We start from the raw sequence: 57,671 nt of genomic DNA, 5'->3' as shown, positions 1-57,671 counted from the left end.
GTCAACATATAAATACAAGTTACACCCAATGCATAAATATCACTGGCATAAACTGGACGTAGAGAAAACTGTTCTGGTGGTGCAAATCCTCTAGTCCCGATAAAGTTGGTGTTTGCAGCTTGATTGATAGAGTTTTCATAAGCATTAACTAATTGCTGTTTCACTGCACCAAAATCAATTAGCACTACCCGCCCGTCGTACTCACACCGCAATAAATTCTGGGGCTTAATATCGCGATGAATCACATGATGTTTATGAAGATACTGTAATACAGGTAATAATTCTTGCAAAAACTGTTTGACAGCGGCTTCGCTTTTAGGCCCATTTTGCCGCACCTCTCGTGCCAAAGTCAAACCCGGCACATATTCTTGAATTAAAAAAAACTCCCCATTTGCCTGAAAGTAGTCTAGTAGCATGGGAATTTGCGAATGACTGCCGAGTTGACCCAAAGTTCTTGCTTCTTTTTCAAAGCGTGTACATGCTCTTTGCCAACTTTGGGGACTAGTCACTTTTGGAGAAAGTTGTTTAATGACACACAGGGGATTCCCTGGTAATATGGCATTTTTGGCTAAAAACGTGATGCCAAAACCACCTCTACCCAAAATTTGCAGTATTTCATAGCGATCGCGAAATAGACGTTTAGAACCACACATCTGACCCAACTGAGTTTGTTGTGAAATGCTCTCTTGAGAATTCGTTATTTTCTGAGAAAAACGATTCATTAGTATAAAATATCTGCTCTGAAATGTCTCTAATTCTACGACAATTATTTATTGGTAACAGTAAGATTACTGAAACTTCGCCAAATCCTCATCACTCTCCTATTAAAAATTCAAAAAGTAAAAATAAATTTTTGTATAACTAAGTAAGTCGGAAAGGATAAATCAAAACTATGTTATTTTATTGAAATACATGTAGGGTGTGAAAAAGTTGCGTAACACACCGTCCAAAGACTTTGGTGCGTTAGAACAAAGTCCTAACGCACCCTAAGTATACTTAAATTTTTTCAAGCATCAAATCGGATTGCTATAGATAATATAAAAATATTAATATTTGCTTGTAGTGATAGCTTCAGTCATCACTACAAACCTTGAGTTAAAGCTACTTGTAGCTCTTTTTATGTCGCTGTCTTTAAGTCTGCGACTTTACTGCTAGATTGCAGATTCAATATTTGTGTCCAAAGTTCAATTTTGTACTTAAGTACCAATATGTCCTTTAATACAAAACTGGTATAAAACTCATATTTGATTCCTGAAAAAACCCAGTACAACTAAGAAGCCTTCTTTCCTATTGCCTATTGCCTGTTGCCTACCTACGCAAATTAGTTCAGAAATCAAAGCGAATTCCTATATATTTCCCAACTTTTTCTAAGCTGGTGGAACTTCTGGAGAGAAAATATCTGTGAAATTTTCCTCAAGTAGCAAATCTGGTGTTTGGATAATAAATGGGAGTTCGGCTCCCACAAGGCCTCTTTGGATGCGTTCTAAAGTCTCACTAAAAACGACAAACAAAGGATATATGGTATTCGCTCCCTCACTCAAAATATGACTGTGCCGGAGAGGCATCAACCACTCATAATCATTGTCAAGAAAAACTTGGGTTTGTCGCCAACGTCCCAACAAATCAGAAAAGTCTTCGTGAGCGCGATGAATAAAAACTAAAATTTCGGCTCCAGTTTTGATTTTCCACTCAGGATCGCACATCAAAATTGCTACATCACAGGGTAAGCAAATCGTTTGTGGGGTTGTTGTAGCAGTGTTGCGAAGCCGAACAATCGGCAAAGGGATAGTGATGACACTTTCATCTGGACGGCGCAGACTGGGAATCATCTCCAAGTATGGCCGATATTGCTTTAGTAAGGCGATCGCAGCTAGATGATTGCTGTACTCTGCCAAACTCGCCTCGTACTGAGATTTTTGCACAGTCATAGTTTATTAAATAGTGAGGAGTTAGGAGTTAGGAGTTAAGAGTTAAGAGTGAGGAGTTAGGAGTTAAGAGTGAGGAGTTAGGAGTTAAAAGTTAGGAATAGAAAATTTAATTCCTAACTCATAACTTCTAACTCTTAACTATTAATCTTTTATCCCAGTTTTTCAAATACCGCAAACATCGGTAGATACATCGCTAACAAAATGGTTCCCACCATTCCCCCTAAAACTACAATCATCACTGGTTCTAAAATACTAGTCATTGCTTTTACAGCTTGCTCGACTTCATCTTCATAGAAATCGGCAACTTTCATCAACATTGCATCTAATTCTCCAGTTTCTTCTCCGATACTAATCATCTGAATTGCCATAGCCGGAAAAACAGCATCTTTTTGTAAAGCAAGGCTAATCATTCCTCCTTGTTGAATCTCCATGCGGGCTGCATCTATGGCATTGGCAATTACTTGGTTTCCTGATGTATCTCGGACAATTTCCAAGCAAGTTAAAATTGGTACACCTGAACGAGTCAAAGAACCAAAAGTCCGGCTAAAGCGGGCAACCGAAGATTTTTGAATTAAGTCACCAAACAATGGCATCTTGAGGGAAAGACGATCAATTGTGATGCGGCCAACAGGAGTTTTACCGTATTGTGTAAAGGCAACTTTCAGTCCTACAAGAACAGCGATAAGCACGAAAACCTTCGGGCTTCTCAAAAATTGACTAGCATCCATCAAAAACTGCGTTAGAGCTGGTAATTCAGTCCCGAGTTCTGTAAAAATCTTGGCAAAAATGGGAATAAGAAAAATGGTCATACCAAGAAAGATCGCAACTGCGATAAAACCTACGACCGTGGGATAAGATAATGCTGATTTAATTTGGTTTTGTAGGCGAGCAACATCTTCTAATAACTTGGCTAAACGATTTAATACTTCGTCTAGAACACCACCAACTTCGCCAGCTTGAATCATACTCACATATAATCCATCAAAGCAGTCAGGATGCTTCCGCATTGACTCTGAAAGATTCATTCCGCTTTGAACATCGGTACTAATTTCCACAAGGGCTTGTTTCAATTTAGTATTACTACACTGTTCAGAAAGCACCCCCAGACTTCTAACGATCGCAACTCCCGCATTCATCAAAACGGCAAATTGACGAGAAAAAACGGCTTTGTCCTTCACAGAAACCTTCACTAAGGAATTCTGGAATTTTTTGAAAGCAACATCTGGCTGAAATCCCTGAGATTGCTTGAGTTCTTGGATTACAAAACCTTGATCTCTGAGATTAGTACGAGCTTGCGTCAAGGATTCTGCAACAATTTTTTCCGTTCGGGATTTTCCTTGAGAATCCCGAACACGGGCAACGTAGTTTGGCATAAATTAATTTTTTCAAAATAGTCGTTATTTATTGGGCATGTGGCAAAACAATTCCGTTAGCGGTTGCGGGGTGTTTATCCCGTTCTGAGTAAAGAAGTGAGATTCCCAACTCAGCACTCATAACTGGGAACTTTTGAGGGGCATAAGGGAAAGACTTACTGCAACTTCCTCTCTACTCCCTCATCCTCCTCATTTCCCCAGTTCCTTTAATGCGCTTTGGCAGTCGCACCGGGTTTCGCACCTGCGGCAGCTGCTTGCGGTGTAGAATTACCAATGAGACGTTGGATTTCATCTGGCTTAGAAGTTTTAGACATCGCCGCTTCAAAAGAAATCGTTCCTGCTTTGTAAAAATCGGCTAAAACCTTCTCCAGAGTTTGCATTCCCAATTTGCCGCCAGTTTGAATAGCTGAGTAAATTTGAGATGTTTTGCCTTCTCGAATCAAGTTAGAAATAGCAGGAGTAACAATCAGAATTTCTTGAGCCATCACCCGACCATATTCATTGGGTTTAGGGTTTTTCTTAGACACCAAGGTTTGGCTAAATACCGCCACTAAGGAGTTAGACAACTGCACCCGCACTTGGGTTTGTCTTTCATGGGGGAAAACGTCAATAATCCGGTCAACTGTCTGTGCGGCAGAACTGGTGTGTAGCGTCCCAAATACCAAGTGTCCTGTTTCCGCAGCGGAAATTGCCAAAGAAATCGTTTCCAAATCGCGCATTTCTCCCACCAGAACAATGTCTGGATCTTCCCGCAAAGCTGCTTTCAAGGCATTAGCAAAGCTCTTGGTATCTTCACCCAGTTGCCGCTGGTGAACCAAGCTTTTTATTGGTTCGTAGACAAATTCAATTGGGTCTTCCACCGTCAAAATATGCTCTGCCTTGGTGCGGTTAATCAAGTCAATCATTGCCGCTAGGGTAGTTGTCTTACCGGAACCTGTAGGGCCTGTTACCAGAATTAGCCCTCTGGGCTTATCTGTCATTTCCCGCACAATATCTGGCAAACCTAATTTTTCAAAGTTAGGAATCTTAGAACTTAATGCCCGTAAGCAAGCAGCATAAGAACCACGTTCTTTATAGACATTGACCCGAAAGCGAGCTAAACCCTTAACACCATAAGAACAATCCAACTCCCAGTTTTGCTCTAGAGTTTTACGCTGGGTGTTGTTGAGCATACTAAAAATCAGCCTTTGACATTGATCGGCTGTCAATACATCCTCACCTATGGGGGTGAGTTTACCACTGATGCGGAAATAGGGAGGCAAACCTGCGGATAAATGCATATCCGAGCCACCCAATTCAATCAGTTGCTCCATCAAATCTTCAATCATCATTTCCATAGTTATGTTTCCTCTTAATATTTGTTATTTGTCCTTTATCACTTGTCCTTTGTCATTTGTTTAAATTTACGAGGCATCGACCAATGACTAATGACTAATGACTAGTCTTAAAACCGAGCTGTCATACAGTAAGGACAATCCAGCCATTCTTGTTTCAATGTGGCCTCGCAAGTCCGACAGGTAAGACCAGTCTTGCGTTTGGCTTTTAACTCTGCTTCCAAACCAGTATCGGTAAACGTCACTCGTTCTACTTCTTCTAGAGTGGTGGAACCTTCACGCACTAAATCCAAACTGTAAGCCAGCAAGGTTTTCATGCCCTCTTCTATTGCCACTTCCTTGATGCGTTCCGTGGGTGCATCTTCGTTGATCAGGGTTTGCAGGTTTTCGGTGACTCGCATGACTTCATACACACCACAACGCCCTTTGTAGCCGATACCATTACATTTTGGGCAAAGTTGATTTTTGCCTTTGGCATCTGCGATCGCATCTAATGTCAAGGTGTTAGCTTTGTAGAAGGTGACTCCCACATCAGAGGAAGCTGATAGACCATAACGAGCTAGTTCCTCGGTTGTGGGAGTGTAGGGAATGCGACATTCAGAACATACACGCCGTACCAGACGTTGAGCTAGAACGCCAATTAGGGAACTAGAAACCATGAAAGGCTCAATCCCCATTTCTCCCAAACGAGCGATCGCACCTGGGGCATCATTGGTATGTAAGGTAGTTAATACTAAGTGACCGGTCAAGGCAGCCTCAATGGCTGTTTTTGCCGTTTCTTTATCCCGCGTTTCACCCACCAGTAGCACATCTGGATCTTGCCGCAAGAAAGCCCGCAATGCGGTAGCAAAATCTAGCCCTTTTTCCCGAATCACCTGTACTTGAGTAATCCCTGGAAGGCTGTACTCAATTGGGTCTTCCACAGTACTGATATTAATACCGGGATCATTCTTTTCTGAAAGTGCAGAATATAGCGAGGTTGTTTTCCCAGAACCTGTTGGCCCAGTCACCAAAATTAGCCCAAAGGGACGGCTGACCATATCCTTGACAATATCTAAAGTCTCTGGATCGGTAATTAACTTATTTAATCCCAGTTGGGTGGAGGAGTTATCCAAAATCCGCAGCACCACCTTTTCCCCGTAGCGACTGGGTAAGGTATTCACCCGGAAATCCACTTTGCGTCCCTCAAACATCCGCCGGATGCGTCCATCCTGGGGTAGACGGCGTTCAGCAATGTCTAGATTGGAGATGATCTTAAATCGGGCTGTCACTGCTGGGATGATTTTTTTCGGTAGGGGATCAAAAGCTTCACGCAATACGCCATCCTTCCGAAAGCGAATGCGTAAGTTTTCTTCTTGCGGTTCTATATGAATATCAGAAACGCCCTCATGCAAAGCTTTAGCCAGGATTCTGTTAACTAGGTTGATGACTGGGGCATCCTCTGCACCCTTCATCGCTGCCCCTAGATCAGCCTCCATTTCTTCAGGAGCATCGGCAAGATCGAGATTTCCGAGGTTTTCTAAATCCTGATTAATATCTGTAAACTTTTCTTGTTCCAGGTGCTTCTGCTTAACAGCCATTTCATCCAGATATTGGTTGATTAGCTGTTGATAGTCTTCCTGGGTAATCACCATGCGCTGCAACGCCAAGCCTTGCGGGCGCAAAATGCGGTTCAGGTCATCGGAAGCCTCTAGATTATCTGGAGCGACCATCGCCACTAAAACTGAGGGTGGGGTTTGGTCTTCGTGTTTTGATAGTGGTACTAAACGATGACGACGACAGATATCCACTGGGATGAGGGTTTCAATCAGGTTCCCCATCATCGTGTTGCCAACGGAGTTGACTTCCGGATCAAGGAATTCAACTCCGTATAGTATTTTCAGTTCAAATAGCTGTTGTTTTTTGTATTGCCTGAGCAACTCAGGCGATAGTTGTTGCCCAGTGATTGACTCTAAGACTTCCGTTAAGGGTCTGCCAGATTTGCGGCTTTCAATTAATGCCTGCCTCATCTGTTCGGTATTGACATAGCCAGATTGCACTAGCTTGTTGCCAAAAGGCGAAAACTCTGTTCTGGTAGTTAGAGCGGTACTGCGCCGTTGTGGTGACGAGTTCATAAATGAGCGAATGAGTAGGGAAACCTCTGCTTAAAGTATTCCCAGGCTGTGAGACAGAATTCTCATTTGCCAAAAAAGTCATAAGTCTCTGAAACAGTTCTGTTAGCGATAGCTCAATACAGTTCAGCTATAGGAATCCGCTTTGATTTCTGAACTAATTTGCGTAGGCAGGCAATAGGCAATAGGCAATAGGCAATCTTGCTACAGTCAAGAAGGCTTCTTAGTTGTACTGAGTTTTTTCACCAAATCAAATATGAGTCCTATAAGACCAAAATACTTGTAGAGACGGCGATTTATCGGGTCTCAAAACCCACAATTTTCTACTCATTATTGCTAAACCCCTATAGCGCGGATCTATTGACCAATCTCCCCAGTCCCCAGTCCTACTCGTTCGGGTTCCCGCCTTAGTAGCGTCTGGGCTAACGTGTTCACCATTTGTCACAATAAGATGACGGTTATATCAGTTTCAGGAACTTGTCGGCAATAAAATCAGCCTCAGCGGCACGTCGTGGATGACGACGGTTGCAAGCTGTGGAGATACACTGCCATAAATAGGATCTGGAATGAGTAGATAATGATGGATGAAAATAAACAGATAAACAATACAAGCCAGCAATTGGGTGAACCAACAGAGGTAAAGCAAGCAATGAAGAGTGACCCCCCAGCCCAAATTAATTTCAATGAATCTGGAAGCGAGGTGACAGAGCAAGTGGCAGCCCAAACAAATATGTCAGGGGATGCTGCTACTCTCAATTCTGAAAATAGCGTCGCTGCAACTGAGAAAACTGAAGTGGAAACAGCAGCTTTGGCAGAACTAACTCAACAAATCGAGTCCGTTAAAACGCAACTAGAGGAGCGTAGTACTCAATATATGCGGATTGCCGCTGATTTTGAGAATTACCGGAAACGCACTAGTAAAGAAAAAGAAGACCTAGAGTTGCAGGTGAAGCGGAACACGATTTTGGAATTACTGCCAGTGGTCGATAATTTTGAGCGGGCGCGATCGCACCTGAAACCTCAATCTGATGGCGAAATGACCATGCACAAAAGTTACCAAGGCGTTTACAAACAATTAGTAGATAGCCTGAAGCGCTTGGGTGTATCACCAATGCGTCCTGAAGGTCAAGAATTTGATCCTAACTTGCATGAAGCAGTAATGCGGGAACCTACGGATGAACATCCTGAAGGAACAGTGTTAGAAGAGTTAGTGCGCGGATACTTCTTAGGCGATCGCGTGCTACGCCATGCAATGGTAAAAGTAGCTGCTCCCAAGGAAGATAGCCCTGCGGCATCAGAAGATCAGTCGAGTTCAGCCAACAGTTAAGCTGTAATCGCTCGCCTCGCTGACCTCAAGTGCCTGGGTTCTAGCAAGGACGAGCATCGCGTACCTATACAAGGACAAGGCTTTGGATAACTCTCTGTGTTTCACCTTCTCTCTTGCTACCAGCAACAGGGGTTGCACAGACGTTATCCGCTAGCCTTGGTTCAGAGCAAAAAAGTTATACCAATTTGAAAAATGATTGCGACAGATGGAAAACTGAAACACTTATCCAATGAATGTTTCACAATCCAAAATCTAAAATCTAAAATCCAAAATGGTATTAGTCCGCGACACATTACAGCAGAAAGACTCAGTAAAAATACTGTCAAATATGGGAAAAGTTATTGGGATCGACTTAGGCACTACTAACAGTTGCGTCGCAGTTTTGGAGGGCGGTCAACCACTTGTGATCTCCAATTCTGAAGGTGGACGAACTACTCCAAGTATTGTGGGATTTGGGAAGAGTGGCGATCGCTTGGTTGGTCAATTGGCAAAGCGCCAAGCCGTAACCAATGCTGAAAACACAATTTACAGTATTAAACGATTTATCGGGCGACGTTGGGAAGACACTGAAGTAGAACGCGATCGCGTCCCCTACAACTGTGTCAAAGGTCGAGATGATACCGTTGATGTCCAAATTCGCTCAAAAAACTACACGCCACAAGAACTATCTGCCATGATCCTGCAAAAGCTGAAGCAGGATGCAGAAAATTTCTTGGGTGAGGAAGTCACTCAAGCAGTGATCACCGTACCAGCATATTTTACGGATGCTCAAAGACAAGCCACTAAAGATGCTGGCACGATCGCAGGATTAGAAGTCCTACGAATCATTAATGAACCAACAGCTGCGGCTTTAGCTTTCGGATTAGAAAAGCAAGACCAAGAGCAGCTAATTTTAGTATTTGACTTAGGAGGCGGTACCTTTGACGTATCGATCCTGCAACTTGGGGATGGCGTTTTTGAAGTGAAGGCGACTTGTGGTAACAACCACTTGGGTGGAGACGACTTTGATAATGCGATCGTTCTTTGGATGATGGAACGCTTTCAAGAACAAGAGAAAATCGACCTTTCCAAAGACAAGATGGCGTTGCAACGTCTGCGGGAAGCAGCGGAAAAGGCAAAAATTGAACTCTCCAGTATGGTAAGTACTTCCATCAACTTGCCATTTATCACAGCTGATGACGGCGGGCCAAAGCATCTGGAGATGGAACTCAGCCGCTCGAAATTTGAAGAACTCGCAGGGAAATTGATTGAAGCGACCATTGAACCGATGATCCAAGCGCTCAAAGATGCGGATCTCAAACCATCAGCCATAGATCGAATTATTTTGGTAGGTGGTTCTACGCGTATTCCCGCAGTCCAAAACGCCCTGATTAAGTTTTTCAACGGCAAAGCCCCTGATCGCTCCATCAACCCTGACGAAGCTGTAGCGTTGGGAGCCGCTATCCAAGCAGGTGTATTGGGTGGCGAAGTCGATAATCTCTTACTATTGGATGTCACCCCTCTGTCTTTGGGAATTGAAACCTTGGGTGAAGTATTCACCAAGATTATTGAGCGCAACACCACAATTCCTACGAGTAGATCACAAGTTTTTTCCACAGCCGTTGACGGGCAAACCTCGGTAGAAATTCACATCCTCCAAGGTGAACGGGCAATGTCACGAGATAACAAGAGTCTCGGCAAATTTTTGCTCGCAGGAATTCCCCCATCGCCCCGTGGTGTACCGCAAATTGAAGTATCCTTTGAAATCGATGTTAACGGCATCCTGAAGGTTTCTGCCCAAGACAAAGGTACTGGTAGAGAACAGAGTATTAGGATTACCAATACAGGTGGCTTGAGTACCAACGAAGTCGAACGGATGCGCCAAGAAGCCGAACTGTTTTCCGAAGAAGATAGAAGACGTAAAGAATTGGTTGAACTTAAAAACCAAGCAGATAATTTGTTGTTCAGCTATGAATCTACTATCAAGGACAATAGCAACTTTATCGGCGACCAGATGAAAACCTTGGCTAGTGAAAAAGTTTCACAACTCCAAGCTGCAATGATTGACTCCAGCATTTCCACAGTGGAATTTAAGCAGCGCTTAGACGACTTCCAACAAACTCTATTTGCAATTGGTGCTGATGTCTACAATCGAGCTAACAGCCAAAGTGATGAGATTGAGGAGTCTTCAGGTGGTCACTTTACCCCAGAAGCAGACTCACCAATGAACGGTACACTAATACCACAATTCAATTTTGATTTTGACGAAGAAAGTACCGCACAAGCTGATTATGAGGCGATAGATTAAGGGTTGGGAATGGGGACTGAGGACTGGGGACTGGGGACTAGGGACTGGGGACTGGGGACTAGGGACGCAGAGCGAAAATTCCTTTTCTCTGAACCCTTCTCTACCCCTACACTTGTAAATCCTCAGTCCCAATCCCCAGTCACCAATCCCCAGTCACTAAGTTGCAAATTTTCATTAAGACATTTTAATATATCTAAATATTTAGCGAAGTTTCACAAGACCCCAGCGGTTTGCTAGATTGTAGAAGCAAATTACTTTGAACTAGGCAATGTGCCAGTTCAAATGGACTTCCATTGTAAGGGTGGTTTTCCACACCTAATGGTGCGGCTAGCCCCTCTGGTTGATGGGCGGGGTTTTCCTCTCCTAAGTAGCACAATTGTAAAAGAGACAGCCGACTCGGCAGTGAGAAGTCTGAGCAGAGGCTTCCCCTGTTCTTAACTTCTATAGCTTTTGTCGTCTCCCACGAGGAAAGCACCTGTGCTCAAGATTTGTCGGTGATTTTTGTAAAAGGTAAAGGGTAAAATCAGTTATTAACAAAAATTAATTTTATCTTCTGCCTGGACTCCGGCAAGCTTCCCTTTAAAGGATACTGTGTTGCTCTTACATATTTTGTAAAGCAAAAGCCTTCCCGTAAAGTAGCAAGCGACCGTGAGTGACGTTCTACTGACTTCTGCTTTCTTCCTTCTAACTTTTACCTTTGCTATATGGCCCGCGACTATTATGAAATCCTGGGTGTCTCTCGTGACACCGACAAAGAAGAAATCAAACAAGCCTATCGCCGTTTAGCCCGGAAGTATCACCCAGATGTGAACAAAGAACCGGGGGCGGAGGATCGCTTTAAAGAAATTAACCGCGCTTATGAGGTACTCTCAGAACCCGAAACCCGCGCTCGTTACGATCGCTTTGGGCCAGAGGGTGTGTCGGGTGCTGCTGGCTCAGGCTTTCAAGATGTCGGCGATATGGGTGGTTTTGCCGATATATTTGAAAGCATTTTTAGTGGCTTTGCTGGCGGTATGGGTAATCCCACGCAACAAAGACGGCGCAGTGGGCCTGCGAGGGGCGATGACCTGCGGCTAGACCTGAAGTTAGACTTTCGGGAAGCGGTATTTGGTGGCGAAAAAGAAATTCGCATTTCACATTTAGAAAATTGTGAAGTCTGTAGCGGTTCTGGTGCTAAACCTGGAACCCGCCCCCGGACTTGTTCAACTTGTAGCGGTTCTGGTCAAGTCCGCCGTGTCACAAGAACACCCTTTGGCAGTTTCACCCAAGTCTCTACTTGTCCCACCTGTAATGGGACAGGGATGGTGATTGAAGATAAGTGTGATGCCTGTGATGGTAAGGGCGCAAATCAAGTCACCAAGAAACTCAAAATTACCATTCCGGCTGGGGTGGATAATGGCACACGCTTACGGATTTCTAGTGAAGGAGATTCCGGTCAGCGCGGTGGCCCTCCTGGGGATTTGTATGTTTACTTGTTCGTCAATGAGGACGAAGAATTCCAACGAGATGGGATTAATATTCTCTCGGAAATCAAAGTTAGCTACCTGCAAGCAATTTTAGGTTGTCGGTTAGAGGTAGATACGGTAGATGGCCCAGTGGAACTAATTATTCCAGCGGGAACTCAGCCGAATACGGTGATGAAGTTGGAAAATCGCGGCGTACCCCGCTTGGGTAATCCCGTCAGTCGTGGGGATCACATGCTGAACGTCTTAATTGATATTCCCAATAAAGTCACCCCAGAGGAGAGGGAACTGTTGGAGAAGCTGGCTAAAATTAAGGGAGATCGCACTGGTAAAGGCGGTCTAGAAGGATTTTTGGGAAATTTATTTAAGTGATCAAGCCCTCTTCTGTTTCAACTCCCGATGCTCAACTTGATTTACGCGGCACTCCTTGCCCAATTAATTTTGTGCGGACAAAATTACGTCTGGAAAAAATGCCATTGGGAGGTTTGCTAGAAGTCTGGCTAGACCCTGGTGAGCCGATTGAGCAGGTTCCCGATAGTCTGACAATGGCAGGTTATCAGGTAGAACAAATTACAGATTGTGCTGGTTATTTTTCTCTGTTAGTGCGCCGTCCACTTGCTGGCCAATGACAGGGGAAAATTTTGCCGCAACTGGACAGTTATTGGGTACGGTGGTAGCTGTACAGGCTAATTTTTACCGAGTACAGATGGATCAAGAGGATGGGGAGCAGAGGAGCAGGGGAGCAGAGGAGAAACTGGATTTAAATGCCCCTCTGCCCCTCTGCCCCTCTGCCCCCTTGCCTCCCCTGCTTCTCTGTACCCGGCGAACACGTCTGAAAAAAATCGGACAACAGGTGATGGTAGGCGATCGCGTTGTGGTAGAAGAACCAGATTGGGCTGGGGGACGGGGTGCGATCGCTGATGTTTTACCCCGTCAAAGCGAATTAGATCGTCCGGCGATCGCCAATGTCAACCAAATCCTATTGGTATTTGCCGTTGCCGATCCACCTTTGGAACCTTATCAACTGAGTCGGTTTCTAATTAAGGCTGAGTCTACTGGTTTAGATGTACTTTTATGTTTGAATAAAAGTGATTTAGTTTCACCGCAGGAACAGCAACAAGTTAGCGATCGCCTACTTGGTTGGGGCTATGAACCAATATTTATCAGTGTTAAAGATGGTATTAATACTGACCAAGCAGCCAAATATTTGAGCAATAAAATAACTGTAATCGCTGGGCCTTCCGGCGTTGGCAAATCCAGCCTGATCAATACGCTAATTGACTCTGCCAAGTTGCGAGTCGGAGAAGTTTCTGGTAAACTGGCTCGTGGTCGTCATACCACTCGCCATATAGAATTATTTGAGTTGCCTAGCGGTGGTTTGCTGGCAGACACTCCCGGTTTTAATCAGCCGGATATGGATTGTATCCCAGAAGAATTAATCCACTATTTCCCAGAAGCTAGAAAGCGATTAGCAGTTACTAGCTGTCGGTTTAGTGATTGTCTGCATCGAGACGAGCCTGAGTGCGTAGTCCGGGGAGACTGGGAACGATATGAACATTATTTAGAATTTTTGGATGCTGCGATCGCTCATCAAACACAGCTACACCAACAAGCCGATCCAGAATCTACCATGAAGTTAAAAAGCAAAAGCAAAGGCAAAGGGCAGAGTCAATACGAACCCAAGTTAGAAAGTAAAAAATATCGCCGTATTTCCCGCAAGACTCAGTTACAAGACTTGCAAGAGTTATACCGGGATGAGGAATAAAGGAGTGTGAGCGCACTTCTATGCAAAGGTTGGTCACGAGAGCATAGATACAAACATAAAAACTATCTTCTATGTCTCAGCCCCTTGCTGCCACCCCTAGTTTAGAAGATGTCACTGAGAGTATAATTTTCCCACCAGGTGATATCTTTAGTGACGAACCCCCCTTGGAATCTGATTTACAGGGATTTCACTTAGTGGATGGGCAATATCAAGACCTTGTACCCACTGAGTCAGGTTGGTTGTGGAGTCAGCAGTTAGGGCTGTATTTGGCAGTATATTTGGGCAAATTACGCTTCTTTACACCAGATGGACATCTGGTGATGTTACCAGAGGAAGAATCAAACCAACAAGCGTTTTTTGGATAATTCTGGCTTAGACATAGCCCAACCTAGGCATCGCTCATCAAACTCAGCTGTCCCAACAAGCTAGCCAAAGGGCAGAGTCAGTACAAACCCAAGTTAGAAAGTAAAAAATACTGCCAGATTTCTCGGAAGACTCAGTTATAAATGACGTTTTTTTTAACCAACGTGAGTCTCCCACAGAAACGCACGTTAAGTCAGAATATTGCCGGGAAAAGAAGCAAACCCGCAATTGAGTAAGTCGGCGATCAAAATTCAATGTATATGAAGAAATATAAACTTGAAGTAAGGTGTGTTACGCCGTAGGATAATGCACCTTGAATTGTTGAGGTGAGTTAGGTGAAAAATTGGCAGAACGCTTACAAGCCAAAGGTCTTGAACCAGAGTAAATATTTTCAGTGCAGGATTATACAATAAACAAATAGGCACATATTACAACTAGTTAACAACAAAAGGCGGTGGAGGCATAACAAATGTTGTACCCTCATAAACACTGTAATTAACTCAATTGAAAACTATTCTTACGATCCCCATAAAGTCTTAAAATATTGTTAATTTCAGCCAAACCTCTCGACCTTCAACTTACAAGTATCACCCAAAATCACTATGGCTATCGGCTACGTCGCGCTTGTACTCCATGCACATCTACCCTTCGTTCGTCACCCGGAAAGTGACTACGTGCTGGAGGAAGAATGGCTCTATGAAGCCATCACAGAAACCTACATCCCCTTATTGAAAGTATTTGAAGGCTTAAAGCGAGACGGTATCGACTTTAAAATCACGATGAGTATGACACCGCCTTTAGTGTCGATGCTGCGTGATCCTCTACTTCAAGAACGCTACGAAGCACACTTAGCTCAACTAGAAGAACTTATAGCACTAGAAGCAGAACATAATGTCAACAACGGACATCTTCGTTATTTAGCCGAACATTATGCGACTGAGTTCAGCGAAGCGCGTCAGTTGTGGGAACGCTACGGCGGGGACTTGGTGACAGCTTTTAAAGGGTTCCAAGACAGTAATAACCTAGAAATTATTACTTGCGGTGCTACCCACGGCTATTTACCGTTGATGAAAATGTATCCGCAAGCAGTGTGGGCGCAAATTCAGGTAGCTTGCGAACATTACGAACAAACCTTTGGACAAGCACCTAGAGGTATTTGGTTGCCTGAATGTGCCTACTATGAAGGTTTAGATCGGATGCTAGCCGATGCTGGATTACGCTACTTCCTCACTGATGGGCATGGCATCCTTTACGCCCGTCCCCGTCCGCGCTTTGGCACTTATGCCCCAATTTATACGGAAACTGGTGTTGCTGTCTTCGGTCGAGATCATGAATCCTCCCAACAGGTATGGTCTTCTGAAGTGGGCTATCCTGGGGCGGCGGAATATCGGGAATTTTACAAAGATTTGGGCTGGGAAGCAGAATATGAATATATTAAGCCCTATATTATGCCCAATGGTCAACGTAAAAATACGGGTATTAAGTATCATAAAATTACTGGGCGTGGCTTAGGGCTGTCAGATAAGGCGCTTTACGATCCTTACTGGGCTAGGGAAAAGGCCGCAGAACACGCTGCTAATTTTATGTATAATCGAGAGCAGCAATCTGAGCATCTCTATGGGATAATGCAGCGTCCGCCAATTATCGTTTCGCCTTATGACGCAGAGTTATTTGGACATTGGTGGTATGAAGGCCCTTGGTTTATCGATTACCTATTCCGCAAGTCGTGGCATGACCAAGGAACATATCAAATGACCCATTTAGCAGACTATTTGCGAGAACAGCCAACGCAACAAGTCTGTCGTCCTTCGCAGTCAAGCTGGGGTTTCAAGGGTTTCCATGAGTATTGGTTAAATGAAACGAATGCGTGGATTTATCCACATTTGCACAAAGCTGCTGAACGGATGATTGAAATCTCCCATCTGGAACCAGAAGATGAGTTGGGGGAAAAAGCATTGAACCAAGCGGCGCGGGAATTGTTATTAGCACAATCTTCTGACTGGGCTTTTATTATGCGGACGGGAACGATGGTACCTTATGCAGTTAGACGGACGCGATCGCACCTAATGCGGTTTAATAAGCTCTACGAAGATGTGAAAGTCGGCAAAATTGACAGTGGTTGGTTGGAAAAAGTCGAGCTAATGGATAATATCTTCCCCGAAATCAACTATCGAGTCTACCGTCCGCTATAGTCTCACATAAAAATAATCAACAGCAGTAAGGTGGGCATTGCCCACCTTATATTAGTAGTGAGGAGCGTTTATTTTACCAACAACAGAGCAAGCCTTGGCGTGTGTAAGGGTTTGTCAAATGCTGTCAAATCTTTATAAAGATATCCGCTTATTTCGATTTGACGACACAACCGGGCAAGTTTACATCCTGGCTGGAGATGAACTCCAAGTCATTGTACTAAGTAATGGAATCTGGGATTTTGTCAATGAACCAGAATTATGAGCAAATGAGTTTTACAGAGTTGAGAGCTTACGTCGTGGAAAATCGCGAAGACATTGAAGCTCTACGTTTTTTAATGAGCAAACGTGACCCTAATTCTAAAGGCTATCCTATGCCTGTGACAGAAGCAGATATGCAAGCCCAGATGGAAATCATCAGGCGTAAGATTAACGGAGAACTTTGAAATTATTGTCTAATTCAGTAAGCATAATTAGGGTGGGTAAATCATACTCACCCTATTATTTTATTAACACTGCCGGATTTAGCTAAAGGCTATCTGGATCAATATTTAATTCTCTGAGTTTAGCAGCTAATCTTTGCGCTTTCTCTTCTGCGGCTTGTCGTGCAGTTGCTTCCTCTTCATGAGTTAGGAGTATTTGACCTGTAGCTGGATTGTAAAAGCGCAGTTTTCCCGCCTCTAGACGCAACTCTAGCCCCAAAACTTCACTGGATAGGGATACCGTACCATCTGGCAAGGTATTAGTTGCTACTGGGAAATAATTCCCATCGATCAAGTGTAAACCCTGGAGTTGAGGATTGAGATAATCACCTGTGGGATCATATTGAAAATATTCACGCACTCCCAGAAAGGCATAAATTCCTTTCTTTGCACCTTGGTCTTTGCTGCGGGTGGTTTTTGAGGTAATCTCTAGAACAAAATTTGGGGTTTGATTATTTTCTTCCCAGGTTTTGTAAGAGCGTCTGTCACGGTTTTCCACTCCAAACACCACAAATACATCTGGTGCGACAACCGATTCTGGATAACCTTTTTCGTAGTAAATAAATAGATTACCAGCGACATATACATCTGGGTGATTTTGGAAATAAATTTCCAGTACAGTGGTAGCGTATACGAGAGACTTACGCTGTAAATCACCTTCAGCCATCGGCTTACCATCCTCATCTGGGTACTCAATCGGCGTAACGGGGATGTACTCTACTGAGGCTGTCATGGTCAGATACCTCAACTTAACTAGGGCTAGATTCAATAATATCGCTCAAAATGCGATCGCCATGACTGGGAAGCTAGAGAAATCACAAGGAATTCTAGATTCGACTATATTTATACGTTCTGGTGCAGTGACTTGTTATGCCGCAACCCCAAACCGAGAAATGTTCACTTACTCTAGTTGACTGTCGCTTGTCAAATATGCCGCAAGCTCTTCTGAAATAACAAAACGATAAACATCATTATAAGTAATTTCGTAAATCAATCCGTAATTCTCTAAAATTCGTAATTTGTTTCTCAAATGATCTTCAAAATAGTACGCGAGAACCATGTTATTAGGGTCTGAATTGTAAACCCATTTATTGCTTAGAATGACAAATTCACGGATAAAGGGATACTCACACAAGTCATTTTTCATATCTGCTAGAAGCTCTGGAATTAGTTTCTCAACGGACAATAATACGCTGTCTGATTGTTTAGGCAACAGAAGGCTGGGCTTAACGACACTCTCACGTGAAACTCTTAACCCTGAAAGCGTCTTCTCGATTTTTTCGAGTGTCCGTACCATTTTCTCAGGATTATCGTTTCCGATGGTAATTGGTGGAAGTGAGCCAACAACTTCAATTGGTGTTTCATAAATATAAAGATTTGCAGAAAGATCGTAGTACTCTACTTCAAGACGAATATCTTTTCCAAATCGCTCTTCTGCTTGAAAAAAAGTTGCTACATCAAAGAAGAAAGGATTCTGGCGATCAATGAGAGATAGTTTTAGCGGAAAAAGTTTTTCACAGTTCCTCATCATCTGAGGTTGAGGCGAGATTGTAATCTTGACATCGACTGCTGGAGCTTCGGTAAGAGCAAGAATACCAAGTTGAATCGCTTGTTCTTTTTCTGGTTTAAGTCGAAACAGATGAGTTAATCGCGGTTTTGAAAAGTGCCGTTTAGCCCAAATAGCATCAACAATAAAGTGTTTAGCCTGAACTGTATGAGCACCTGCTCGGATGTAGTAGTGCTTATCTGGAGCCATGTGTGGAGCAAAATAACTCTCATAAATCACAACTAGCAAAACTGCCGAATCAGTTTGGATTGTTCCTCTACCAGATGGATCTTGTATTAGCTTGAGGTCATACTTAGGAACTGGCTCCACTTGACTGATTATTTGATCAACCCAATCGCGTAAATCCTGCCTCCCAATCTTTAGAGGCAACCCCTTATCCGCATTACCATTACCGTCAACACCACCAACAAAGCAACCGCCTCCAGAATTCGCAAAGCCTGACACTGCACAGCTTAGTTTCTTTTTGAGTTCATTGTGTGAAGTATCACTTGACTTAAATTCAAAATTATCATCCTCTGTAATTGGAAGTTGCGTTAGGTCAAAGGTTTCGAGGTTTATTTTAGACATACTGCTAAACAATAATACCAATAACCTAAAACTAACACTCAACAGATTCTTCCATAAATTATTTTTGAAAAAGGTCTATTTTGTTTGTGCTTTTAAAGCATTTACGCTCAAAGTTTACTAACAGTGAAGCCCCAAATTTCCAGACTTCGTGTAACTAACATTAAAACATTAAAAAAGACAGGCTTATTGCCTGTCTTGTAAGTAATGATTTAGGAAAGAATTTAGAAATTCATTTCAGCAGCTTGGACTTTTTCAACCTGCTTCTTCTTCAGCACCAGCATAACTTGAGCCAACATTACAAGAGCGATGAACGCAATCATCCATTTGACTCTGGAAGCGTCTTGCAGTACGATTTCTGCATCTATTTGACCGAATCCACCAACGTTGGGGTTGCTGGTCAAAGCATCACCAGTCTTAACTGCTTGCCCTTCGGAAACAAGTAGGTCTGGCCCTAAAGGAATCGTATCAACGACAACATCACCAGATTCGGGTTGGATGTTGACTAAATATTTGATATTACCTTCGACATCTTCCTCTTTGGCAATCTTGGTAATTGTGCCAGTAGCGGAAGCGTTATAAACAGCGTTGTTGCTCTTTTCGCCTGTGGGATAAACTTGTCCGCGTCCCCGATTACCACCTACGTGAACTGAATATTTACCGAAGTGGATGTTTTTGTCGGTTGCGGGGTTGGGAGAAAGAACTGGGAAGACGATTTCCTGATACTGTTCACCGGGTAAAGGGCCGACGATGACGACGTTATCTTTGTCTTCGCTGTAGGGTTGGTAAAAAGTGTCGCCAACTTCTTCTTTAAGTTCTTCGGAAAGACGGTCTTCAGGAGCAATCTTAAAGCCTTCGGGTAGCATCAGTACTGCACCGACGTTCAAGCCAACTTTAGAACCATCAGCACCAACTTGCTGGGCGCTTAGATCGTAGGGGATTTTCACCACAGCTTTGAATACAGTGTCAGGTAGCACCGATTGGGGAACTTCCACTTCTGTAACCTTGGCGGCTAGGTGACAGTTGGCACAAACAATTCGCCCTGTTGGTTCGCGGGGGGTTTCGGGATAGGTTTGTTGTGCCCAAAAGGGATAGGCGGCAGCTGATTGGGGAAGGGCTAGATCGCTGGTGAAGTAAAATGTCACAGTAGCGATCGCTATGAGCAATGTTTTTACAATCGCTCTAACACTGCGAGTTAACCTCGCTCTTAAGAAAACATTTCTCATCTCTAATAAGGGCAACGATTGAATTAGTCATTAGTCATTGGTCATTAGTCATTAGTCATTAAGCCTTGAACAAAGGACGAATGACTAAGGACTAAGGACAAAATTATTAACCCCACCAAGGTGCATCACCAGTACGGAAGTCGGTTTCAGTCCAAGGGGTCAAAACGATTTTGTCGTCGTTCACTTTGGTATGGGCTAAAGCCAGAGACAGAGGTGCCGGGCCCCGAACAACCTTACCAGTTTCGTCATACTGGGAACCATGACAAGGACATTTAAATTTGTTCTCAGCAACGTTCCAGGGGACGACACAACCTAAGTGGGTACAGATGGCGTTAATGCCATAATCTTTGATCGCCTCTTTGCTGTCTACCACAATATAGGTAGGATCTCCCTTTAGTCCTTGGACTAGGTTGCGATCGCCTGCATTCCGGTTTTCTAGAAATTTAGCGACGCTAACATCGTTACCTAGCTCGTCTTTTGCCGTTGTACCGCCACCAGCACCACCGGTTGCGGGTGGAATAAAGTAGTTGACAACGGGATACAATGCACCCAGAGCTACTCCAGTGACAGTCCCAAAAGTGAGCAGATTCATGAACTGACGACGCCCCATATCGGGCACGTCTGCTGATTCAGAAAATTGAGCCATAATCTACGCGCTCTTTGTGTATTTTGTTAAGCATTTTGACAAAAGTACTTGTACTTGAGGAACTCTTGTCTAAGTCGAAATGCTAGCGCTCACAACGATGCCATACTTCTTTGTTGCAAGATATAAAAAGCATCTTTTCTGTTAGCATTACATTTCTTTATATCCTTATCATACTGGAGTCACGGAACTTAACATCATAACTAAATGTAAAATCTGATTGAGAAAAGCTATGACAGGACAGGAATTACGCCAGATGTTGCTTGATAAGTGGGGATATTCTTACGATGTCCAGTTCCGGCGGGCACAGGGAAAGATATTTTTGCAAGTCATGTGGAAATATCTGGAGCAAGCTTCTTTTCCCTTGAGTGAGGCGGAGTACCAAGAACATCTCGATAGCATTGCCAATTATCTTCATGCCTTGGGTGGATCAACACAGGTACAAACTTTTATTGCTCAAACACGCGATCGCCCCCGGCTCGGCAAGGCTGTTAGCATTCCTCTAGATTTGGGTGAACGCACTTCGGAATGGATATTATGACCTGCTATTGCATTAATGTTAATAAATTTCTGAATATTTACAGTATTTTTTATCCCAAAAGTACCATAGTATGCTACAGGATTCTTTTGCCCACTGCTACATCTCTATCTGGCTGAATTAATACAACTTCTCCATCGTCTAGCATTACTCCCAAGACTAAAACTTCCGAAATAAAATCGGCAATTTGACGGGGTGGAAAGTTAGTAACAGCTAATATTAATCTGTTGATTAATTCCTCTTGCTCGTAAAGCTTAGTAATTTGGGCACTAGATTTTTTAATGCCCAAATTACCAAAATCTATCCACAATTTATAAGCTGGTTTTTTCGCTTTAGGAAACTCTTCAACTTTGATGACTTTGCCAACATGAATCTCAATTTTTTCAAAGTCACTATAACTACTAAACATTTGGTCAAAAACTAAGCACGAACATCTTTCTAGCTATTCCCTGTAACCTGTAACCTGTAACCTATAACCTATTGCATCTGTTATTTCCCCGTAAGCTTCACCAGTCCAACACCACCGAAATAAAGCCCTAAAACTGCTCCAGCTAAAAGACTTTGAGTCAGGGGGTCAGTAGAAGGTGTCAGAACGGCTCCTAAAACAACTGCCCCCATAATTACGTAACGCCAACCAGAAATCATGCGTTCAGACGAGACAATGTTCAAATTACCGAGCAACAGTTGGATGATGGGAATTTGAAATGCTAAACCAGTGCTGAATAACAGTAGCAGCACAAATTCAAAATATTTATCAATTGACCAAAGTTGTTCGACTACATCTGCTCCGTAGCTGATGAAAAAGTTCAAAGCTGCGGGGATAAGAAGTAAATAGGCAAATATTAACCCCGCCCCAAATAGCACACTTGAACCCAAAACCACAGGCCCCAGTAAACGGCGTTCGCGGCGAGTCAGCCCTGGAACTACAAACTGGATAATCTGGTAAAGAATGAAAGGACTAGAAAGTATCAAGCCAGTGTAGGCTGCAACTTTGAGGGAGACAAAGAAATATTCTCCGGGTGCAAGTTGGAGAAACTTTACTCCTTGTGCTGGAACCTCAAGTAGCTGGACAATTGGCTTAACGGCAAAGAAACAGCCGATAATGCCCACTGCTACAGCAATCAGCGAATAGAAAATCCGCAGTCGCAACTCTTCTAGGTGGTCGAAAAGGGACATTTCGATTTCACCTGGCAACTCATCAAGAGGATCGTTCTCTGAGTTGCCATATCCTTCTGAATCGAGATTGGGAACGTTTACAGTATCTACGTCTTGTGAAGGAGTCATGAGTCAGCTAGTAGGCAACATTTATAATTGAGTGATTGCTGAGTAAGGATTCAGGAGGCAGGAGGCAGGAGATAGGAGGCAGGAGGCAGGAGGAACCCACGTTTTAAAACGTGGCATTGATCTTGGACGCAATGCAAGTCGTGCTACGCATCTCGATACAATTCTTCTTTTAAACTGGGCAATGACCCAGCAACTTTAGTTTTTATTCATACTTCTTTCCTCCTGCCTCCTGCCCTCTGCCTCCTGCCTTCTTTGTAATTGTTTTTTGTGAGCAGTATTTTAACTCAGCACTCTTCATTATTTTATCTGGGGAATGCAGCTACCAAGATATGTTTTTGGGTGCTGTGGGTTTTTTTCCTGTTTTTTGGGCTTGCATCTGCATAAGTTAGTAGGAAGCCATCTTGTAGGCAATGCCTAACCTAAAAAAGGGTGGAACCGATAATTTAAAAATCACGTCTCTGCGGCTAGTAGCGCTGAGTAAATTCACACAACATCAACATATAATACTCAGTTTTGAAAATCCGGTTCATCAAGGTGGCATCTCATCTATACATAGCGCAATCGGAAATTTTTAGCTGAGGTTGGGTATGAACCGGACAATTTGCATTGCCCTGATGGCATTGCCTGTTTATTTATACAATGTTGAGCCAAGTACTACAAGTAGTAGTGACGTGCCAATTGTCAAAAACCAGTTTCCCATAATAACTGCTTTAATTGCTTACAGTACAAATACTCAGTCATACATCTTGCCGTGGCAAATATCGGCTAGAGATGACCAAACCGAAGATTGCCTTCGTGCTGGCATTTGCAAAGATTGAGAAAAGAAGGCAGTCCCATTATCTAAAGAAAATTAATGGTTGTAAAAAATCAACGTACAGTAGTGGTTACAGGAGCCTCAACAGGAATTGGTCAGGCGTGTGCTTTGCTTTTAGACCAGTTGGGCTTTTCTGTTTTTGCTGGCGTGCGTCAAGATATTGATGCTCAAACACTGAAACAAAAGGGGTCACAAAGGCTCATTCCGATTTTTTTAGATGTTACCGACGCTGAATCGATCGCAGCTGCGGTTGAGCAAGTAACAAATGCAGTTGGTGGTGCGGGGATTTTAGGTTTAGTTAATAATGCCGGAATTGCCGTCCCTGGCCCCTTAGAATTATTAGCGATCGCAGAATTTCAACAACAAATGCTTGTGAATGTCACCGGACAATTAGCAGTGACCCAAGGATTTCTTGGTCTATTACGCCAAAGTCGGGGTCGAATTGTCAATATGGGTTCCATCGCTGGTAGAAGTCCTGCGCCGTTCATGGGAGCTTATAATGCGTCAAAATTTGCCCTCGTTGCACTCACTGATGTGATGCGGATGGAATTACGACCTTGGGGAATCTCGGTTTCTATTATCGAACCTGGTGCGATCGCCACTCCAATCTGGGAAAAGTCCCTAAGTCAATCTGAAATAGCACAGCAGGACCTACCACAATCGGCACAAAATCTTTATGGTCAGGCGATGAATATTGTACGTAAGAAAATGCAGATTCTCGCATCTCAAGGAATTTCTGCGGATATTGTCGCTCAGGCTGTTGTTCATGCGCTCACTGCAAAACAACCTAAAACACGCTATCTCGTTGGACAAGATGCCAAACTTGGAGCTGTGCTGAAGCACATTTTGCCCGATCATCTGCATGACCGGATAATTTTATACTCAATGGGTTTGTAAATTACTTGTTTGTCAGTTCACAAGTACAGCACGGCGTAAATACAACTACCATCTTAGGACTTACACATTAACGCCAAATAGAAAGCATACAGGGCTTGAAAAACCATATCTGTCGTAGGGGCACAGCATTGCTGTGCCCCTACAGCGCGGGTTTACCGATCATCAAAGAACAATTAATAAAGGCCTGAAACGACCTATTTTCGTAAATACATACCATGATTAATTTGTACAGTGCGTAAGTCCTATAATCATTCTTTTCGGCTGATATTTGTGTCAGTTAATACTTAATTAGTGGGCTACAGCCTCGCATTCTATGGCAATTTATTACTGAAATCAAGAAACAATAATTATACTAACCTATTCCAGCTAATTGGCATTAGGTAGACAACTCTTCTAGCCCTATCCATTCAGTGATAGATTGCCATTGGCTTACGTAAACAGTGGTATTTATACGTTTTTCTTTTTGAGCTTTTTTAGGTAGTTTTCCCATGACAGCATCGGCGAACGAGCTAGATTCGTTCCATTTATAAATAGGCATCTCTTGCCAGCAGTGGCGACAAAACCAGTAAGTTTCTGAACCGCGTATATGTTCTAAAAGTACGCTTGAACAGCAAGGACAGTAATTCATATTTTTCTCAAATCCTGTGAATAAAAGTGTTATTGCAAATTAGAGAGCCAGTTGAGAAGCCCGTAGATATCTAAAACAATCTGTCTATATTTTGACTATAGTCTTTGAATATGAGGAACTTGTGAGGAAAGTTAAAATACTTAATATTTATACAAAACTTATACACACTTCTTAAGTAATGCTCTCAGGCTTATTGATCTATCTCTTCACAAGATCCTCAAATTATTTTTCGTATCATCGATTAATTTCAAAGATTTCATCCTAACAAGACTATGAATTAAGGTAATCTCTTGAGATAACAGATCATCTATCTCTAATTTGACAATAGAATGAGTTTGGCGACTCTAAAATTCTATCTACTTCCTGGTTTAGTTACTAACTTGTTCTATATACCCTGTATTTAGTCTTATAAGATTTACAGGGCAGATTTATCAATATAAGTGATTTATTCTCTATTAGAGCCGAATAGTTCCCTATTTTCAACAATTTACTTCCTCTAGCGAACGCTAGCTTCTACTAGTTTGTCCTGATATCAAAAAGATCATTAGAATTGACAAATTAACCATGCGATTCAACGATCAACTGATTAACTTACCTAGCTTAAATCATGTTATTAATCGTTCTCCATTAACGATTAGCCCTGATAGTTTTGTAATTGAAGCTATTATCTTGATGAGTCAGGAAAGATGTAGTAATTATGCCCCTACAAGCTTCAACTTTTCATTGGATTTAAACCCCAGAAATCAAACATTAACTGGTTGTGTCTTGGTTCTTGAGAGAGGGAAATTATTAGGCATTTTTACTGAAAAAGATGTAATTAGTCTTATAGCTTCGGGAATAAACCTATCCACGATGACAATGGCTGAAGTGATGACACAGCCAGTAGCTACCCTTATACAATCAGATTCTCAAGATATTTTCACCGCTTTATCGTTATTGCGTCAGCATCAAACTCACTGTTTGCCCGTTTTGGACGATCGCGGGCAAGTGTTAGGAATTATTACCCAGAGTAGCTTGCTACAAGCCTTTGACCTGATCAAAATGGTTGGGGTAGTTGACGGGTTACAGCAATTTTTACAAAAACCCACAGATGAATTCCAGTCGGTTAATCAGCCAATTGAGATAGAGCAAGTCCGCTGCCAAACTCAAAATAACTTAAAACTATGGGTTGAGGCACAATCGACTGAAATCATGGAAGTTAATCAGGAACTTCAGCAAGCCCTTGAAGAACTCCAGGTAATAGAAGAAGAACTGCGCGAACAAAACGAAGAGTTAGCCGTTGCCCGTGAGCAAATAGAATTGGAACGAGAGCGTTACCAAGATTTGTTTAAGTTCGCTCCAGATGGTTACTTGGTAACTGATGCCGCAGGTATTATCCAAGAGGCTAACCAAGCAGCAGCAAAGTTGCTGGCTGTCCGCCAAAAATATTTAGTCAACAAACCATTAATTTTATTTATTTCTCGCCAAGATCACCAGACTTTTACCACCCGACTGAATAATTGGCAGCAGATACAGGAGTGGGAAGTTTACCTCAAACCACGGGGAGGTAGAATTTTCCCGGCTAGCATTAGAGCTGCTGCCATGTACGATTCAAAGGGGGATCTTGTTGGTTGGCGCTGGTTAATTTGCGATATTAGCGATCGCCAACAGGCAAAGGAATCACTGCGCCAAGCTTACGAGGAATTAGAAAAACGAGTGGCGGAACGGACAGCAGAACTTGTCATGTCCAACGTTCTGTTGCAACAAGAAATTACCGAACGCCAACGCGTAGAAGTTGCATTACGACACAGCGAAAACCTCTATCGCCAACTTGTGGAAAGTCAAACTGACATAATTATCCGCGTTAATTTGCAAGGGCAAATTACCTTTGCCAATGTGGCTGCTTGTCAAACCTTCGGCTGGAAAGAAGATGAGTTTTGTGGCCAGTCATTTTTCCAGTTTATTTATCCAGATGACTTGCCTCAAGCGATGGAAGATATGGCAATTTTAGGATCTTCATTACATCCCTTGACTAATCTTGAGCGACGTGCATTGACAGTCAATGGTATCCGCTGGTTTCAATGGAATGCGATCGCAATTCGTGATGAAAAAGGAGAGGTTGTTGAAATTCAAGGGGTAGGTAGAGATATTACCGAACAGCAAGCCGCGCTACACGAACGCCAACTTGCCGAAGCAGCACTGCGCCAAAGTGAGGAGAAATTTCGCAGTTTTGCCGAACACACCCACGCAATGATCTGGATTGGTAGCGCAGATTCATTCCAAACCTTGTACGTTAGTCCTGCTTATGAGAAGATTTGGGGTCGTTCTTCCCAGCATTTATTTGAGCAGCCAGACTCCTGGATAGACACCATTCATCCAGACGATCGCGATCGCGCCACCCAATCAATCGAGCAACTGCTTAGTGGTAGTAAATCCATTTCAGCAGAATATCGGATTTTGCGACCTGATGGATTAGTGCGCTGGATTTGGAATCGGGGCTTTGCTGTCTATGATGACCAAGGAAAAATTAACTATTATGGTGGCATTGCCGAAGATATCACAGAGCGTAAACTGTCCGAAGAGTCACTGCGCCAGAGCGAGGAGAAATTTCGCACTTTTGCCGAAAATACCCACGCAGTTATCTGGATTGCCAGCACAGATTCATTCCGAACCTTGTACGTTAGTCCTGCTTATGAGAAGATTTGGGGTCGCTCTTGCCAAAATCTATTGGAGCAACCTGAGTTATGGATAGACACCATTCATCCAGACGATCGCGATCGCTTAACTTTTACAGCAAAGCAACAGCTCATTAGTGAGTCGGTTTCAATAGAATATCGAATTTTGCGACCTGATGGATCGATGCGCTGGATCTGGGATCGAGGCTTTGCTATCTATGATAACCAAGGAAAAGTTCAGTATTATGGTGGCATTGCCGAAGATATCACTGAGCGCAAACTGTCCGAAGAGTCACTACGAGAAAGTGAAGCGCGATTGAGTTTAGCTACCGAAGCAGTCCAAATGGGTATATGGGATCGGAACTTAATCGCCAATACTTGTATTTGGTCTGCCAATATGGGGCCACTTTATGGTCTGCCGAACAACACCTTGTGTCCAACCTTTGAAGACTATTTCAATTTCATCCATCCAGAAGACCGCGAATCTGTGGCTGCGAATATCGCTCACATGATTGAGCAAGGAAAGGGATCTACAGAGTATCGAGTTATCTGGCCCGACGGCAGTTTGCACTGGTTAAACTGCAAAGCTCAAGTCTACTATAACGAACTTGGTCAAGCGATTCGGATAATCGGCACAAATCGGGATGTCACAGAGCGCAAGCTAGCGGAACAAAAAATCTTTGAACAAGCCGCTCTACTTGATATTGCCACCGACGCCATCTTAGTTCGAGATTTCCAATCTCAAATCTTATTCTGGAATCAAGGTGCAGAGCGGATGTATGGTTGGCTGTCTACAGAGGTTATGGGAAAAGACCTCCGGGAGATTTTATATCCAGCAGGAACTCAACAGCAACTAGAAGAACCGCTAAAAAGGGTAATTGAGAGTGGCTCGTGGCAAGGTGAGTTACATAAAATTACAAAATCCGGTCAAAAAATTATTGTGGAAAGCCGCTGGACATTGATGCGCGATCCTGCGGGAGAACCAAAATCTATCCTGGTTGTTGACACTGATATCACCCAAAAGAAACAACTCGAAGAACAGTTTTTTCGTACCCAGCGATTGGAAAGCCTTGGTACCCTTGCAAGTGGTATTGCCCACGACTTGAACAATATATTGACACCAATTTTGGCCGCGGCTCAATTAGTACAGGGACAATTTTTTCAAGATCAGGAGCGTTCTGGGCAACTGCTGGCACTTGTAGAAAGCAACGCCAGACGCGGAGCAGCTTTAGTAAAGCAAGTCTTGTCTTTTGCGCGAGGATATAAAGGAGAGCGGACAATTATCCAAATCGAGTACCTGATTTCAGAAATTATCCAAATTGCTCAACAGACATTTCCCAAATCGATTGAATTTTCCACAGTTATTCCAGAAGACATTCGGGCGATCGCTGGGGACACCACACAACTGCATCAAGTGCTGATGAATCTGGTAGTAAATGCTCGCGATGCTTTGCCAGATGGCGGTAACATCACAATTTCTGCGGAAAATAAGTTTATTGATGAAGCTTATGCCAGGATGAATCTCGATGCCAAAGTCGGGCATTACATTGTGATTACCGTTGCCGATAACGGAATTGGCATATCACCAAAAATATTAGATAGAATTTTTGAGCCATTTTTCACCACCAAAGAAGTCAATGCAGGTACAGGACTCGGCCTTTCAACAGCGCTGGGTATTATTAAAAGCCACGATGGTTTTATCAAAGTGTCTAGCAATGTTGGTAAAGGCAGCAAATTTAACCTGTTCTTACCAGCTGTGGAAGCAACCCCAGAGTTCAAGATAGAAGAGATGGAACTGCTCCCAGGACAAGGAGAATTGATTTTAGTGGTAGATGATGAAGCACAAATTCGGGAGATTGCCACAATCATCTTAGAAAACCATAACTATAAGATACTGGCTGCCAGTAATGGCATAGAGGCGATCGCACTTTATGCCCAACACAAGCATCAAATCAATGCTGTATTGATGGATATAATGATGCCGGAGATGGACGGAATTACCGCTATTCGCACCTTGAAAAAAATGAATAGCCAGGTTCAAATTATTGCCTGTAGCGGACTGAACTCAATGGAGGTGTTTGCCCAAGCCACTGATGCTAATGTGCAAGCAGTTTTATCAAAACCCTATACCGCCAGAGAATTATTGAGCAGTTTACACAATCTATTCAGAGGGTAGTGGGTAGTGCTGAGTGGGAAATCTCACTTCTTTACTCGGAACTGTTTTGCCCAATGCCCAATGCCCAATGCCCAATGCCCAATGACAAATCCCTCACAAGTTCCTCAAATTGTTTTCCTAAGATTAAAATGTGGGCAACGTCGGGAAAATGGGGTTAATCCGGCTGATGAATATTGTTAGGAAAATTAATGATGAGTTAGCGATCGCAGGGCAAATTACATTAGAGCAGCTAAAAAAAATAGCTGATGAGGGTTATAAATCTGTACTTAATTTACGCTTGCCCGACGAAACAGGCTTACTGGCTGATGAACAGGACAAAACTGAGCTTTTGGGATTGTACTACCTTAACCTCCCAACCAAAACTGATGATATTAATCATCAAAATACTCTCAAGATATATCAGACTATCACGGAATTACCCAAACCAATTTTAATCCATTGTGATAATTCAATTCGTTCAGCCGCAATAGTATTGTTGTACATCGCTATGAAACAAGGTATAACATTTGAAAAAGCAATAGAAAAAATTATTAATTTAGGTTTAATATAACTAATTCGTAATTCGTAATTCGTAATTATGCTCCTACGTCACTAACGCTACGCTAACGTAATTCGTAATTTTTGAGTTTCAAGGATTGCGGAAATCCCCACCTTATCTGCATTCGCGCAGCGTGTCGCAGACAGACGCTAACGCAAACAATGTACTAATACCAATTTGAAAAAAATGCGACAAATAGACCATTTGTAGAGACGCGATTCATCGCGTCTTTACCCAAGGATGTGTTGCAATCATTAATTGAATAGGTATAACAAGGTGGGGATTAATTGTGAGTGGGTGATGACGATTGCATCCAGCAAGACATCATAACTGGCTATTGTCTTTCATTAAACGGCTGTAAGTTCGTTGGGGAATAAAGTGGAGTGGATTGTAACCAACGAAACGCAAAATCAGTACACAAGCCCATGAATATCGTCCATCGGTAATGGCTTCCATAACTTGCTCTAATTGTTCTGGACTAATGGCTTTGTGAAAATTTTTCTGAGAAGAAGAAATGTGGTAGTTCATAGCTAACCCTGATGTAAGTTATCTAAATCGAGGTGTATCAGTTTATTCCACCATATTCTGTTTTCTGAATTGGCTTGAGCAATATATCTGCAATACAACGACGACGGATGATAATTTTGGCAGTGACTATTTGACTAGTCTTTAATCTGCTTACATTTGGTTTGTTTATGCTAAAACTTGCTGGATTTAATTTATTTATGGGGTGATGTTCTACTGGCGTTGGCGTAGCCCACCGAAGGTATCGCTCAAATTTTGCTGTATTGCTTAATCGGGAATAGTGTTTTATGCCTGATTGAGAACTAACTTATATACATAGAATAATCTGTCTTTGCTGCCACTCCAGCCAATTTGGCAGTTTTTTAAATTTGGGCATTGGGGAAAGACTTGCTAAAACTTCCTCCCTGTTCAATAACTACCTTTTTAGTGCAATACCCAATGCCCAATCTCCAATCCTGTAAAAGGTTGAATGAACAAGTGTTTCGCTGTGACTTTAGGCACTTTTAGATCCCCCCTAAGAGGATGTTTTAAAAGTCCTCTTGTCGGTAACAAAAGGTTTTAGATCCCCCTAAATCCCCCTTAAAAAGGGGGACTTTGATTCCGGTTCCCCCCTTTTTAAGGGGGGTTAGGGGGGATCTAAACGTGTCTAAAATCACACCAAAATACTTTTAAAACAACCTCTAACCTCCCTTAAAAAGGCTACGGTGTACACACAAGTCCTAAAAACCTAGCTTATCTCGTTCCTAGTCTCCGACTGGGAATGCATTCATTGAGTCTCTGACTCNNTCTAATAGCCCATTCCCATGCAGAGCATGGGAACGAGATAATAACATAATTGCGAATTGTGCGAATTGTTTTAAAGTCCCTCTTTCAACCCCTAATACCATAGACTTACAGAGTTTCATACCAGAGCTAGACGTAAAGATTTTTACAGTTATTTAGAATCGTGGGGGAGATGTACCTCACAGAACCGGAGACTGGAAAGAAATATGAGGTTATTACCTAGCTAAATTTCTAGGATTCGTCATCATGTATGAACTAGTTCAAGCTGTCTTCAACGGTGATGAAAAAACTGCTCTACATCAGTTAATTTATACGTTGAGTTCTTCAGGTAAGCGTTACTTCCTGAGAAATGAGATTTTGCAAGCTTTTGCTGACTACTGTCATCAATCCCAAAAGCCAGCCTATTTTTACTACTCTTCTTCTGTTGGCAAACTGATACAGTACACCCACGAAATAATTCTCGAAGAGGAAAGTACTTGGTTTGTGATTCGACCCACAATTGCGAACCAAGAAGTTTGGCAACTGACAGCCGATTTGAGTCGGTTTGAGCAAATGACGCCTCAAGCACTGTTAGATGTGAGAGATCGCTCAGTCAACCGCTACCAACCCCACATCCTCGAAATCGACCTCCACCCCTTCTATGAGAGTTCTTTAAGAATCGACGACGCCAGAAATATAGGTCAAGGTTTAGCCTTCCTCAACCGTTACCTGTGCAATCAATTGTTGACTGACCCCCAATATTGGGTAGAAATGTTGTTTCAAGCGTTACATGGGCTGCAATACGATGGTATTCGCCTATTGTTGAGCGATCGCATTTCCTCTGGTATTCAGTTAGCCAAACAAATTAAGCCAGCCCTCAAATTGCTGAGTGAGCGATCGCCTGATGAACCTTATGAAAACTTCCGCTTTGAACTCCAAGAACTCGGCTTTGAGCCAGGTTGGGGTAACACTGCGGCGCGAGTCTCCGAAACCTTAGAACTCCTCGACCGGCTCATTTACTCCCCAGAACCCGGCATTTTAGAAACATTTGTAGCCCGCGTCCCCGCCGTCTTTCGCATCGTCCTCGTTTCCATCCACGGCTGGGTTGGACAGCAAGATGTTTTGGGAAGAGATGAAACACTCGGTCAAGTTATCTACGTTCTCGAACAAGCTCGCAGCTTAGAAAATGAACTGTGTGAACAAATTAAACTCGCTGGACTTGACCAACTAGGCATTAAACCCCATGTAATTATTCTCACCCGGCTAATTCCTAACTGTGAAGGGACATTTTGTAATCTGCACTTAGAAAAAGTTGAAGATACTGAAAATGCTTGGATATTGCGCGTTCCTTTTGGTGAATTCAATCCAGAAATCACGAATAATTGGATTTCTAAATTTGAGATTTGGCCTTATTTAGAACAATTTGCGGTAGATGCAGAAAAACAATTACTAGCTCAATTTAAAGTCAAACCTAATCTTATTATTGGTAACTACAGCGACGGGAATTTAGTAGCTTTTCTCCTATCTCGCCGGATGAAAGTCACCCAGTGCAACATTGCCCATTCCTTGGAAAAACCTAAATATTTATTTAGCAATTTATATTGGCAAGATTTAGAAGATCAATACCACTTCTCGGCACAATTCACCGCCGATTTGATTAGCATGAATGCAGCCGACTTTATCATCACATCATCCTATCAAGAAATTGTCGGCACACCTGACACCGTAGGTCAATACGAGTCGTATAAATGCTTCACAATGCCACAGTTGTATCATGTGGTTGATGGCATTGATTTGTTTAGTCCTAAATTTAACTTAGTGCCGCCGGGAGTAAATGAAGATATTTTCTTTCCCTATAGTCAAAAAGAAGACCGAGATTCTCACCTTTGCACACAAGTCCACGACTTACTCTTTAGCCGCGAAGACCCCCAAATATTTGGTCATTTAGATCACCTTAACAAGCGACCAATCTTTGCCGTTGATACCATCACTTCAATCAAAAATCTCACTGGGTTAGCTGAATGTTTTGGCAAAAGTCAGGCGTTGCAAGAGCATTGCAACCTGATTCTTTTAATTAGTAAACTACATCCACATGAAGCTACAAACTCAGAAGAAGCAGAAGAAATTCAAAAACTCTACGACGTTATTGATCAATATAATCTCTATGGCAAGATTCGCTGGGTGGGGATGCGTATCCCTAGCAGGGAACTCGGTGAAGCCTACCGAGTAGTTGCAGATTCTCAGGGAATTTATGCCCATTTTGCCCGCTTTGAATCCTTCGGACGGAGTATTTTAGAAGCGATGATTTCCGGCTTGCCAACTTTCACTACTCAATTTGGCGGTTCTTTAGAAATTATCGAAAACCAAGAAAACGGATTTAATATTAATCCGACGAACTTAGAAGAAACAGCAAATAAAATTTTAGATTTCCTTGACAAATGCGAGGCTCATGGTGAATACTGGCACGAAGTTTCAGAATGGATGAGTCAGCGAATTCATCACAAATATAATTGGCATTTACATAGCAATCAATTATTACTACTTGCTAAAATGTTTAGTTTTTGGAACTTTGTTGCTCCCGAAAATAACGAAGCCAGAGATCGGTATATGGAAACCTTATTTCATCTCATTTATAAGCCCAGAGTCGAGAAGATTTTGGAAAAGCATATAGGTGGGTGAGGGAGGTAGGGGAGCGGGGGAGCGGGGGAGCAGGGGAGCAGGGGAGCAGGGGAGAGTTAAAACTGGTTTCATCCACCTCGGAACTCCGTTCATCCACCTCGGAACTCCGTTCATGTCCCTCAAAAGCTCAAAATCCCCATTCCCCAACTTATGCACATAAAAGGTCGTTCTCGCCATTTTATCTACACAGATTGGATATTAATCGAAACCCAGTTTGACCCTGAGCAATTGCACTCTAAAGAAACCGTCTTTACAATCGGCAATGGATACCTGGGAACAAGGGGCTGTTTTGAGGAAGGTTATCCTCATGCATTGCCAGCTACTTTTATCCACGGTGTCTACGACGATGTGCCGGTGGTTTACACTGAACTGGTAAATTGCCCTGACTGGCTACCCTTGATCGTGATTGTGAATGGCGATCGCTTCCGTCTCGATCAAGGTGAGATATTGCGCTACGATCGCCAGCTTGATTTACGTCAGGGACTTCTCAGCCGTTCTTTACGTTGGCGCTCTCCGAGTGGAAACACTATAGACATCGGCTTTGAACGCTTTGCTAGTCTTGCAGATCCGCATGTGTTGGCGCTACGCTGCCATCTAACGCCAGTAGATTTTGATGGGTTAATTGAAGTTCAAGCTAGTATCAATGGCTATCCAGAAAATCAGGGTTTTAATCACTGGGAAGGACTAGATCAAGGCAAGATCGACCAAGGAATCTGGTTGCAACGCCGCACCCGCAGTTCCCGAATTGAACTCTGTATGGCAGCTAAGATGAAAATATCGGGCACTGAAGCATCTTTACAAGTCAGTACCGCACCTGGTTATCCAACCTTGACCACGACCTTCTTGGGTAAAGCACAACAGACTGTAACAGTAGAAAAACTAGTGACAGTTTTTACCTCGCGGGAGGTGGAAACACCAGTCCTAGCCGCTCAAGAAAAACTCGCGCACCTGCCAGACTACGCAACCTTATTAAAAGCCAATGAACAGGCGTGGGATGAGGTTTGGCAGCAAAGTGACATCCTCATTGAGGGGGATAGCACAGCTACTTTTGCTGTTCGCTACAATCTATTTCAACTGCTGATTGCGGCTCCACGCCATGATGATCGGGTGAGCATTCCGGCGAAAACTCTTTCGGGGTTTGGCTATCGCGGTCATATTTTTTGGGATACAGAAATTTTTATGCTGCCCTTGTTTCTGTTTACCCAACCAGCGATCGCTCGTAATTTACTCAGTTACCGCTGGCACACCTTACCAGGAGCTAGACGCAAAGCAGCCCATTATGGATATAAAGGGGCAATGTTTGCCTGGGAAAGTGCTGGTACCGGAGATGAAGTCACACCACGTTGGGCACTCGAAAGTAATTTTTATGGTGAAGACGTGCGGATTTGGTGCCGCGATCGCGAAATTCATATCAATGCAGATATACCTTACGCCATTTGGAACTACTGGCAAGCCACTGGTGATGATGACTGGATGCAAAAGGTCGGCGCAGAGGTGATTTTGGATGCCGCTATTTTTTGGGATAGCCGAGTCGAATTCAATCCTGAACGTGAACAATACGAAATTCGGGGAGTAATTGGAGCGGATGAATACCATGAATTAGTCCACAACAACGCCTTTACAAACCGGATGGCGCAATGGCATTTAGAGAAAGCGATCGCAGTTTATGATTGGTTGACTGACAAATTCCCCGAACGAGCGACTGAACTAGAACAGAAACTAAAACTCACCTCCCAAAAGCGAACGCACTGGCAAGATATCATCGCCAAAATATTGTTTCTCCATGACCCATTAACAGGATTAATTGAGCAGTACGAGGGCTTTTTTCAATCGGAAGATATCGATTTAGCAGATTATGAAGGGCGCGATCGCTCCATGCAAGCTATCTTGGGTGTTGACAGAATCAACAAATATCAAGTAATCAAGCAGCCAGATATCTTGATGCTGCTTTATTTAATGCGGGAATCAGCAGATTTTCCTTACAGCGAAAAAGCATTGCAGACCAACTGGGACTACTACGCACCCCGCACGGATATTACCTATGGTTCGTCCCTTGGCCCGGCAGTTCACGCCATCTTAGCTTCAGATTTGAGCAAATCAATCGAAGCTTACGAACTGTTTATACGGGCGTTAATGGTGGATCTTGAAGATAACCGAGGTAACACCAATGATGGAATTCACGGCGCTAGTGCTGGTGGCATTTGGCAAGCTGTAATTTTTGGGTTCGGCGGCATTCAATTAACCGAAAAAGGGCCCGTAGCCAACCCCCATCTGCCCCCAGGCTGGACGCGCTTGAAGTTTAAACTGCACTGGCGCGGGCAATGGCACGATTTTGATCTGCATGGGGGACTGGGGACTGGGGACTGGGGACTGGGGACTGGGGAGCAGAGGAGCAGAGGGGCAGAGGGGCAGAGGGGTAATTTTTCACCAATCCCCAATCTCCAATCCCCAATCCCCAATCCCCAATTCCCAATCCCCAGTCCCCAATCCCCCAACATCCAAGGATTCATCTTTGACCTAGATGGTGTGTTAACAGATACAGCAGAACTTCACTATTTAGGTTGGAAAAAGCTCGCGGATGAAGAGGGTATACCGTTTGATCGGGAGGCTAACGAAGCGCTGCGCGGGGTATCCCGTCGTGCTTCTCTGATGCTAATTCTTGGAGATAAACCGTATTCGGAAGCACAAATCCAGGAGATGATGGAGCGCAAGAATCGCTACTATGTTGAATTGATTCAAAATATGACACCCCAGGATTTGTTGCCAGGTGCGATCGCCCTTTTGGATGAACTGCGGCAAGCTGGGATTAAAATCGGTATTGGTTCAGCTAGTAAAAATGCCCAGACTGTGATCGAGCGATTGGGCATTGCTGACAAAATAGATGCGATCGCTGATGGTTATAGTGTGCAGCAACCAAAGCCAGCACCCGACCTATTTCTATACGCAGCCAAGCAGCTAGGAATCGAACCAGAGCAATCTGTGGTTGTAGAAGATGCCGCTGCGGGCGTTGAGGCAGCTCTCGCCGCTGGGATGTGGGCAGTAGGACTTGGCCCCGTTGAACGAGTTGGAGCCGCTCATGTTGTCTTACCCAGTCTAGAAGGCATTACATGGGCAGATTTACGAGAGCAATTGAGTCACGTTTCCAGACAAAAACGTTAAAGCAGATGAAATTCTGCGATCGCTCTGGGAAAGTTTTTATTTTCATGTCCTGGCTGGCTGAGTTTAATCAAGGCAAAACGCTGTAAGGGCGTTAAAACTGCCCAATTTTGCTGTGTCAGGGTTACACCTATTTCTTGAGCTTTTTCTTGAACGCCAGGTGGTACATTATCAGAGTCAAGCCATGCGGGATGAGGCTCGATGGGCAATTTTTTCGCTGGTATACCCGTGCGTTGTAAAATTAACTGCTGGATATGTTCGCGGTAAGACTGAATTTCCGTTTCTGTAGTGCAAGGTAATTCGGCTAAAGCTTGACGCTCGGCTGTAGTCATTTGATTCCAATCAGGCAATTTTAGCTTGATGCCACAAGTATCTAATTTGCAACGCACCTGCATAGGAATGCAACGCAGGGAATCAACAAAGTCTGCTTCAAATTGAAAGAAATCTGTCATTGTTCGGCAAACCTAAAGTTGATGGAGAATTGGGAATGGGGAATTTTTATAACTTCTGCCTCCTGCCTCCTGCCTTCTGCCTCCTTCAATTAACTTGCATCTTTGGAATTACTGAGACGAATTATTAAATAACTAATTGATAAGGCAAGAATAGCTATCCCTAAACCAATTATATCAATACCTCCAACTTTCTCTAAGTCAAGAATAATAATTTTTCTGGCAACTGCTATTAAAGAAGTAACAATAACTAATTCAACCTGAAAAACGTGTTTTCGCAAATATGCCGTAATATTTTCTAAGATTTCTAAAGCAATTAAAATATTTAAAAATAAACCGAAAATTTTATATAACGTTGTGTTAAACTTACCATAAGGCGCTGTAAATAACTCTTTAAAAATAAAGAATCCCAAATCTGCGATCGCTACAAAAATTACAACTACCATGAATAGAGATAGAGCTTTCGAAACTAGCACTTCTATGTTTTCAATAAAGTGCATGAAGTTCTCATCTTTGGTAGCTCCTAAAATTCGCCTCACTAGCTTTTTCATAATGATGCACCCGATTCTAAAATAAAAGAAAATCCTATAGATAAATCTAGAGGATTAAAAGAAAGATGTTTTACCAATGCTTTATAAGTTCTTTATCTGGTTTTTTCTTTATCCATCGCTAAAATAGATACTAGTCAAATCTCTATTAACTATAGATTTAGCCTCTTTAGATATGGTAATTGGTAACAGTCAAAATTAGAGACTCATAAAAAACAATAATAACTATTGAATATTGATGATTGACAAAATAGCTTATTTCTGATTTTAAATTACTACTTTAGAGCTACACTTAACAGCTTACCATTGTGAGGATTGGAGTTGATGATTTTTGATTGTAACTTCCACAGAAATTGGTATTAACTGTACCGCACAGGCTTTTAATTCTGGTTGCAGTGAATCGGGGCAAGATTCTGGATGGGTGAGGGCGTTGGCTTCGGCATTGTCTGCCCATAGCGAACCCCAGTGCATGGGGACAAAAACTGTACCAGGCGCGATCGCTTTTGTGACTTTAGCAGGAAACTTCGCTTTACCCCGACGCGATCGCACTTCTACACTCTGATTATCTACAATACCTAACTTAGCAGCATCACGGGGATGAATTTCGATAAACGGTTCGGGATGCATTTTGCAAATTTTTTCAATCCGCCCGGTGCGTGTCTGCGTATGCCAGTGTCCGTAAAGTCGCCCATTGGTTAGCACAAATGGATAATCTGGGTCTGGTGGTTCTGCCAATCCCTTTGAGTAATATGCCCCAAATCGAGCGCGTCCGTCAGGGGTGTGAAAGCGCAAATCAGTATATAACCGCTTTCCTGAAGTTTCTCCCCCTGCTCCCCCTGCTCCTCTGCTCCCCCTGCTCTCTTCTGGGTGAGGCCATTGAGTCGGGCCTTCTGATTGTAATTGCGCGTGACTGATACCCGTCATCTCGCAGGGGCGATTTTGAGTTAGTTTGACAAACTCAGCGTAAACTTCAGCAGAGTTAGCAAAGGCAAATTCTTTTTCAAAACCTAATCTACGTCCAACTTCAGCGAAAATTTCCCAATCTGCTTTCGCTTCTCTTGGTGGTTGGCGGAATGCTTGACACAGAGTTACCACTCGTTCAGAGTTTGTCATTACACCAGTTTTTTCACCCCACTGGGCTGCTGGTAGCAAAACGTGAGCGTAAGCAGAGGTTTCTGTAGGATAATAGGCATCTTGATAGATGGTGAAAGGCGATCGCAATAATGCCTGTTTCGTGCGCTCTAAATCTGGCATACTCACAGCTGGATTGGTAGCTGCAATCCAAAATAACCCTACAGCATCATTTTCCAAGCCAGTAATCATGTCCCAAGCAGTCAAACCGGGATTGGGCGAAATCTGTCCCGGCTTAAGTCCCCAAAACTCCTCAACTTCTGCGCGGTGCTGAGGATTTTTCACTACCCGATAACCTGGTAATAAATGCGCCAAACCTCCGGCTTCCCTTCCTCCCATTGCGTTTGGCTGACCAGTTAGGGAAAAAGGGCCAGCCCCAGGTTTGCCAATCTGTGCAGTCATCAGGTGCAGATTAATAATTGTTCTTACCTTGGCTGTTCCTTCTGAAGATTGATTCACACCCATTGACCACAAAGACAGTACCCGCTTCGATTCCCCCCAATAGCGAGCTGCTGTTTCTAAATCTTCAATGCTGATTCCACATCGATGAGCTACTATTTCTGGGGGATAGTGGCGAATCACCTCAGCATAAGCCGGAAAGTTGCTAGTGCAGTCCTCCATGAACATGGTGTCGATGTAGTCCCAGCGCATCAACAAGTGAGCGATGCCGTTCAACAAGTCGATATCTGTACCGGGACGAATGGCTAAATGCAAATCTGCGGCTTCTGCGGTTGGGGTGCGTCGGGGATCAACCACAATCATTTTGACTTTGCGGTTCTTTTTGTGATACTTAGCTAATCGGTTGAAAACTATGGGGTGACACTCGGCTGTATTCGTACCAATTAAAAATGCACAGTCGGTTAATTCCAAGTCTTCATAACAGCAAGGCGGGCCATCTGAGCCAAAGCTTTGAATATAGCCAGACACAGCACTAGACATACATAAGCGAGAGTTGGCATCAAAATTATTAGTACCCAGACAGCCTTTCATGAGTTTCTGGGCTATGTAGTAGTCCTCAGTTTGAAACTGACCGGAACCGTACATACATAAGGCTTCTGGCCCTTGGGTGAAGCGCACTGTTTGAATGCGCTGGGTGATGAGATTAAAAGCTTCATCCCAACTAACGCGGCGAAACTCTTGATCTAAAGAGTCTCGCACCATTGGGTAATGTAATCTATTTTTATCTAAAGATTCTGCGATCGTTGCACCTTTGACGCAAACCATTCCTTGACTGGATGGATGGGCTTTATCGCCTCGCACTCGCCAAATTGGATTACCTTGGTTATCTCGATTAGTTGCTTTGTTATGTTGGGCTGGAGGTGAAACTTCTAAACCACAGCCAACACCACAGTAAGGACAAAGGGTTTTGGTAAATTCACTCATGGCGGTTGTATTATTTTGTTGTTTTGATTTTGCAACCTCAGATGTAGCGACTGTTTGAAAAGCGCAAGTTAATACAGCTTTGCGTAAAATCGTGGTGAATTGAGGGGTGAAAAGAGGCAGGGGAGCAGGGGAGCAGGGGGGAAAACTGAGACGGCGATTTATCGCGTCTCTTGCCTTAACCGAACCGTATTGTGCTACGAACTATAAGAATTTATTTTTCCTTTCTATTTGCAAGATAAGTCTATTCTTCGGCTAAAAAGGTAGGATTTTTAGTTACGGTTTCTGGTGATTCACCTTCGTAAGTAGCGGCAAAGGAACCTTTTGGTTCTTTGAGGAAGAAGGCACACATAAAAGCACAGATTAAAGCAGCTATACCCATCGTGGTAAATAGCGTTGGAGCGTCGGTTAAGCTAAAAATTGTTAGGTAAACTACGCCGCCAAAATTACCGTAAGCTCCCACATTGCCGGCAATTTGTCCAGTAGCTTCTTTTTTAATTAGGGGTACGATGCTGTATGTTGCACCGCAGCCAGCTTGGGCAAAGTAAGCGGCAAACATTGTAACTGCGATCGCTAGCGGAATTGGCCAGCTACTATTAATAAAATGTGCCGTCAAATAACTAAAACCAATACCGATACTGATAATTGTCATTGTCCACTTCCGCGAACTAAATTTATCAGAAATTAAGCCACCACTGGGACGAGAAACTAAATTTAAGAACGGATAGGTAGCAGCAATCATCCCAGCGACAACATGCTCTAAAGCAAAAGTTTTTTCAAAGAATGCCGGGAGCATAGAAACAACTGCCAATTCGCTGCCAAAGTTAGTTATGTAAGTGAATTCTAGTAAAGCTACTTGACCAAATTGAAAGCGTTCCGATGGAGCGTAAGTTTTTTTACCACTTAGAAGTTCTCGATTTACCTGCCAAGCTTGGTAACTTTGGTAAGCAAACAATCCTGCTAATAGCAACCAAGCTACATACATTTGACTCAAAGTCAAGAAGTGAATGTTCTTTTGTTCCAAGCGCCAAGCTAATAAACCTAAAGCGAAAATCAAACCAAAATTTGAGATAATCAGCGCCCAGAAGCTTTTAACGCTGGTCACTTCTAGAGAACCATTTTTCTTAGGCTTCTTGTAGACTTTACCTGTGGGTGTATCTTGAACGCTGTTGTAATAAATTACGCCGTAAATAGCAGCAATGATCCCTGTAAGTGCGATCGCAAATCGCCAGTTAGAAGCACCACCAGCAAAAAAGCTAGTAGAAACTGCAAGTATCGGCAAAGCAAACTCCGCCCCAAAAGCCCCAAAGTTGCCCCAACCGCCATAAATGCCTTGAGCAATTCCCATCTCCTTCGGCTGGAACCATTCCGCCACCATGCGAATACCAACGACAAACCCAGATCCGACTATTCCCATCAGCAAACGACTGATAACTAATTGATTAAAGTCTTGCGCTAGCGCCGTCGCCAAACAAGGGACAACCGCAAACATTAGCAGCATTGAATAGGTGATTCTGGGGCCGAAACGATCCAGAAGCATCCCAATAATGAGGCGTGCAGGGATTGTAAGGGCGAGGTTACAAATGCCCAAAGTTTTGATTTGCTCAGGCGCTAAACTGAGTTCTTTGCCAATAGTTGTAGCGAAGGGAGCAAAGTTAAACCAACAGACAAAGGTGAGAAAGAAAGCAAACCAAGTTTGATGTAAGATACGGTAGCGATCGCTGAATGAAAATAATCCTTTAAGCATTGCAATCTTCCTAATTGAAGAGGACGGTAGGGGAGCAGGGGGGCAGAGGAGAATAATTCCTGACCAATGACCAATGACCAATGACAAATGACAAATGACTCCGCGAAGCGGTAATTACTCGTCAGCGTGAGCAAATCGGCGGAAGAGGAAGTCTAGAGCGTAGTTTCGCAGGTTGTAGTATTCTGGGTCTTCCATGATGCGGCGACGATTGCGGGGGCGGGAGAAGGGAATATTCAGGATTTCGCCAATGTGAGCAGATGGGCCGTTAGTCATCATCACAACTCTGTCTGCGAGGAAAAGCGCTTCATCGATGTCATGAGTAATCATGAGTACGGTGACTTGATGTTCACGCCAGATTTGCAGGAGTTCTTCTTGTAATTCTTCTTTTGTGATTGCATCTAACGCCCCAAAGGGTTCATCGAGAATCAAGACTTGGGGACGGATGGAAAGGGCACGAGCGATCGCAACTCGCTGTTTCATCCCACCAGAAAGCTGATTGGGTTTCTTGTCAGCCGCTTCTGTGAGTCCCACCATCGCTAAATGTTCTCTGACGATCGCCCGTTTTTCAGCCTGGGGTTTTTTAGGAAACACCGAATCAACAGCCAGATAAACGTTATCAAAGACACTCAGCCAAGGCAGTAGACAATAATTTTGGAATACCATCATCCGGTCTGGGCCTGGTTCGGTGATGGGTTTGTCTTGCAGCAGAACAATACCATCGGTGGGAGTGTTAAACCCGGAAACCATGTTGAGCAGAGTTGATTTGCCGCAGCCAGAGTGACCGATTATGCAAACAAATTCGCCCTCACGCACTTTCAGGTCAACTCCATCCAGTACGGTATAAGGGCCTTCAGAAGTTGGATAAATCTTGCTTACGCCTTCAATCACCAAAAAATCTTCTGCTTTTTTCGTTTGTAGTTTATTAGTTTGGGTTTTGCTGTTTACTATTTGCATCGTGAGTTTATCTATGAGTAGTTTGTTATTTGTTCTTTGTCAGTCACCAATGACTAATGACTAATGACCGAATGGCACTAAGAAAAGATACAGCCCTTGTTCTGACTGGAACAAGCCTGGAGGCTGGGAATCCATTCTGGGAGGCTCCGCCTCCAGTAGCTTGAATTGAGGCAGAGCCTCTTTTAAATACATTCCCAGCCTGGAGGCTGGGAACGAGACGACACAAGCTTTTGGGTTTTTCTTAGTGCCATTCGACTAATGACCAATGACCAATGACTAAATAAATACTTCTTCAATACGTATTTGCCGCTTGATTTCCAAGCTTTTGAGATACTCTATTGGCTCTGATGGGTTAAAAACTTTACCATCAAATAAGTGAACAGGGTCATCTTCTCCGATATCGAGTAAGCCGAGTTCGCGGGCAGCCGCACCAAATATATCTGTGCGACAAACTCTTTCAATTATCTCCACCCAGTTTTTCGGGAAGGGTGTTAAACCCCAACGTGCTAGCTGAGTGGCCATCCACAAAATCTCAGTGCGGTTGGGATAGTTGGTTTGATTGAGATAAAACTGGTTGTATGCTTTGAATTCTTGTGGTTCTGTACCGTCGCCGCGATCGTAGCGATCGACGAAACCAGGACGAACATATAAAGGATCTATGTCTAAGTACTCAGGACGGCAGATTATTTCTAAAATTTCTTCGCGGTTGCGGAAATCGTCACAGTATTTACAAGCTTCTAGCAGTGCTTTAACCAGAGCAAGATAAGTTTCTGGATATTTCTGCGCCCAATCTTCCCGCACTCCCAAAACTTTTTTCGGCTGTCCTGACCAAATTTCTAAAGCTGTGGCGGCAACAAAGCCTAAGTCTTGATGAACAGCAAGATAATTCCAAGGTTCTCCAGCACAGTAACCGTCAATATTTCCGGCTTTAAGTTGAGAAACCATTTCCATTGGTGGAATCACCGTTAGGCTGACATCTCGATCGGGATCGATGCCACCAGCGGCCAGCCAATAACGCAGAATTAGGTTCACCATTGAAGTAGAGTGAGCTACACCCAAAGTTAGAATTTGGTCGGGAGCAGCGTTAATTGATGTTTTTAAGTCAGCCAGATTTCTGACACCTTGGCTATACAATTTTTTGCTTAAGGTGATGGCGTTCGCATTGCGAGAGATATTTAGGGCATTGATTATAGGAACTGGTTTTTTACCACCAGCACCCAAAGTTAGGGCTAAGGGCATCCCCGCCAGCATTTGAGCTGCGTCTAATTTGCCAGTAACAACTCCTTGAGCTATTTCTTTCCAGGTATTGGCACGAGTGAGGGTGATATTTTCTAAACCGTACTGGGCAAAGAAGCCTTTTTCTTGAGCAACGATTAAAGGTGCAGCATCAGTCAGAGGCATAAAGCCAATTTCTAAATTGACTTTTTCTAAGCCGTTGCGGGATATGGCTACTGGTGCTGAAGTCTGCTGTGCTTTGCGTTTTTTTATCAGCTTTTGTTGGTTGAGGAAGTAAATCATTTCATTCCGCAGACTGTAGTAGCTGGGATGTTTGACGACTTCCAAGCGTTGACGCGGGCGCGGGATCGGCACTTCGAGAATTTGCCCGATGTGAGCTTCTGGGCCATTAGTGAGCATGACAACGCGATCGCTCAATAAAAGTGCCTCATCTACGTCATGTGTCACCATCACACAAGTAACGTTGTGTTCGTTGCAAATTTTCATCAGTTGCTCTTGCAAACTACCCCGTGTTAGGGCATCCAAGGCTCCAAAGGGTTCGTCTAGCAGTAATAACTTGGGACGAGTTGCTAAGGCGCGAGCGATCGCTACCCGTTGTTTCATTCCCCCAGATAACTCGCTAGGACGTTTATTTGCCGCCAGACGCAGCCCCACCATATCAATATGTTCTTCGATAATGCTTCTGCGATCGCCTTTGGGCTTACCCTTGTACACTTCATCCACAGCTAGGGCGATATTTTCCCGTACTGTTAACCAAGGCAGCAAAGAGTAGTTTTGAAATACAACCATCCGATCTGGGCTGGGTTCTCTAACTTCCCGCCCTTCTAATGTCACACCTCCAACACTTGCTCTATCTAAACCTGCAATGATGTTGAGTAAAGTAGATTTACCACAACCAGAATGGCCAATTAGAGAAACAAATTCCCCTTCTTGGATTTTCAAATCAATGTTTTTTAAAGCAATATATTTCCCGCCATTCGGAAGTTCAAATACACGGTCAATATGGTCAACTTCAACAAAAGTAGTCATCTTTTAATTCGTAATTCGTAATTCGTAATTCGTAATTGGGAAAGTAATTTATTCCCTATTCCCTATTCCCTATTCTCTATTTCCTAGTCTGGTACAACTTTGCTAGCTATAAAGCCAACCATTCTATCTAGAATCAATCCGACTAAACCGACATAAATTAGTGCGAGGATAATTTCGCTTAAGTTAGTTTCTGTGGTTGTGTTGTAAGCATCCCAAATAAATGAGCCAATTCCCACGCCGCCGACTAACATTTCTGCTGCAACGATTGCTAGCCAAGATAAACCAATGCCAATGCGTAACCCTGTGAATATATAAGGAACAGTTGCAGGAAACACAACTTTTAGAAAATACTTTAATCCTTTCAAACGTAAAACTCTAGCTACGTTTACATAGTCTTGAGGAATTTGTTGCACGCCCACCGTGGTGTTGATCACAATCGGCCAAATGGATGTAATGAAAATTACGAAAATAGCTGAAGGATTCGCTTGTTGAAATGCTGCCAGGGAAATTGGTAGCCATGCTAGAGGTGGTACTGTCCGCAACACTTGAAAAATAGGATCTACGGCATTATAAAGTAACTTATTAGCACCAACAAAAATCCCCAATGCAATGCCAACAATTGCTGCTAACGAAAAGCCTAAAGCGACTCTTCCCAAACTACTAAGTATCTGCCAGCCCAAACCTTTATCACTTTCACCATTATCAAAAAATGGATCAATGATAAACGGGTTCCAAGTTTCTGAAAATGTTTCTATTGGGCCTGGTAACCCAAAGTTAGGAGTTAAACAAACTAGTTGCCAAATCGCTAAGAAAATACCTAATGCTACCAGTGGCGGCACAATTTTCTGCGAAACTAATTTATTGAAATTTTTGCGGTTATTTTTTCTGAAGTTGCGACTTCCAAGGATAGCTGCCATTACCTTTTTTCTCCAATTGCCTTTATGTAGCCAAGCGTAAAAATTAAAGTTTGTAGTAAGGAATTCAGTCCTAACAAACCTTGCTATTAGCGAGAATCATCTCACTAATAACTAGAATTATGTTAGATATTTGATTGTCCCTAAAAGCTTCATTAAACCTTCTTGATTTTTAAGCTTTTCAAATATTCTTCTGGTTTCTCAGGGTCAAATTTTACACCATCAAAGAAAGTCTCAACTCCACGAGAACTACTCTTAGGAATTTCAGCATCAGCAACACCAATAGCTTTAGCTGCTTGTTTCCACAAGTCCTCTTTATTGACTTGATTAACTATTTCTTGAACTTTAGTATCCTTTGGTAAATAGCCCCAGCGAATTTCTTCTGTTAAAAACCAAACATCGTGACTCTTGTACGGATAGGAAGCATTATCTACCCAGAATTTCATCGGATGTGAAAAGTTTTGCTCAGTCCGTCCATCGCCGAAGTCAATATTACCTTTAGACCTTTCTAAAATATCTGCAACAGCAACGTTAAAGTATTTCCGGTCAGAACAGATTTTGCACATTTCCTCTTTATTCTCGGCGCGATCGCACCATTGTTGAGCTTCCAAAACTGCCATCAACAATGCTTGTGCAGCATTAGGATTTTGATCAACCCAATCTTTCCGCATCGCAAAGGCTTTTTCTGGATGATCTTTCCACAACTCGCCTGTAACTAAAGCTGAATAACCTAATTTTTGGTTGACCAATTGAGCGTTCCAAGGCTCTCCCACACAGAAAGAATCGATAGTGCTGACTTTCATATTTGCCACCATTTGCGGTGGTGGTACAGGTGATAACACCACATCTTGATCTGGATTAATACCGCCAGCCGCCAGCCAATAGCGCATCCATAAATCATGAGTGCCGCCAGGAAAGGTCATACCAAATTTCAAGGCTTTTTGCTCGGCTTTGGCAAGATTCGCAGCTTCTTTCAGCGCCTTACTTTCTAATTTTACATTCAGGTTTTTAAATTTATTAGCAACAGAAATAGCCTGACCATTGGTATTTAACCTTGCCAAAAGATACATTGGCACTTTATCGTTAATGGTCATCAAATAAGGCATGGGGCTGAGGATGTGTGCGCCATCAATACCACCGCCAGATGAGCCGATTTTTAAGTTATCACGGGTGACAGGCCAAGATTTTTGCTTGATGACTTCAACATCAGTCATCCCGTATTTGGCAAAGAAACCCTTTTCTTTAGCAATAATTAGGGGAGCAGCATCAGTTAGAGCAATGAATCCTAATTTGGCTTTGCTTGTTTCTACCTTTGGCGCATTAGCTACTGTAGAGACATTGGCAGCCGGAGCCGCAGAGGGTGCGTTACCACCTGTTGACGCTGTATTGCTACCGGAAGAACAACCATGAGCCAGGATAGAAGCCGCCGCCGCAGTGGTGGTGGTTAAAATAAATTTTCTGCGCGAAAGATTTTTCATTTGTCCTTTATTGTTTGTCATTTATTAAGCACTACCAATTAAGTTGCGAAACGTAAATAAATTCAAGTTTGTAGTGTACCCCTCCGGGGAAGCAAGCTACGCGTAGCGTCTCGCAGAGAGGACTTTAGTCCTAATTAACCTTGCTTACTCACTACGAACTAAGATTTTATTTCCTATTTCATCCTCCCCAGCTACTCACTAACTGTTAATTACTAAAGCTTCTTGCTTGAGTTTTGCCCCAAAGTTTTTGATGAGTAAATCTTGCAATATTGGCTGCAAGTCTTCGCATGGTATGCCTTTGATAACGCAAGTTCCCAAATGAGCGTCTTTGCCAACTTTGCCGCCCATATATATATCAACGCCTTCCAAAGTTTTGCCATTTTTACGAGTTTTAGTTCCCATCAAACCGATGTCTGCAACTTGGGGTTGTCCGCAAGAGTTGGGGCAACCTGTCCAGTGAATTCGCACTGGTTTGGTGAAGGTTAAATCTTCTTCTAAGGCTTTAATCATTTCCAAGGCGCGGTTTTTGGTTTCGATGAGGGCAAAGTTGCAAAATTGTGCGCCTGTGCAAGATACTAGCGATCGCGCCAGTAAACCAGGATTAATCGAAAATCTTTCCAGCAAGGGTTCTGTTGAAAATATTTCTAAACGTGATTCAGCAATATTGGGGATAACAATGTTTTGCTCAACTGTAAAACGGATTTCGCCACTGCCGTAAACTTCCGCTAGACGCGCAATTTCAAACATATCTTCGGCATACAACCGCCCGACAGGAATGTGCAAGCCTACATAATTTAACCCTGGTTGTTTTTGTTTATATACCCCAATGTGGTCGCGTTTTTCCCAATCGATTTCGTCTTTTGCGGCTGCGGGTAACAATGATTTACCCAAACGGCTTTCTACTTCTGCTCGAAACTTTTCTACACCCCATTCATCAATTAGCCACATCAAGCGCGATTTTTGCCGATTAGCACGCGGGCCATGATCGCGAAATACTTCCAAAACCGCTCTACATACAGCTACCACATCTTCTGGAGCCACCCAAGCATTCAGAGGAATCGCCGCCTCACAACGTTTGGCTGAGAAAAAGCCACCGACTAAAACGTTAAAGCCGAAAACTTTTTGGTAGGAATGGGTCGAGGGGAAATTTTGCTCCTCCGCTCCCCTGCTCCCCTGCTCCCCTGCTTCCTTAAATGCTGGAACAAAAGCTAAATCGTTTATTTCAGCGTGAACTGAATTGTCTCTTCCACCTGCGATCGCAATATTAAACTTCCGTGGTAAGTTGCTAAACTCTGGGTTCCCTTCTCCTTTGTTGGTGAGCATATCTTGAATTTGCTGTACCAACTCCCGTGTGTCATACAATTCATCTGCATCCAACCCCGCCACAGGATCACCTGTGATATTGCGGACGTTATCCATCCCTGATTGGATAGTGGTTAAACCAACTGCGTGAAATCTATTAAAGATATCTGGTAAATCTTCAATTCTGATCCCCCGTAATTGAATGTTCTGTCTCGTAGTAATATCAGCGCAGCCATCATCTCCGTAACGCTGCACTACTTCGGCTAAAACACGCATCTGACTACTGCTAAGAATACCGTTAGGCATCCGCAACCGCATCATAAACTTACCTGGGGTGACTGGGCGAAAAAACACACCCACCCATTTGAGCCGATGCTCTCGATCGATTTCGTCCATTGCTTCCCAGCCAAGGGCAGCAAATTTCTCTATCTCACTCTTGATGGTGAGTCCATCTTTTTGCGCCTTGAATTTCTCAAACTTATTGAGGCTGGTAGTGGTAGTTGCTGTGTCTGTCATGATTCTGACTCTCAATGCAAATTGCTGAATCTGGTGATAATTGCCCAATATCAATCAACCCGTAGTTGCATCAGGTGTTGTATCTACGAGGGTTAGAAAATAAAAACTTAATAATTGTTTATGGCTGATTATTTTTACTTAAGAGCATTCCAAAGTTAAACTCCAAATCCGTGATTAATTAAGGAAAACTTGTCGCCATTTAGATATTGGAAATTTGTCAAGCAGGTTTAGATAATGTTCATGTAACAATTTCGATACTCATAAGTTAAAGCCAGATTTATGTTAAAATCGTATAAATTGTTACGGTTTTTTGGTAAAATTGCTTAAAATGAATAAAATATATGCATTTTTTGCATCAAAGCCAGCCAATGAGCCACGCAAAGCGCTTAATGAAGGGTATTTGAAATGATCAAAGGGATTTGAATTGCTGTAGATCAATTCTGAATCCAAAATGGGGTAGCAGATGTTAGCTAAAACTTAAATATCATTTCAGCACCTATGAAACGTCGTGATTTTATCAATTGGGTAGGTTTGGGTTTGATTGGGAGTTCTCTACCCGTAGCGATCGCAGCTTGTTCTTCTGGGACAACTTCAGCAACGGGAGATTGGCAAACAGTAGGCACTTCGGCAGAATTAGATAAAACAGGCCAATTGCTGGCGAAAAACTCACCTGCTGGGCCTGTGTTGGTAGTCGGTACATCTAAAGGCGAAAATCTGACAGCTGTTAACCCTACCTGTCCTCACGCAAATTGCACCGTAGCATGGCAAGCTGAGGCAAAAAAATTTGCCTGTCCCTGTCACGGTTCAGAATTCGGGATTGACGGTAAAGTGCAAAGAGGCCCAGCAACAGAAGCCCTTAAAACTTACGCCGCCAAGATTGAGGGCAATTCAGTTGTAGTCAAGCCAACCTAGTGGAGGCAGAAGGCAGGAGGAGTCCCGATGAAGCGAGTTTCAAAAGCCTTGGATGAAAGAGCGATTGGAGACTAGTATTTTTACTCAGTACTCAGTACTCAGTACTCAGCACTTTCAAGTCAGGAGGCATAAGATTGATAATTAAAGCAGGGTATGGTGAGTAATATCAATCAGCTTTTAGTGCAAGCCCAAACAGCATACGATGCAGCTGATTGGTCATTGCTAATTCAATATTTACAACAGCTAATTTTAGGGGCAAACTCGGAACATCCAGAGATAGTTAAAAACCGAGAATATCTTCTGAAATTAGCACTTTCAATGTTAGAGATGGGTGATTTTCAACAGCGTTGGGAAATTAGCAAAGTGTTGACTCATTTGGGAAATGTTGCGATCCCACCACTCATTGAGATATTAGAAGATGAAGACACCGAGGAAGAATTACGCTGGTATGCAGCACGGACTTTAGGCGAATTTCAGCACCCAGATGCGATCGCACCCTTAATTGAATTGTTGAAAACCGATGAGGATGAAGAACTCAAAGCGATCGCAGCTACAGCGCTGGGGCAAATGGGTACTGTTGCGATCGCTGCACTCTCTGAACTTTTATTAGATGAAGATACAAGGCTTTTTGCAGTGCGATCGCTTTCCTGTATTCCGCAACCAGAAACCATCATACCATTATTGAGTGTAGTTCAAGATCCACAACCCGCAATCCGCGCCGCCGCAATTGAAGCCCTCAGCAGCTTTCATGACGAACGTGTACTACCAGTATTGTTAAACGCTTTGGATGATATAGCCGCCACAGTTAGGCGTGCAGCAGTGCTTGGCTTAGGTTTTCGCCCCGACTTACGCGAAGCCTTAGATTTGGTGACGAAACTACAACCCAAGCTTTACGACTTTAATATTGATGTTTGTTGTGCAGCCGCAGTTTCCTTGTCTCGCATGGGTAGTGATAACGCTACAAAACATTTATTTGATTTGCTGATTTCACCTCACACACCGATAAAGCTGCAATTAGAAACCATCCGCGCTTTAAGTTGGGTGGGAACACCATCCAGTTTGGAATATTTGCAAACAGCATTTAATCAAACCACTTCAGAGACACTTTGCCAAGAAATTGTTACAGTTCTGGGGCGAGTGCAAAAGCCGCAAACTACACAAGCCGCAGAAATTTTACTGCAAATACTGCAATCGCAGCATCCAGCCACAAAGATTGTCAACATCAAAAGTGCGATCGCTTTATCTTTAGGGCAGTTAGGCGAAATGCAAGCTATTGAACCATTGATTTCGCTGCTAGCTGATTCTAATGCATCAGTGAGACTACATGCGATCGCGGCACTAAAAAATCTGGATGGGGAAGCCGTATATCAACAATTGCAGCAGTTAGCAAATAATGACGCAATCACACCAGATTTAAAACAAGGAATAGCGATCGCTTTGGCTGAGTGGTAATTTCTCTTGAAGATGATGGGGAGTTAGAGGGAGTGAACCCACATTTCTGTTAAAGTTACCAAGCTGGTGAGAACATAAGGATCGCAATTGCTGAAATTTCCAAGATTAAATGCAGCAGAAGTCAGGGAGTAGCTTGACGATACTTTGCGAAGACTATAGTATTCGATAATGACACACAAGATTATTGATTTATTTGCTGGTGCTGGTGGTTTGACTACAGGATTTCACATGGTAGGCTTTGAATGTCTATGTGCAATCGATGTCAATGCAAAAGCTTTGGCAACGTACAAGCACAATTACCCAGACGCTAAAATCATTCATCAGGATATATGTAAAGTTAGTCCTTGTGACTTACGATTAGCGTTGGGCTTGGAGCGAGAAAAACTAACAGCCTTAATTGGCGGCCCACCATGTCAGGGATTTTCAAGAAATATTCCTGCTGGCGATCGCAACCTCAATGATTCCCGTAACCAGCTATACCGAACCTTTTTGGAATTCGTAGAGGAGTTTAGACCTATTTACGTAGTAATGGAGAACGTGCCCGAAATTTTGAAAGCTTACAATGGCGTAATTAGGGAAGAAATAACAGAAAAGCTTGAATCATTAGGCTATAAAGTAGTTTCCTCATCATTAAATGCTGCACATTATGGAATACCACAAACAAGATCCAGAGCTTTTTTTCTAGCTAGTTTGGATCATTCCCTTCATTTACCTGAAGCAACACATTTTGGTGATACTAGGAGTGACTATAGAACTCCGAAGTCTTGTACTCAGCTTAATTTGTTAGAAGCAAATATTTTTCCCCTTGTCACAGTCAAAGATGCAATTGGAGACTTGCCACCACTTGATGCAGGACAAGACTATAACGCTGAAGTTTATCCTGATGCTCCACAAACTACATATCAAGCGATGATGCGTAATCAAAGCACGAAAATTGTTAATCATGTTGCTCGTGCTTTGACTCCAATTCAATTGTCGAGAGCACGCGCACTTAGTGAAGGACAAGATGCTAGGGACTTACCTTGTGAATTAGCTCCCAAAAAACACTACAGTGGCGCATACGGGAGACTTTATTGGGATAAGCCAGCAAGAACAATTACGAGATGGGTTTTCCATCCTGGATCTGGTAGGTTTTTCCATCCTACTCAAGATAGAACAATTACAATACGCGAAGCAGCAAGATTACACTCTTATCCAGATAATTTTCACTTTTTAGGAACATATACTGATATGGCTTCTCAAATTGGTGAATCTGTACCTCCATTACTAGGTAAAGTCATAGCTTCATCTATTCTTCAGGCTCATCCTCAAAAACCTGGGTATTGATTTGATCTTGCAAAGCAGAGAGAACTGTCTTTACATATCGATCAAGTGTAAGACGAACTCTGTCAACTGTAATGCGAACTGCTTGTGCAGGGATAGTTCTAGCTCTGAAAAGTTGTTTCTGATTTTTGTACCAAACCAATTCTGTTTTGCCTGCAACGCTTCCTTGTAGTCCTGCCCCTGATCTCCCAGTAATTTTATCTACCGTCCAAGCCCAAGAAAATATATTTGGGTCAAGAGGATCGAGTGGGAACTCGCAGTAAATATACTCATAACCTTTGATAGTTTTGAGTAATATGCTTTCATAACTATTTATAACGCCCTGTGTTGCCTGACTCAAAAGAATCTTCTCGTTCCAATGTTGGATAATTGCTGCTCCAAGCTCATTAGGCGAGGATTGCTCTGTTAGACCAGGAAAACCCAGTTGGATAGACTTCTTGATAATGTCTGCTCTCTGAATGACAAACAAAAATGAACTTCCGAAGTTGAAGCTATTCAGTTGGAGGGATTTGAGTGACCAACCAGTTTTAGTCACCAAATCAACAGCATCATAGAGAAGCTTGCTGCGTCCCAAAGCGGGGTCTGATAGGGGAATATCTTTAACATAATGAAAAATTGCTTCCCATGTATAATCTTCTATCGACCCTATGACTGGAGATGCAATAGTCGCAATAATGGCTTGACTTAATCTTTCAATCTCGCTGTCCGTCAACACTCAGGGATTCCTCTACAGGTTGTAAAAATTCACTCATTGTCATACTCAAAGCCTTGGTAATATGGCTGAGAACCCTAACAGATGGACTTTTTAGCCCTCGCTCAAGCTGGCTGATATAAGTCCTGTGCAAACCTGTGATTTCTGCAAGATACTCCTGTGACCAACCTTTCTCTGTGCGACGACGTTGTAGTTCTAGTCCTAAAATTTGGTCTAGTTTACTGGGCTGCATAAAGAAAAAGATTAGTATTTTGAATACAAAAGTTCTACAGACTAAAGTATTCAAAGTTTTGCTCAAGCCTCATAATGTGATGAATTTAAAATCTTATCTAAAGATTCACACATTGCATAAGAAAATAGTCAAATCTTTTTTGGTAAGATTTTCCGAAAAAATCCCTGCAAAGCGAATAATTGACGAGAAAGGCGGTAAAACCTGATTTACTTAAATATAAATCACAGAAAAAGACCTGTAACAAACTCTACTAAATTATGGTTAAAAATCCGTTAACTTAATGAAACCGATAAATGTAATTCAGGCTACATAAAAATGCGCCTAGAGCAGTTGCAAGCCTTTTTAGCGATCGCCCAAACCGGCAGCTTTCAACAAGCAGCGCGAACTTGTGGTATTACCCAATCGACGATTAGCCGCCAAATTCAAGCATTAGAAGCAGATTTGGGGACAGAACTATTTCACAGAACCAGTCATGCCAAGCTGACGTTGGGAGGTGAACTTTTACTACCCCGCATCCGCAAAATTTGCCAAGAATGGCAGACAGCTAAAGAAGAATTAGCCGATTTAATGGCCGGAAAGCAACCGGAACTTTGCATTGCCGTGATTCACTCACTTTGTGGATCTTACTTACCACCAGTGTTGCAAAAATTTTGTCATGATTATCCAGATGTGCAATTACGGGTGACTTCATTAGGAAGCGATCGCGCTCTGAAAGTCCTCAAAGATGGATTAGTGGATTTAGCAATTGTGATGAATAATCGCTTTTTAACCACCAGTAGAGAAATGGTAGTAGAAGTGCTTTATGATGAACCTATAGAAATTTTAACCGCAGCGAATCATCCACTGGCACAATATGAATTTGTTCCTTGGTCGGAGCTAATTCGTTATCCCCAAGTGGTTTTTAAAGATGGTTATGGGATGCAACGCTTAATACAAGATAGATTTGAGCGAATGGAAGCTACACTCCAGTCGGCTTTAGAGGTAAATACCCTAGATGCCTTCCGGGGAGTCGTGCGCCAAGGAGAACTGATAGCTTTGCTACCTCAATCAGCATTACTGGAAGCTCGTCTTGACCCTACCCTGGCGATTCGTTCCTTAGCCAGCAATAATACTAGTGGTTTAGCAGATGCTTCCAGTTTGACTCGTCGAGTAGTTATGGTGACAACTCAAGACCGTTTGCAAATTCCGCCAATCAAGCACTTTTGGCAACTCGTGCGGGAAAATATCCCACTGCAAATTGACCAGCAGCGATCGGCTTCTTAATTGCTCTTGATTTACGTGCCTATCTCTTCATCCGGCGGCGGTGTACCATTCCAGTTTTTCCGCCAGCCGTGTCCACTGTCGGCATCGCACTCAGCGATGAGTAGCATAGCCGTAGCCACATAGGTTAGGACATTTTGAAAACCCCAAGGCTAGGAATAGTAATACTTTTACCTCCTGCCTCCTGCCTCCTGCCGACGCTCGCGGACTCGCTAACGCTGCGCTATCCTGCCTCCTGCTATATAAATAGAATCAGATTTTTGATACACAGATAAAAGCAGACATTCCCAAACTAGCCTTGGTTGGGCGTAAACAAGTAAGTATTTACGAGCTTGTTCTAGCTGATTGATAATACTAGGCTGATGCCACTGTTGCCAGTAAAACTGCTGAAGATAATTAACTAACCACAATTGTGCTTCTGTATCTAAATCCTGATCAATCTTCTTGGCTAACTCCAAGGCGTTACGGTAAGATTTAGGCGCTTTTTTCAAATCTTCGAGTAATTCCGGGGGAATAGTTTGTAATTGTTCATAAGATGCGATCGCAGTTCCGGCACTACCAGATGCTATGTTCAATACTGCCTGATTTTGCAAAATTTCTTGATGACCTGTTTGCGTAAGTACAACAGCTAAAGACTGTGCATCTAAACGATAAAAAGGAATGCGTTGACAGCGTGAAACCAAAGTCGGCAACACAGACTCAGGTGTAGGTGCAATTAAAATTAACGTCGCCTGTCCCGGTTCTTCCAAGGTTTTGAGTAAAGCATTCGCTGCGGCTTCTGCCATTGTTTGGGCTTCCTCCAGCACTACCACATTCCTCGGCGCTTCCAAAGGCGGACGACCTAAAAACTCGGTAATTTCCCGAATTTGCTCTAGCCTAATTACAGGTGGTGCTTTACGCTTCAGTCCTTTCTCGGCTGCTTCTGCTGGTGTTAATCGTTGTCCCTGGTGTTGATACGTTGGTTGCACCCATAACAAAGCTGGATGGTTCCCCTGACGCAAACGGTTTTGTAAAGACGCAGTGACTCCCATTCCACTAGAAAATAGCAATTCCACAAAGCATCTGGCTGCTAAACTTCTTCCTACACCATCTGGCCCCACAAATAGGTAGGCTGGAGCAACCCGATTTTGTCTAACAGCCTGAGTCAGTAATTCTATACCTTGCTGTTGTCCTATAAGTGGTGTAAATGGATCATTAGTCATTAATAATTACTTAGGAGTTAGGAGTTAGGAGTTTATTATTTTTCCTCTGCTCTCCTGCCTCTCTGCTCTCCTGTATAGTTTTAGCTAATTCATAATTTAGTCAGTTTTTATGAAGAAAAGCAAATGTTATTAAACATTTTTTTATAGTTTCGATAACCTAAATACATAAAGGATAAAGAAATAAGTTCAAACTCTTAAATTATTGCCTACTAACTATCTGCAAGTTTTCACGGATATTTGCAGCTAAATTTTGTGGTTACTTTAAATCAGTGAACAGTTCAACATCCTTCAGGGTATCTAAATGTTAGCTAGTTATTTAACGAACATTTACCCCAGCTAAATATCAAAATATTCGGTGATGGTGCAATGACTACTATCAACGATAAAAAACCTTACACTTTCTATGAATGTTTCTTTTACCTGATTTTCATTTAATGAAAACTACAAATTTAGCTAAGAGGTTGTTTGAAAAGTATTGATCTGTGATTTTAGACACTTGTTGATTCCCCCTAACTCCCCTTAAGAAGGCTACGGTGTACACACAAGTCAAAAAAAGATCAATTTCTCATTGTTCGCTGGTTTATCTCGTTCCTATGCTCTGCATAGGAATGACTGATTAGA

45 protein-coding genes and 1 pseudogene (1 of these 46 running past the window's edge) are annotated in these 57,671 nt (G+C 43.0%); 21 read left to right on the top strand and 25 right to left on the bottom strand.

Going from position 1 to position 57,671, the window contains the following annotated elements; all coding sequences use genetic code 11:
* The 5 genes from A4S05_RS12870 to A4S05_RS12850 all read right to left on the bottom strand — a co-directional run.
* Positions 1 to 722, bottom strand: the 5' portion of a protein-coding gene (locus A4S05_RS12870; RefSeq protein ID WP_069070222.1) for a serine/threonine-protein kinase. 343 nt of this gene lie to the left of the window's left edge; the window shows 722 of its 1,065 coding nt (coding positions 1-722); the start codon lies at positions 720 to 722; its stop codon lies off the left edge, out of view.
* A 645-nt stretch (positions 723 to 1,367) separates the two neighbouring features.
* On the bottom strand, positions 1,368 to 1,928 hold the full coding sequence (locus A4S05_RS12865; RefSeq protein WP_069070221.1) for a hypothetical protein: 561 nt from the start codon (positions 1,926 to 1,928) through the stop codon (positions 1,368 to 1,370).
* Positions 1,929 to 2,077: 149 nt separating this feature from the next.
* Positions 2,078 to 3,301 carry a type II secretion system F family protein gene (locus A4S05_RS12860; RefSeq protein WP_069070220.1) on the bottom strand — a complete coding sequence of 408 codons (1,224 nt, stop codon included), beginning with the start codon at positions 3,299 to 3,301 and terminating at the stop codon, positions 2,078 to 2,080.
* A gap of 206 nt (positions 3,302 to 3,507) precedes the next feature.
* On the bottom strand, positions 3,508 to 4,638 hold the full coding sequence (locus tag A4S05_RS12855; RefSeq protein ID WP_069070219.1) for a type IV pilus twitching motility protein PilT: 1,131 nt from the start codon (positions 4,636 to 4,638) through the stop codon (positions 3,508 to 3,510).
* Positions 4,639 to 4,745: 107 nt separating this feature from the next.
* A complete protein-coding gene (locus tag A4S05_RS12850) occupies positions 4,746 to 6,749 on the bottom strand; it encodes a GspE/PulE family protein (protein ID WP_069070218.1) in 2,004 nt (667 codons plus the stop codon).
* A gap of 574 nt (positions 6,750 to 7,323) precedes the next feature.
* On the opposite strand from A4S05_RS12850, the gene grpE reads away from it, so the two are divergent.
* The 9 genes from grpE to A4S05_RS12810 all read left to right on the top strand — a co-directional run bounded on the left by grpE (position 7,324) and on the right by A4S05_RS12810 (position 16,586).
* Positions 7,324 to 8,073 carry a nucleotide exchange factor GrpE gene (gene grpE, locus A4S05_RS12845; RefSeq protein ID WP_069070217.1) on the top strand — a complete coding sequence of 250 codons (750 nt, stop codon included), beginning with the start codon at positions 7,324 to 7,326 and terminating at the stop codon, positions 8,071 to 8,073.
* A 328-nt stretch (positions 8,074 to 8,401) separates the two neighbouring features.
* Entirely contained in the window at positions 8,402 to 10,360 is a 1,959-nt protein-coding gene (gene dnaK, locus A4S05_RS12840; protein WP_069070216.1) for a molecular chaperone DnaK, read from the top strand.
* 704 nt (positions 10,361 to 11,064) lie between these two features.
* A complete protein-coding gene (gene dnaJ, locus A4S05_RS12835) occupies positions 11,065 to 12,195 on the top strand; it encodes a molecular chaperone DnaJ (RefSeq protein ID WP_069070215.1) in 1,131 nt (376 codons plus the stop codon).
* Positions 12,195 to 12,452, top strand: a complete 258-nt coding sequence (locus A4S05_RS12830; protein WP_069070283.1) for a sulfurtransferase TusA family protein — start codon at positions 12,195 to 12,197, stop codon at positions 12,450 to 12,452. Before dnaJ ends, A4S05_RS12830 begins: the two co-directional genes overlap by 1 nt.
* The gene (gene rsgA / locus A4S05_RS12825) at positions 12,449 to 13,588 is read left to right on the top strand and encodes a small ribosomal subunit biogenesis GTPase RsgA (protein WP_069070214.1); all 1,140 of its coding nucleotides are present in this window, start codon (positions 12,449 to 12,451) and stop codon (positions 13,586 to 13,588) included. The genes A4S05_RS12830 and rsgA overlap by 4 nt, the downstream gene beginning before the upstream one ends.
* Positions 13,589 to 13,659: 71 nt before the next feature.
* Positions 13,660 to 13,953 carry a hypothetical protein gene (locus A4S05_RS12820; protein ID WP_069070213.1) on the top strand — a complete coding sequence of 98 codons (294 nt, stop codon included), beginning with the start codon at positions 13,660 to 13,662 and terminating at the stop codon, positions 13,951 to 13,953.
* A gap of 600 nt (positions 13,954 to 14,553) precedes the next feature.
* Complete coding sequence (locus A4S05_RS12815; RefSeq protein ID WP_069070212.1) at positions 14,554 to 16,143, top strand: glycoside hydrolase family 57 protein; 1,590 nt, start codon at positions 14,554 to 14,556, stop codon at positions 16,141 to 16,143.
* A 118-nt stretch (positions 16,144 to 16,261) separates the two neighbouring features.
* Positions 16,262 to 16,405 carry a DUF6888 family protein gene (locus A4S05_RS41555; RefSeq protein WP_218107947.1) on the top strand — a complete coding sequence of 48 codons (144 nt, stop codon included), beginning with the start codon at positions 16,262 to 16,264 and terminating at the stop codon, positions 16,403 to 16,405.
* Entirely contained in the window at positions 16,389 to 16,586 is a 198-nt protein-coding gene (locus A4S05_RS12810) for a DUF6887 family protein (protein WP_069070282.1), read from the top strand. Before A4S05_RS41555 ends, A4S05_RS12810 begins: the two co-directional genes overlap by 17 nt.
* 82 nt (positions 16,587 to 16,668) lie before the next feature.
* On the opposite strand, the gene A4S05_RS12805 is transcribed toward A4S05_RS12810, so the two are convergent.
* Positions 16,669 to 17,355: a Uma2 family endonuclease gene (locus A4S05_RS12805; RefSeq protein ID WP_069070211.1), complete on the bottom strand. Its 687-nt coding sequence runs from the start codon at positions 17,353 to 17,355 to the stop codon at positions 16,669 to 16,671.
* Between A4S05_RS12805 and A4S05_RS40265 the strand changes: the two genes are divergently transcribed.
* Positions 17,354 to 17,536 (top strand): hypothetical protein, encoded by a 183-nt coding sequence (locus tag A4S05_RS40265; RefSeq protein ID WP_141699712.1) that lies wholly within the window; start codon positions 17,354 to 17,356, stop codon positions 17,534 to 17,536. The two genes, A4S05_RS12805 and A4S05_RS40265, sit on opposite strands and share 2 nt — an antisense overlap.
* Here the strand turns inward: A4S05_RS40265 and A4S05_RS12800 are convergent.
* From A4S05_RS12800 to petC, 3 genes are all read right to left on the bottom strand, one after another.
* Positions 17,524 to 18,756, bottom strand: a complete 1,233-nt coding sequence (locus tag A4S05_RS12800) for an ATP-binding protein (RefSeq protein ID WP_069070210.1) — start codon at positions 18,754 to 18,756, stop codon at positions 17,524 to 17,526. The two genes, A4S05_RS40265 and A4S05_RS12800, sit on opposite strands and share 13 nt — an antisense overlap.
* Before the next feature lie 221 nt (positions 18,757 to 18,977).
* The gene (gene petA, locus A4S05_RS12795) at positions 18,978 to 19,979 is read right to left on the bottom strand and encodes a cytochrome f (protein ID WP_069070209.1); all 1,002 of its coding nucleotides are present in this window, start codon (positions 19,977 to 19,979) and stop codon (positions 18,978 to 18,980) included.
* A gap of 106 nt (positions 19,980 to 20,085) precedes the next feature.
* Positions 20,086 to 20,625 carry a cytochrome b6-f complex iron-sulfur subunit gene (gene petC / locus A4S05_RS12790; protein ID WP_069070208.1) on the bottom strand — a complete coding sequence of 180 codons (540 nt, stop codon included), beginning with the start codon at positions 20,623 to 20,625 and terminating at the stop codon, positions 20,086 to 20,088.
* 229 nt (positions 20,626 to 20,854) lie between these two features.
* Here petC and A4S05_RS12785 point away from each other — a divergent pair, with 229 nt between their 5' ends.
* Positions 20,855 to 21,163 (top strand): DUF3067 family protein, encoded by a 309-nt coding sequence (locus A4S05_RS12785; RefSeq protein WP_069070207.1) that lies wholly within the window; start codon positions 20,855 to 20,857, stop codon positions 21,161 to 21,163.
* Between the two features lie 73 nt (positions 21,164 to 21,236).
* Here A4S05_RS12785 and A4S05_RS12780 read toward each other — a convergent pair whose 3' ends face one another.
* Both A4S05_RS12780 and tatC read right to left on the bottom strand, forming a co-directional pair.
* Positions 21,237 to 21,569, bottom strand: a complete 333-nt coding sequence (locus A4S05_RS12780; protein ID WP_069070206.1) for a tRNA-binding protein — start codon at positions 21,567 to 21,569, stop codon at positions 21,237 to 21,239.
* A gap of 80 nt (positions 21,570 to 21,649) precedes the next feature.
* Positions 21,650 to 22,444, bottom strand: a complete 795-nt coding sequence (gene tatC / locus A4S05_RS12775) for a twin-arginine translocase subunit TatC (RefSeq protein ID WP_069070205.1) — start codon at positions 22,442 to 22,444, stop codon at positions 21,650 to 21,652.
* A gap of 587 nt (positions 22,445 to 23,031) precedes the next feature.
* On the opposite strand from tatC, the gene A4S05_RS12770 reads away from it, so the two are divergent.
* Entirely contained in the window at positions 23,032 to 23,262 is a 231-nt protein-coding gene (locus A4S05_RS12770) for a hypothetical protein (protein WP_069070204.1), read from the top strand.
* 35 nt (positions 23,263 to 23,297) lie between these two features.
* Positions 23,298 to 24,155, top strand: a complete 858-nt coding sequence (locus A4S05_RS12765; protein WP_069070203.1) for an SDR family NAD(P)-dependent oxidoreductase — start codon at positions 23,298 to 23,300, stop codon at positions 24,153 to 24,155.
* Positions 24,156 to 24,531: 376 nt separating this feature from the next.
* Here A4S05_RS12765 and A4S05_RS38855 read toward each other — a convergent pair whose 3' ends face one another.
* Positions 24,532 to 24,783 carry a hypothetical protein gene (locus tag A4S05_RS38855; protein WP_084227095.1) on the bottom strand — a complete coding sequence of 84 codons (252 nt, stop codon included), beginning with the start codon at positions 24,781 to 24,783 and terminating at the stop codon, positions 24,532 to 24,534.
* Between the two features lie 564 nt (positions 24,784 to 25,347).
* On the opposite strand from A4S05_RS38855, the gene A4S05_RS12760 reads away from it, so the two are divergent.
* Positions 25,348 to 29,613 (top strand): PAS domain S-box protein, encoded by a 4,266-nt coding sequence (locus A4S05_RS12760; RefSeq protein ID WP_069070202.1) that lies wholly within the window; start codon positions 25,348 to 25,350, stop codon positions 29,611 to 29,613.
* Between the two features lie 166 nt (positions 29,614 to 29,779).
* Entirely contained in the window at positions 29,780 to 30,163 is a 384-nt protein-coding gene (locus A4S05_RS12755; RefSeq protein WP_069070201.1) for a protein tyrosine phosphatase family protein, read from the top strand.
* A gap of 315 nt (positions 30,164 to 30,478) precedes the next feature.
* Here A4S05_RS12755 and A4S05_RS12750 read toward each other — a convergent pair.
* Positions 30,479 to 30,679: pseudogene (locus A4S05_RS12750) on the bottom strand (HetP family heterocyst commitment protein); the annotation flags it as partial.
* 1,026 nt (positions 30,680 to 31,705) lie between these two features.
* Here A4S05_RS12750 and A4S05_RS12745 point away from each other — a divergent pair.
* Positions 31,706 to 34,117 carry a sucrose synthase gene (locus tag A4S05_RS12745; protein ID WP_069070200.1) on the top strand — a complete coding sequence of 804 codons (2,412 nt, stop codon included), beginning with the start codon at positions 31,706 to 31,708 and terminating at the stop codon, positions 34,115 to 34,117.
* 150 nt (positions 34,118 to 34,267) lie between these two features.
* Positions 34,268 to 37,276: a beta-phosphoglucomutase gene (gene pgmB, locus A4S05_RS12740; protein ID WP_069070199.1), complete on the top strand. Its 3,009-nt coding sequence runs from the start codon at positions 34,268 to 34,270 to the stop codon at positions 37,274 to 37,276.
* Here pgmB and A4S05_RS12735 read toward each other — a convergent pair.
* The 9 genes from A4S05_RS12735 to A4S05_RS12695 form a co-directional block, all read right to left on the bottom strand.
* Positions 37,273 to 37,725: a nitrate reductase associated protein gene (locus A4S05_RS12735; RefSeq protein WP_069070198.1), complete on the bottom strand. Its 453-nt coding sequence runs from the start codon at positions 37,723 to 37,725 to the stop codon at positions 37,273 to 37,275. The genes pgmB and A4S05_RS12735 overlap by 4 nt on opposite strands.
* A gap of 89 nt (positions 37,726 to 37,814) precedes the next feature.
* On the bottom strand, positions 37,815 to 38,273 hold the full coding sequence (locus A4S05_RS12730) for a phosphate-starvation-inducible PsiE family protein (RefSeq protein ID WP_069070197.1): 459 nt from the start codon (positions 38,271 to 38,273) through the stop codon (positions 37,815 to 37,817).
* A 297-nt stretch (positions 38,274 to 38,570) separates the two neighbouring features.
* On the bottom strand, positions 38,571 to 40,784 hold the full coding sequence (locus tag A4S05_RS12725) for a molybdopterin oxidoreductase family protein (protein WP_069070196.1): 2,214 nt from the start codon (positions 40,782 to 40,784) through the stop codon (positions 38,571 to 38,573).
* A gap of 241 nt (positions 40,785 to 41,025) precedes the next feature.
* The gene (locus A4S05_RS12720; protein WP_069070195.1) at positions 41,026 to 42,528 is read right to left on the bottom strand and encodes a NarK family nitrate/nitrite MFS transporter; all 1,503 of its coding nucleotides are present in this window, start codon (positions 42,526 to 42,528) and stop codon (positions 41,026 to 41,028) included.
* A 114-nt stretch (positions 42,529 to 42,642) separates the two neighbouring features.
* Positions 42,643 to 43,482, bottom strand: a complete 840-nt coding sequence (locus A4S05_RS12715; protein WP_069070194.1) for a nitrate ABC transporter ATP-binding protein — start codon at positions 43,480 to 43,482, stop codon at positions 42,643 to 42,645.
* Positions 43,483 to 43,758: 276 nt separating this feature from the next.
* On the bottom strand, positions 43,759 to 45,747 hold the full coding sequence (locus tag A4S05_RS12710; protein WP_069070193.1) for an ABC transporter ATP-binding/substrate-binding protein: 1,989 nt from the start codon (positions 45,745 to 45,747) through the stop codon (positions 43,759 to 43,761).
* Positions 45,748 to 45,830: 83 nt separating this feature from the next.
* Positions 45,831 to 46,664, bottom strand: coding sequence for a nitrate ABC transporter permease (ntrB, locus tag A4S05_RS12705; RefSeq protein WP_069070192.1), 834 nt, complete (start codon positions 46,662 to 46,664; stop codon positions 45,831 to 45,833).
* A gap of 152 nt (positions 46,665 to 46,816) precedes the next feature.
* Positions 46,817 to 48,139: a CmpA/NrtA family ABC transporter substrate-binding protein gene (locus A4S05_RS12700; RefSeq protein WP_069070281.1), complete on the bottom strand. Its 1,323-nt coding sequence runs from the start codon at positions 48,137 to 48,139 to the stop codon at positions 46,817 to 46,819.
* Positions 48,140 to 48,337: 198 nt separating this feature from the next.
* Complete coding sequence (locus A4S05_RS12695; protein ID WP_069070191.1) at positions 48,338 to 49,957, bottom strand: ferredoxin--nitrite reductase; 1,620 nt, start codon at positions 49,955 to 49,957, stop codon at positions 48,338 to 48,340.
* A gap of 498 nt (positions 49,958 to 50,455) precedes the next feature.
* Here A4S05_RS12695 and A4S05_RS12690 point away from each other — a divergent pair, with 498 nt between their 5' ends.
* From A4S05_RS12690 to A4S05_RS12680, 3 genes are all read left to right on the top strand, one after another.
* Positions 50,456 to 50,869, top strand: a complete 414-nt coding sequence (locus A4S05_RS12690; RefSeq protein WP_069070190.1) for a QcrA and Rieske domain-containing protein — start codon at positions 50,456 to 50,458, stop codon at positions 50,867 to 50,869.
* Positions 50,870 to 51,022: 153 nt separating this feature from the next.
* Complete coding sequence (locus tag A4S05_RS12685) at positions 51,023 to 52,321, top strand: HEAT repeat domain-containing protein (protein ID WP_069070189.1); 1,299 nt, start codon at positions 51,023 to 51,025, stop codon at positions 52,319 to 52,321.
* A 168-nt stretch (positions 52,322 to 52,489) separates the two neighbouring features.
* Entirely contained in the window at positions 52,490 to 53,647 is a 1,158-nt protein-coding gene (locus tag A4S05_RS12680) for a DNA cytosine methyltransferase (protein ID WP_069070188.1), read from the top strand.
* Here A4S05_RS12680 and A4S05_RS12675 read toward each other — a convergent pair.
* Both A4S05_RS12675 and A4S05_RS12670 read right to left on the bottom strand, forming a co-directional pair.
* Entirely contained in the window at positions 53,610 to 54,359 is a 750-nt protein-coding gene (locus tag A4S05_RS12675) for a hypothetical protein (protein ID WP_069070187.1), read from the bottom strand. The genes A4S05_RS12680 and A4S05_RS12675 overlap by 38 nt on opposite strands.
* Complete coding sequence (locus tag A4S05_RS12670; protein WP_069070186.1) at positions 54,337 to 54,588, bottom strand: helix-turn-helix domain-containing protein; 252 nt, start codon at positions 54,586 to 54,588, stop codon at positions 54,337 to 54,339. The genes A4S05_RS12675 and A4S05_RS12670 overlap by 23 nt, the downstream gene beginning before the upstream one ends.
* A 315-nt stretch (positions 54,589 to 54,903) precedes the next feature.
* Between A4S05_RS12670 and A4S05_RS12665 the strand changes: the two genes are divergently transcribed.
* Positions 54,904 to 55,851, top strand: a complete 948-nt coding sequence (locus tag A4S05_RS12665) for a LysR family transcriptional regulator (protein WP_069070185.1) — start codon at positions 54,904 to 54,906, stop codon at positions 55,849 to 55,851.
* 209 nt (positions 55,852 to 56,060) lie between these two features.
* Here A4S05_RS12665 and A4S05_RS12660 read toward each other — a convergent pair whose 3' ends face one another.
* The gene (locus A4S05_RS12660; protein ID WP_069070184.1) at positions 56,061 to 57,050 is read right to left on the bottom strand and encodes a DNA polymerase III subunit delta'; all 990 of its coding nucleotides are present in this window, start codon (positions 57,048 to 57,050) and stop codon (positions 56,061 to 56,063) included.
* Between the last annotated feature and the right edge of the window lie 621 nt (positions 57,051 to 57,671).

Origin of the sequence: Nostoc sp. KVJ20 (genome assembly GCF_001712795.1) — a bacterium.
GTDB lineage: Bacteria > Cyanobacteriota > Cyanobacteriia > Cyanobacteriales > Nostocaceae > Nostoc.
Note: the sequence above shows the minus strand (reverse complement) of the source record. Positions and strands in the feature narration are given on the sequence as shown.

Bases quoted from the DNA above. Each gene is read 5' to 3' on its own strand.
- A4S05_RS12865 (WP_069070221.1), bottom strand. From the start codon at position 1,928: ATGACTGTGCAAAAATCTCAGTACGAGGCGAGTTTGGCAGAGTACAGC.
- A4S05_RS12860 (WP_069070220.1), bottom strand. From the start codon at position 3,301: ATGCCAAACTACGTTGCCCGTGTTCGGGATTCTCAAGGAAAATCCCGA.
- A4S05_RS12855 (WP_069070219.1), bottom strand. From the start codon at position 4,638: ATGGAAATGATGATTGAAGATTTGATGGAGCAACTGATTGAATTGGGT.
- A4S05_RS12850 (WP_069070218.1), bottom strand. From the start codon at position 6,749: ATGAACTCGTCACCACAACGGCGCAGTACCGCTCTAACTACCAGAACA.
- grpE (WP_069070217.1), top strand. From the start codon at position 7,324: ATGATGGATGAAAATAAACAGATAAACAATACAAGCCAGCAATTGGGT.
- dnaK (WP_069070216.1), top strand. From the start codon at position 8,402: ATGGGAAAAGTTATTGGGATCGACTTAGGCACTACTAACAGTTGCGTC.
- dnaJ (WP_069070215.1), top strand. From the start codon at position 11,065: ATGGCCCGCGACTATTATGAAATCCTGGGTGTCTCTCGTGACACCGAC.
- rsgA (WP_069070214.1), top strand. From the start codon at position 12,449: ATGACAGGGGAAAATTTTGCCGCAACTGGACAGTTATTGGGTACGGTG.
- A4S05_RS12820 (WP_069070213.1), top strand. From the start codon at position 13,660: ATGTCTCAGCCCCTTGCTGCCACCCCTAGTTTAGAAGATGTCACTGAG.
- A4S05_RS12815 (WP_069070212.1), top strand. From the start codon at position 14,554: ATGGCTATCGGCTACGTCGCGCTTGTACTCCATGCACATCTACCCTTC.
- A4S05_RS41555 (WP_218107947.1), top strand. From the start codon at position 16,262: ATGCTGTCAAATCTTTATAAAGATATCCGCTTATTTCGATTTGACGAC.
- A4S05_RS12810 (WP_069070282.1), top strand. From the start codon at position 16,389: ATGAACCAGAATTATGAGCAAATGAGTTTTACAGAGTTGAGAGCTTAC.
- A4S05_RS40265 (WP_141699712.1), top strand. From the start codon at position 17,354: ATGGTCAGATACCTCAACTTAACTAGGGCTAGATTCAATAATATCGCT.
- A4S05_RS12805 (WP_069070211.1), bottom strand. From the start codon at position 17,355: ATGACAGCCTCAGTAGAGTACATCCCCGTTACGCCGATTGAGTACCCA.
- A4S05_RS12800 (WP_069070210.1), bottom strand. From the start codon at position 18,756: ATGTCTAAAATAAACCTCGAAACCTTTGACCTAACGCAACTTCCAATT.
- petA (WP_069070209.1), bottom strand. From the start codon at position 19,979: ATGAGAAATGTTTTCTTAAGAGCGAGGTTAACTCGCAGTGTTAGAGCG.
- petC (WP_069070208.1), bottom strand. From the start codon at position 20,625: ATGGCTCAATTTTCTGAATCAGCAGACGTGCCCGATATGGGGCGTCGT.
- A4S05_RS12785 (WP_069070207.1), top strand. From the start codon at position 20,855: ATGACAGGACAGGAATTACGCCAGATGTTGCTTGATAAGTGGGGATAT.
- A4S05_RS12780 (WP_069070206.1), bottom strand. From the start codon at position 21,569: ATGTTTAGTAGTTATAGTGACTTTGAAAAAATTGAGATTCATGTTGGC.
- tatC (WP_069070205.1), bottom strand. From the start codon at position 22,444: ATGACTCCTTCACAAGACGTAGATACTGTAAACGTTCCCAATCTCGAT.
- A4S05_RS12770 (WP_069070204.1), top strand. From the start codon at position 23,032: ATGAACCGGACAATTTGCATTGCCCTGATGGCATTGCCTGTTTATTTA.
- A4S05_RS12765 (WP_069070203.1), top strand. From the start codon at position 23,298: ATGGTTGTAAAAAATCAACGTACAGTAGTGGTTACAGGAGCCTCAACA.
- A4S05_RS38855 (WP_084227095.1), bottom strand. From the start codon at position 24,783: ATGAATTACTGTCCTTGCTGTTCAAGCGTACTTTTAGAACATATACGC.
- A4S05_RS12760 (WP_069070202.1), top strand. From the start codon at position 25,348: ATGCGATTCAACGATCAACTGATTAACTTACCTAGCTTAAATCATGTT.
- A4S05_RS12755 (WP_069070201.1), top strand. From the start codon at position 29,780: ATGAATATTGTTAGGAAAATTAATGATGAGTTAGCGATCGCAGGGCAA.
- A4S05_RS12745 (WP_069070200.1), top strand. From the start codon at position 31,706: ATGTATGAACTAGTTCAAGCTGTCTTCAACGGTGATGAAAAAACTGCT.
- pgmB (WP_069070199.1), top strand. From the start codon at position 34,268: ATGCACATAAAAGGTCGTTCTCGCCATTTTATCTACACAGATTGGATA.
- A4S05_RS12735 (WP_069070198.1), bottom strand. From the start codon at position 37,725: ATGACAGATTTCTTTCAATTTGAAGCAGACTTTGTTGATTCCCTGCGT.
- A4S05_RS12730 (WP_069070197.1), bottom strand. From the start codon at position 38,273: ATGAAAAAGCTAGTGAGGCGAATTTTAGGAGCTACCAAAGATGAGAAC.
- A4S05_RS12725 (WP_069070196.1), bottom strand. From the start codon at position 40,784: ATGAGTGAATTTACCAAAACCCTTTGTCCTTACTGTGGTGTTGGCTGT.
- A4S05_RS12720 (WP_069070195.1), bottom strand. From the start codon at position 42,528: ATGCTTAAAGGATTATTTTCATTCAGCGATCGCTACCGTATCTTACAT.
- A4S05_RS12715 (WP_069070194.1), bottom strand. From the start codon at position 43,482: ATGCAAATAGTAAACAGCAAAACCCAAACTAATAAACTACAAACGAAA.
- A4S05_RS12710 (WP_069070193.1), bottom strand. From the start codon at position 45,747: ATGACTACTTTTGTTGAAGTTGACCATATTGACCGTGTATTTGAACTT.
- ntrB (WP_069070192.1), bottom strand. From the start codon at position 46,664: ATGGCAGCTATCCTTGGAAGTCGCAACTTCAGAAAAAATAACCGCAAA.
- A4S05_RS12700 (WP_069070281.1), bottom strand. From the start codon at position 48,139: ATGAAAAATCTTTCGCGCAGAAAATTTATTTTAACCACCACCACTGCG.
- A4S05_RS12695 (WP_069070191.1), bottom strand. From the start codon at position 49,957: ATGACAGACACAGCAACTACCACTACCAGCCTCAATAAGTTTGAGAAA.
- A4S05_RS12690 (WP_069070190.1), top strand. From the start codon at position 50,456: ATGAAACGTCGTGATTTTATCAATTGGGTAGGTTTGGGTTTGATTGGG.
- A4S05_RS12685 (WP_069070189.1), top strand. From the start codon at position 51,023: ATGGTGAGTAATATCAATCAGCTTTTAGTGCAAGCCCAAACAGCATAC.
- A4S05_RS12680 (WP_069070188.1), top strand. From the start codon at position 52,490: ATGACACACAAGATTATTGATTTATTTGCTGGTGCTGGTGGTTTGACT.
- A4S05_RS12670 (WP_069070186.1), bottom strand. From the start codon at position 54,588: ATGCAGCCCAGTAAACTAGACCAAATTTTAGGACTAGAACTACAACGT.
- A4S05_RS12665 (WP_069070185.1), top strand. From the start codon at position 54,904: ATGCGCCTAGAGCAGTTGCAAGCCTTTTTAGCGATCGCCCAAACCGGC.
- A4S05_RS12660 (WP_069070184.1), bottom strand. From the start codon at position 57,050: ATGACTAATGATCCATTTACACCACTTATAGGACAACAGCAAGGTATA.